The organism is Acholeplasma equifetale ATCC 29724 (assembly GCF_000687735.1).
GTDB classification, from domain to species: Bacteria; Bacillota_I; Bacilli_A; order Acholeplasmatales; family Acholeplasmataceae; genus Acholeplasma; species Acholeplasma equifetale.
This window is the reverse complement of sequence record NZ_JHXL01000002.1, coordinates 115,343-173,013: the sequence shown is the minus strand read 5'-3', so window position 1 is coordinate 173,013 and position 57,671 is coordinate 115,343. Positions and strand designations below refer to the sequence as shown.

30 protein-coding genes and 1 tRNA gene (2 of these 31 running past the window's edge) are annotated in these 57,671 nt (G+C 29.1%); 4 read left to right on the top strand and 27 right to left on the bottom strand.

Translation table 11 applies throughout. The annotated features are described in order from the left end of the window. From T434_RS0102280 to T434_RS0102255, 5 genes are all read right to left on the bottom strand, one after another. Window positions 1–576, bottom strand: partial view of a metal ABC transporter substrate-binding protein gene (locus T434_RS0102280; RefSeq protein WP_162150631.1) — the 5' portion only. 339 nt of this gene lie to the left of the window's left edge; the window shows 576 of its 915 coding nt (coding positions 1–576); its start codon is at window positions 574–576; the stop codon falls past the left edge of the window. Between the two features lie 135 nt (window positions 577–711). Continuing rightward, window positions 712–2,295: an ABC-F family ATP-binding cassette domain-containing protein gene (locus T434_RS06615; RefSeq protein ID WP_035358121.1), complete on the bottom strand. Its 1,584-nt coding sequence runs from the start codon at window positions 2,293–2,295 to the stop codon at window positions 712–714. Between the two features lie 455 nt (window positions 2,296–2,750). Further along, a complete protein-coding gene (locus T434_RS0102265) occupies window positions 2,751–3,566 on the bottom strand; it encodes a hypothetical protein (protein ID WP_026399720.1) in 816 nt (271 codons plus the stop codon). Between the two features lie 115 nt (window positions 3,567–3,681). Further along, window positions 3,682–4,218 carry a BUD32 family EKC/KEOPS complex subunit gene (locus tag T434_RS0102260; protein WP_210997107.1) on the bottom strand — a complete coding sequence of 179 codons (537 nt, stop codon included), beginning with the start codon at window positions 4,216–4,218 and terminating at the stop codon, window positions 3,682–3,684. Between the two features lie 8 nt (window positions 4,219–4,226). Next, window positions 4,227–5,141 carry a carbohydrate kinase family protein gene (locus tag T434_RS0102255; protein ID WP_026399718.1) on the bottom strand — a complete coding sequence of 305 codons (915 nt, stop codon included), beginning with the start codon at window positions 5,139–5,141 and terminating at the stop codon, window positions 4,227–4,229. Window positions 5,142–5,256: 115 nt separating this feature from the next. On the opposite strand from T434_RS0102255, the gene T434_RS0102250 reads away from it, so the two are divergent. After that, complete coding sequence (locus T434_RS0102250) at window positions 5,257–6,111, top strand: GNAT family N-acetyltransferase (RefSeq protein ID WP_026399717.1); 855 nt, start codon at window positions 5,257–5,259, stop codon at window positions 6,109–6,111. Window positions 6,112–6,135: 24 nt separating this feature from the next. Here T434_RS0102250 and T434_RS0102245 read toward each other — a convergent pair whose 3' ends face one another. From T434_RS0102245 to T434_RS0102230, 4 genes are all read right to left on the bottom strand, one after another. Next, window positions 6,136–6,624 carry a hypothetical protein gene (locus T434_RS0102245; protein ID WP_026399716.1) on the bottom strand — a complete coding sequence of 163 codons (489 nt, stop codon included), beginning with the start codon at window positions 6,622–6,624 and terminating at the stop codon, window positions 6,136–6,138. A gap of 157 nt (window positions 6,625–6,781) precedes the next feature. Then, on the bottom strand, window positions 6,782–7,261 hold the full coding sequence (locus T434_RS0102240) for a hypothetical protein (RefSeq protein ID WP_026399715.1): 480 nt from the start codon (window positions 7,259–7,261) through the stop codon (window positions 6,782–6,784). 96 nt (window positions 7,262–7,357) lie between these two features. Beyond that, window positions 7,358–8,857: a DUF5050 domain-containing protein gene (locus T434_RS0102235; protein ID WP_281172672.1), complete on the bottom strand. Its 1,500-nt coding sequence runs from the start codon at window positions 8,855–8,857 to the stop codon at window positions 7,358–7,360. Between the two features lie 111 nt (window positions 8,858–8,968). Further along, a complete protein-coding gene (locus T434_RS0102230; protein ID WP_051614329.1) occupies window positions 8,969–10,264 on the bottom strand; it encodes an aldehyde dehydrogenase family protein in 1,296 nt (431 codons plus the stop codon). 233 nt (window positions 10,265–10,497) lie between these two features. On the opposite strand from T434_RS0102230, the gene T434_RS0102225 reads away from it, so the two are divergent. After that, window positions 10,498–13,251 (top strand): leucine-rich repeat domain-containing protein, encoded by a 2,754-nt coding sequence (locus tag T434_RS0102225; RefSeq protein WP_026399712.1) that lies wholly within the window; start codon window positions 10,498–10,500, stop codon window positions 13,249–13,251. A gap of 32 nt (window positions 13,252–13,283) precedes the next feature. On the opposite strand, the gene T434_RS0102220 is transcribed toward T434_RS0102225, so the two are convergent. The 5 genes from T434_RS0102220 to T434_RS0102200 form a co-directional block, all read right to left on the bottom strand. Continuing rightward, the gene (locus T434_RS0102220) at window positions 13,284–13,985 is read right to left on the bottom strand and encodes a hypothetical protein (RefSeq protein WP_026399711.1); all 702 of its coding nucleotides are present in this window, start codon (window positions 13,983–13,985) and stop codon (window positions 13,284–13,286) included. 117 nt (window positions 13,986–14,102) lie between these two features. Further along, window positions 14,103–14,603, bottom strand: a complete 501-nt coding sequence (locus T434_RS0102215; protein WP_026399710.1) for a DUF1097 domain-containing protein — start codon at window positions 14,601–14,603, stop codon at window positions 14,103–14,105. A 20-nt stretch (window positions 14,604–14,623) separates the two neighbouring features. Beyond that, window positions 14,624–15,451 (bottom strand): phosphoenolpyruvate hydrolase family protein, encoded by an 828-nt coding sequence (locus T434_RS0102210; RefSeq protein WP_026399709.1) that lies wholly within the window; start codon window positions 15,449–15,451, stop codon window positions 14,624–14,626. 20 nt (window positions 15,452–15,471) lie between these two features. Continuing rightward, window positions 15,472–16,686: a Tm-1-like ATP-binding domain-containing protein gene (locus T434_RS0102205; protein WP_026399708.1), complete on the bottom strand. Its 1,215-nt coding sequence runs from the start codon at window positions 16,684–16,686 to the stop codon at window positions 15,472–15,474. Window positions 16,687–16,859: 173 nt separating this feature from the next. After that, complete coding sequence (locus tag T434_RS0102200) at window positions 16,860–18,665, bottom strand: sigma-54-dependent Fis family transcriptional regulator (protein WP_026399707.1); 1,806 nt, start codon at window positions 18,663–18,665, stop codon at window positions 16,860–16,862. A gap of 558 nt (window positions 18,666–19,223) precedes the next feature. Between T434_RS0102200 and T434_RS0102195 the strand changes: the two genes are divergently transcribed. Further along, window positions 19,224–19,469 (top strand): hypothetical protein, encoded by a 246-nt coding sequence (locus T434_RS0102195; protein ID WP_162150630.1) that lies wholly within the window; start codon window positions 19,224–19,226, stop codon window positions 19,467–19,469. 125 nt (window positions 19,470–19,594) lie between these two features. On the opposite strand, the gene T434_RS0102190 is transcribed toward T434_RS0102195, so the two are convergent. The 5 genes from T434_RS0102190 to T434_RS0102170 all read right to left on the bottom strand — a co-directional run bounded on the left by T434_RS0102190 (window position 19,595) and on the right by T434_RS0102170 (window position 23,946). Then, window positions 19,595–20,674 (bottom strand): S66 family peptidase, encoded by a 1,080-nt coding sequence (locus T434_RS0102190; protein WP_210997105.1) that lies wholly within the window; start codon window positions 20,672–20,674, stop codon window positions 19,595–19,597. Between the two features lie 159 nt (window positions 20,675–20,833). Beyond that, entirely contained in the window at window positions 20,834–21,280 is a 447-nt protein-coding gene (locus T434_RS07645; RefSeq protein ID WP_245588315.1) for a GNAT family N-acetyltransferase, read from the bottom strand. A gap of 278 nt (window positions 21,281–21,558) precedes the next feature. After that, window positions 21,559–22,428 (bottom strand): DUF6560 family protein, encoded by an 870-nt coding sequence (locus tag T434_RS0102180; RefSeq protein WP_026399703.1) that lies wholly within the window; start codon window positions 22,426–22,428, stop codon window positions 21,559–21,561. 176 nt (window positions 22,429–22,604) lie between these two features. After that, window positions 22,605–23,159 (bottom strand): hypothetical protein, encoded by a 555-nt coding sequence (locus T434_RS0102175; RefSeq protein ID WP_162150629.1) that lies wholly within the window; start codon window positions 23,157–23,159, stop codon window positions 22,605–22,607. Between the two features lie 67 nt (window positions 23,160–23,226). Then, a complete protein-coding gene (locus tag T434_RS0102170) occupies window positions 23,227–23,946 on the bottom strand; it encodes a hypothetical protein (RefSeq protein WP_026399701.1) in 720 nt (239 codons plus the stop codon). A gap of 219 nt (window positions 23,947–24,165) precedes the next feature. Between T434_RS0102170 and T434_RS0102165 the strand changes: the two genes are divergently transcribed. Next, window positions 24,166–24,522 carry a hypothetical protein gene (locus T434_RS0102165; protein ID WP_162150628.1) on the top strand — a complete coding sequence of 119 codons (357 nt, stop codon included), beginning with the start codon at window positions 24,166–24,168 and terminating at the stop codon, window positions 24,520–24,522. A gap of 425 nt (window positions 24,523–24,947) precedes the next feature. On the opposite strand, the gene T434_RS0102160 is transcribed toward T434_RS0102165, so the two are convergent. The 8 genes from T434_RS0102160 to T434_RS0102125 form a co-directional block, all read right to left on the bottom strand. Beyond that, on the bottom strand, window positions 24,948–25,475 hold the full coding sequence (locus tag T434_RS0102160) for a hypothetical protein (protein ID WP_026399699.1): 528 nt from the start codon (window positions 25,473–25,475) through the stop codon (window positions 24,948–24,950). Window positions 25,476–25,686: 211 nt separating this feature from the next. Then, the gene (locus tag T434_RS0102155) at window positions 25,687–26,010 is read right to left on the bottom strand and encodes a hypothetical protein (RefSeq protein ID WP_162150627.1); all 324 of its coding nucleotides are present in this window, start codon (window positions 26,008–26,010) and stop codon (window positions 25,687–25,689) included. Between the two features lie 457 nt (window positions 26,011–26,467). Further along, a tRNA-Cys gene (locus T434_RS0102150) sits at window positions 26,468–26,542 on the bottom strand. Between the two features lie 46 nt (window positions 26,543–26,588). Further along, window positions 26,589–28,370, bottom strand: a complete 1,782-nt coding sequence (locus T434_RS0102145) for a DUF2357 domain-containing protein (protein WP_026399697.1) — start codon at window positions 28,368–28,370, stop codon at window positions 26,589–26,591. A gap of 15 nt (window positions 28,371–28,385) precedes the next feature. Next, window positions 28,386–29,906, bottom strand: a complete 1,521-nt coding sequence (locus T434_RS06610) for a hypothetical protein (protein WP_051614327.1) — start codon at window positions 29,904–29,906, stop codon at window positions 28,386–28,388. A gap of 11 nt (window positions 29,907–29,917) precedes the next feature. Beyond that, window positions 29,918–31,273: an EAL domain-containing protein gene (locus tag T434_RS0102135; RefSeq protein WP_026399696.1), complete on the bottom strand. Its 1,356-nt coding sequence runs from the start codon at window positions 31,271–31,273 to the stop codon at window positions 29,918–29,920. Window positions 31,274–31,287: 14 nt separating this feature from the next. Further along, window positions 31,288–41,154, bottom strand: a complete 9,867-nt coding sequence (locus T434_RS0102130; protein WP_026399695.1) for a cadherin-like beta sandwich domain-containing protein — start codon at window positions 41,152–41,154, stop codon at window positions 31,288–31,290. Window positions 41,155–41,167: 13 nt separating this feature from the next. Then, window positions 41,168–57,671: the 3' portion of an InlB B-repeat-containing protein gene (locus T434_RS0102125; protein WP_162150626.1), read on the bottom strand. Its footprint extends 3,803 nt past the window's final position; the window shows 16,504 of its 20,307 coding nt (coding positions 3,804–20,307); its start codon lies beyond the right edge, outside the window — the gene reads right to left on this strand; the stop codon is at window positions 41,168–41,170.

Here is a 57,671-nt window from a genome sequence, read left to right as displayed (position 1 = left end):
AATAAAATAAATTTTAGGTTCGCCTTGATATATTGAAAGTACGTTTTCTAATTTTATTGATATTCGATCAATACGTTCAATAAGCTTATCTTTATGTTGAGTTAGTTTTTCTATATTTAATTTATAGTTTAATAAACCATTATATAAATTTTGAACCATCTTTTTTAAATAATATGGACTTGTCCAATAATGTTCTTGATGATAATGATCATGGTCTTTTTCATCATGTTCTTGGTGTTCATGGATGTGTTCTTCCTCATCATCGTGATCATCTTCAGTAAAGTTAATAAGTTCAATATTTATTGAATCTTCAGAACGATATGTCTTTAATGATGCTTCACTTAAATATGTTTCATATGCAAAACCTAAATAGATAAATACATCTGCATGTGAGATTTTTATTAAATCTTGACTCGTCGGTTCATAATCATGATAATCCATACTTACCGGTGTTACAACATCAATATTCGCCATATCACCTACTAATTCTTTTGTTAGACTATATGTAATATAGTTTGTTGTAAGTATTTGAGTATTTTGAGTACCACAACTTGTTAGTATAATTATAAATATCATGATATGTAATATGCTAACTATCTTTTTCATAAGTCACCTCTGCAAATGATTTGCAAAAGTAATTATAGCATATGTTTTATCTTTTGCAAATCATTTGCAAAAATAAAAAGAGTTCTTTTTTTTGAACTCTTCATTTTATAAATTCTCTAAATACTCTTCATAAGATGTAACATATTCAACAAGTTCACCATTCTCTTTGATTTCAAATAAACGGTTAGCTGTCGTAGAAATAAGTTGATGATCTTGTGAAGTTAATAACACGACACCTTGAAATTCTTGTAATCCTTTATTTAATGCAGTAATAGATTCCATATCTAAGTGATTCGTTGGTTCATCTAAGATTAATACATTTTTGTTCAAAATCATCATACGTGACATTAATAGTCTCACTTTTTCACCACCTGATAATACATTAAGCGCTTTTAATGCATCATCACCACTAAATAACATACGACCTAAAAAACCTCTAACATATGTTATTTCTTTATTTGGTGAGAAATCTGTTAACCAATCAACCATGATTTTATTATTTTCAAATTCATAATTATGATCTTTTTCAAAATATCCTAGGTTAACAGTCATACCCCATTTAAATGAACCACTATCCGCTTCTTCTTTGCCAGTTAAAATATCAAACAACAATGTATATGCTTTTTGATTCAATCCAACAAATGCGACCTTATCTTCTTTACCTAATGTAAATGTAATATTATTAAGCATTTTAACGCCATTAACTGTTTTTGATAAATTTTCAACTTTTAAGATATCATCACCTAATGGCTTATCAATTTTAAAATTAATGTATGGATAACGTCTCGTTGATGGTTTAATCTCATGTAGTTCAATTTTATCTAGTAATTTTTTACGTGAGGTTGCTTGTTTAGATTTTGAAGCATTCGCGCTAAATCTTGAAATAAATTCTTGAAGTTCTTTGATTTTTTCTTCTGCTTTTTTATTTTGTTCTTTCATTTGTTTAATCATTAATTGACTTGATTCATACCAAAAATCATAATTACCTGCATAAAGATTAACTTGTTTATAATCAATATCAACAATATGTGTACAAACTTTATTTAAAAAGTAACGATCATGAGAAACAACAATGACAGTATTTTCAAAATCAATTAAGAAGTTTTCTAACCAGCGAACAGCTTCTAAATCTAAGTGGTTTGTTGGTTCATCTAATAGTAAAATATCGGGATTATCAAATAACGCTTTTGCAAGTAAAACTTTAACCTTTAAACTACCTTCTAATGAACTCATTTGTTCATAGTGATATTTCACATCTATACCTAAACCACTTAAAAGTATCGCAGCATCACTTTCAGCATTCCATCCGTTCATTTGATCAAAGATTGCTTCAAGTTCACCTGCTCGAATACCATCTTCTTCAGAAAAATCTGGTTTTGAATAAATAGCATTTTTTTCTTGCATTACTTGATATAATTTTTGATTACCCATTAAAACTGTATCCATAACTGTATATTCATCATACTTAAAATGGTCTTGTTCTAAGACTGATAATCGCTTTGTTTGAGGATATGTAATTGATCCTTTTGATGGTTGAAGTTTACCTGATAATAACTTTAAAAGTGTTGATTTACCAGCGCCATTTGCACCTATAACACCATAACAATTACCTTCAGTAAATTTAATATTCACATCTTCAAATAAGATTTCTTTTCCAATTTGATAAGTTACATTCGAAACTGTAAGCATATGAATCCCTCATCTTTCTTATAAACCTTATCTATTCTATCATAGTTTATATAAAGAAGTGAATTCTTTAATATATATGTTATATTATCTTAAAACAAAAAATGAGCTATTGATGAATGGCTCATTTTTCTTATTTAGACATCTTTTAATCCACTCAATAAAAGCCACAATTCCAGCAAATATAACACCTGAAACTGGGAAAATAACCCATGTTATATACCATCCCCTAATAAGAAACTTAATGCTAAATATACTGCAACAATTATTGTCCAATATAATGCTGAAATAGCTTCAATCAATCGACTAACCTTTGGATCTTTTGTTTTTTTTATGGTTAAGTAATTTATGATATATCGTTAGAAAACCTAAGTGCTTATAAAATTTTAATGATTCGTCCATATTTTTAACATCTAAACATATAAGGTTAGTTCGATTCATATTGATAATCTCAAATATTATAAAACATTTAATATACGATGCATAAATTGATTAATTTCTTCTTGTTTAATTGATGGTTTTTTCCAATCTTCAATAAATATAATTTGATCTTTTCTAATGTTTTTCATAGACCAATTTCCATCAATTTCATGACTTAATATCCAATCTTTAACAAACTTTAAATCTTCTTTATGCGTTATATAATTTGAAATCATTTTTACTGCAAGTAAATAATATATTGACTCATTATGATCAAATGCTTTAGGTAGTTTTTTAAGTGTTTTACCATAAATATAGTAAATACCTTGTTTCATAATATATTTTGAAAATATTTCCCTTGAATGTGAATCTAATTCATCTTTTAATAACGCTACAATATAAAAGTTATTTAAAGTTATATATCGTTCACCATGCAGTGGTTTTCCAATAATCTCATCATATTTTTCTTTATACTTATCTTCATTGAATGTGTTTTTAGTTGTTGCATACTCAACAACAATCTTCCATTTTTTACGAATTGTTTTGGCTTTTGGATCATCTACATTAAATATCGTAAGCCATGTTGCATACATTAATTCTGTAAATACTTTAAAGTTTATAACTTTTTCTTTACGATCCGGGTATTCTTCTTTTTCATATAATAATGATTTAACATAATCTAATATGCTTTGTACGAATGAATCATCCTTCGTAATATCATGATAATAAGCTACTCTTAAAACTGTTTCTGTTGAAACTAAGTTTAAATTTGATATGTAATGATTCATACTATGAAATTGTTTGAATCCACCATTTGGTAATTGAAATGGTTTAAATCTATCCAATATACTCATATAATCCCCTCAATGTTATCCTTACTTTTATTATATGATAAATAGTATTAAATTTAAAATTAACTTCTATTTAAGTATCTTCAATTATAAAAAATGTGGATTAAATCCACATATTTTAATGTTTATTATTTTTAATATAATCCATAAATTCAGTTGTTTTAGACCAATATTTTATACCCCAGTTTTCAAAATTCCATTCATCCATATACTGATTGTATTCATAGTCAATATAGTATAAAATGTCTTGATACATAATAAAATTCGTTGGAAAATAATCAATATTTAAATGATTTTGATATAACACACAACAAATATTTTTTAATTGTTGTAATGCCTCACTAACGCTTAAATTTTGATTCACCATATCAAAAACAGTTAATCCAGGAATATATTCTTTTAATATGCGCTCGTTTTCTATATCAACTTCAATGAGTTTTGGCATTGGTATTTTTAATTTCAGTAATTTTTGATATGCATGAATTTCTGCTTCTAATTTATTTCCAAATTGATAGTAATCACAAGGTTCATGATGGATTTGTTTAATAACAAATTCTTTATTTTTTTCATCTTTAACCAAATATGAATAACCGCTTTTACCTTTTCCAAGAAGTTTTATTACTTCATAAATTTTATGATTTATTGTTATATGCATATTATCACCTATTTTATATTTTCAAAACGATATGAAGATATAGCTCCATCATACTTAGTTGATGATGCTGCAACAAGACAAGCAAATTCTAGAATTTCTTTTAGTTCTTTCTTATCGATATTTTTAATGTCTTTTTTTAATACTTGAATTTTATAAAGGATTGCCCCTATAAAAGCATCCCCAGCACCTGTTGTATCTTTAGCATCAACTTTAAAACCTTCAAAATCATATTCAAAATTTTTAGTAATTAAACGAGCACCTTTTTCACCACGAGTAATTAAAATCATTTGAACATTTAAATTAAATAATTTTTTATAAATATCGATTTTATTATCATTACTAAATAAAAAATCCCATTCTTCTTCTGAAAACTTAACAATATCAGAATATTTTATAAATTGATTTGTGATTCGTTTTAACTTTTTATCATTATTCCATAAATTTTGTCTAAAGTTTACATCAAAACTAATAATACCATGTTGATCCTTTATTTTTTTAATAGCTATACGATGTGCTTTAATATTATTTTTATGTCTTAAACTAACTGTACAAAAATGTAAAATGTCTTTATTAAAAGTATGTTTTCTTATTAAATTTATATCGATAAATTGATCAGCTGTCTTTTGACTATAAAATGTAAATGATCGATTTTGGTTAGAATCAATCGATACTATAGCAAGCATAGTTGGTGCATTAATTCTTTTCACTAATGATGTATCTATATTTTCTTTTATTAATGTGTCATATAAAAAATCTCCAAATGAGTCAGAACCAATTGATCCTATAAACTTTGATTTTCCACCTAGACGTTTAACTAAAACAGCAACATTAAGAGGTGCACCACCTGGATGTTTCGTATAAGTTTTATTTAAGTTTTGAGTTAAATCAACTAAACTTTCACCTATTGTATAAATTTTAAACATTATTCTCATCCTTCATATAATCACATTTTATCATGTAAACAAAAACATATAAATACTTTATATAATTGAAATAAATCATGTAAAATAAAATAAACATTTTTCATTTGGGGGACTTATGATTCATTATCGAGTTTGTGAGGAAAAAGATTTAGATTTAATGTATGAGGCTTTTAACAAAGGGTTTTCTGATTATATCGTTAAAGTTGATATTACTAAAGATCGATTTAAAGACATTTTTTTAGGTATTGAACAAAATGATTTTAAATATTCATTTATAGCTTTAGATGATGCTAAACCTATAGGCCTTATGTTGGGTGGCATTAAAGATTATGAAGGTGTTAAAACACTTCGTTGTGGGGCTTTATGTATTGATCCTAAGTATCGTCATATGGGAATAGCAACAAATCTTTTTAAATTTCATAAAGAACTTGCAGCAAAAAATAACTGTCAACAACTCTTTTTAGAAGTGATAAAAGGTAATGATAAAGCTATTAACTTTTATAGAAAACAAGGGTATCAAATCATTTATGATATCACTTATTTTAAACATGGCAATCCAAAAGAAATCGTGAGTTTTCAAAATCCAATGATTGAAGTTAAACCAATTACTTTTAATGATGCTTATTTTTATTATGAGCACACTGAAAAACATCATATGAACTGGCAGAGTGATTTCGATTTTCAAAAGATATTAGGAAATCATGTGAACTACTTTGGAGCATTTAAAGATAATAAGATGATAGGTGTAATAAGTTTAAATAAAACAGGTAAAATTTATTACTTGCACGTTTTAGAACAATATAGACTTAATGGTGTTGGAACTAAATTATTAAACGATATCACTCAACGATTTAATTTAGATGTATTACTTATCAATACAACTAATAATCATATGCTTATTAACTTTTTAATTAAACATCATTTTGAAATTCAAGTTATCAATCAGTATGAACTTTATTTACCTTTATAAAAAAAAACACCTAGAAGGTGTTTTTTAGTAAATGCGCTTAGGACTTTGAATATATTCATAAAACATAATCCCGATAACGTTAAATATAATTAAGACCACATTATAATAAATATACGGCATAGATTCTAATAAATATATGGATGGTTCCACCATATATGCATCAATATGTAATAATTCTTTAGACTTAAATAAAGTTGTCATAATTGGTATGATTAATAATACAATAGATATTAAAAAACTAGTTCTATATGTCCATTTGGATTGATTAAAAATGGGTTTATAATCCAATTCTTGAATAATAAAATAGTAATGCATGCTAATGATAAAAATAAGTGTAAGATATGTCATGAAAAAACCTGGAAAATATAAGTAGATATCTTGTTTGATTTCGTGATGAAGTGCATCAACATGCAACATTAAATATATACCAATAAGCATTAACAACAATGTCAATCCCACGAAAATGAATGTTGTAATTTTACTATACATCATTTTATCAATGAATTTTTTCATTTCATGATTCCTCCCTTATGAAGTATCATTACATTCATATTATAACACTTATCTTTATATTTTTTTAATGATTCCATAATAGCAATTATGATGATTTCATTTATAAAAAAAGCAGAAATATTTATACTCTCTGCTTTTTATTTTTCTTGCTATCTAATTAAAGTTTCTTTTGAATAACTGGAGCACTAAATATGAATAGTATAGCTTGTATGATTGCTAAAATACCAGAAATAATCGCACCCGATCCCGCAGAAATCTGAATAAGATTTGAATTTAAATCTGAATTCTCAGCTACTAATAAAGCACCTGATGAGAACATTAAAATAGCTATAACAATAGAAACTAATGCTGATAATAATACATAGTTAGATAGTTTTTTATTCGTTGTGAAATAAAATCCAATGAGACTATTAACAAATACTAATACCATAGTGATGATTAAACTTACAAAACTTAATTCTTCAGTTTCTTGGAAAAGTCTTAATAGTGAATAATCTTCAGTTATAGTAATTATAATTGTGGCCTCCCAATGAACGATTGGCATGAATAAATATAACATACCAGCTACAACGCCTAAAACTAAAGCTACTATTGCTATATAGAGCCCTATTTTCTTATCTTTAAAAAGTTTTGCCATTACTTACCTCCTAATTTGATAATTCTATTATACCAAATGTAAATCATCGATAGGAAAATTTAATAAAATATATCTCTTAAAAAAAACAACACTTAATTATTTTAGTAATCCAATGTTTTCTAGTTCATTTGTTGTTAAGTTAATTCTATAAAAATGTTGATCTTCAAGAACACTACTCTTACTATAGAAATATAAATAATTACCTACAAGTTGCATGTTATATCCAAATCCATTATCATTTATACTTTCATGTAATAAGATAATGTTTGATCCATCCATATCTGCACGATAAATACCATCTTTTGGATTTATCAATGTATCATTTGTAAAATAAATAAAACCATTTTTTATGATAAAACTAATCTGATCATAATCTGTGATAATTTCTTTTTTATTCTCACCATTTAGATCCATGGATGATAAATTTTTATTTATTATTCCAACATAGCGATAATATATTTTATCCCCCACTATAACAAACCAATCTGTCTTATCTTTACCTAATCTTCTTGGGTTACTTAAATCACCGTTTGATAAAATATCTGCTACCCAAATTTCATCTACACCTGCTCCTTTAATGTAATAAAGTTTCCCATTATAAACTGTTAAGTGATGTGCATTATAGTCTAAAACATCAACTTCTTCTAATGTACTATCCAATTTAAGTCTTGTAACTGCTGTACCAACACCAACAGCATTTTCTTTTACATAGTATAAAAATCCATTATGAATAACCATGTTGCGAGCATCATTTGTAGATATAAGTTCTGGCAATCCACCAGTTCTCAAATTAACCATATATAAATCATTATTAACTAACCATGAAATTTGATTAAAGTATAAGAAATCATCAATGATTGCAAATGATTTAACGCTGTTTGAGGTAACTCTAATATTTTGATTTGTTTTTGTATCATAATAATATAATGCCCCATCCATGAAGTTGTTTATATAATATACTCTATCTTTCCAAACAGCTGTTTCAAATTTTGATAACAGTTGTGGAGCATATTCTTCTTCAATTTCAAAATTCTCCATAACATCAACAACTATTTTCGAATCAACTTCAAATGCCATCAAACATTTATTTTGAAAATTAATAAATAAAACAGTTTCTTCATCAATTGCATTTAACGATGAAACATTGTATGGTGATTCATATAATAATTCACCTGGTTTATTTTGATCTGTTAAAACATTTTTATTTACACGATATAATCCTTTACCATAAATATGAGTTGTTAATATATCAACATTTGCATAATAAACATAATTTCCAATGACTGTTATGTATTTAGCATTGTCTATAGATAATTTGACTAATTTTTGACTATTAATCATATACTTAGCTAAATAATTACCTAATAAATTATCAACTGTGAAGAATAATTCACCGTTATAGTGTATTAACTCATTTATTTTTTCATTGACAATTATAGAAGTTATTTTAGTTGATGCATTCATTTGATAAAGTTTATAACCATCATTTCCATTTGCGAAATATAAAACACCATTTGCATAAGTTAAGTGTTTTACTTTACCTTCAAAAATCTTTTCTGCATCAGAATTTTCTTCCGATAGAGTTAATCTATAAATTCCTGATTTGTTGATAATCCTTTGCTGATTTATTCAGTCTTTGATTTCGTTATAAGTTAAGTAAATTTTTTAATCAATTATTATTGTAACTTTTAACTTATACATAATATTTTATTTTAGAATTCGTTTAATAAATCGCTCTTTTTTCTCATCTGATGGTAAATATCTTGAATTAATATCAAACTTATTTGATTTAATTAAAACCGGTTTATAATGTGTAAACGTATCAAAACTATGTTTTCCATGATACTTACCCATACCACTTTTTCCAACGCCACCAAAACCTAAATGATGATTGCTAAAATGCATCAATGTATCATTAATCGTAATACCACCTGTACTTACATTTTTTATAATGTAATCACGTATCTTTTTATCATCAGTAAAAAGGTATGTTGCAAGTGGTTTTTCTTTAATATAATTATGAATCTCTTCTATATTTTTGATTTTAATCATTGGTAAAATAGGTCCAAATATTTCTTCGTTCATAATTTCACTATTTTCATTTGGAATTAAAATTGTAGGTCCGATTTTATTTTGAGAAATACTTCCGCCGTAAATGATTTCTTGATTTTCCATGAGTTTTAATAATCTTTGATAGTGTGTGTCTGTAATAATTTTTGGATAATCAAAAGAAAAAATTGGATCAATATAAAAGCTTTTTACAGCTTCGTCAAAATATTTAATAAAATCATTCACTAAAGTTTCTTCAATTAATAAATAGTCTGGTGCGATACATGTTTGACCAGCATTGATGAGTTTGCCAAATGCTATTCTTTTAGCTGCTAATCTTAAATCTTTTTGATTTATTACAATTGCAGGGCTTTTTCCACCCAATTCAAGTGTTAAAGGGGTTAAGTGTTTAGAGGCTTTTTCCATAACAATTTTTCCAACCTTTTCACTACCTGTAAAAAATATGTAATCAAAACGTTCATCTAATAATCGATTACTTATAACACGATCTCCTGAGACAACTTCAACCGTATTATTCTCAAAAACTTCATTAATAATCGTTTTAACAATTTTTTCAGTATGAGGAGCATATTCAGATGGTTTAACTACAACTAAATTCCCTGCAGCAATCGCTCCCACTAAAGGTGCAAAAACAAGTTGAAATGGATAATTCCAAGGCGCCATGATTAGTACTTTACCGTATGGCTCTGGAAATAAATATGATTTCGATGGAAAGGTTGTTAAAGTAGCTTTAATGCGTTTAGGTTTCATCCATTTTTTTAAGTTTTTTATCATATATGAAATCTCACTTAAGACAACCCCTATTTCAGTCATATAGGATTCTTGTTTCGATTTCCCTAAATCATCATATAATGCTTTTTTTATATCATTTTCATGATTTTTAATTGATTTTTTTAATTTTTCTAAATAATTTTTTCTTTCTTGATATATCATCTTAATTACCTCTACTATATACTTATTTTAACGAATACAACTATTTTATCCTAGTTAAGTTACTTAAAAAGATATTGTTTTTTCACTTTATGGTTTTGTTTTATGTTTTTTCGTAAATTTTTTTCATTTTCGTATATAATTAAAATTGTGGAAATACACATTATCAGGGGGATAAAAAATTAATGAAATCACTTATAAGGTTTTCTTTGTTTGTTTTTCTTTGTCTTTTTTTAGTGAGTTGTGATCTTTTTAATGCACCTTACACGATTGAATTTGTTACAAACGGTGGCTCAACCATTGAAAGTATTTCTGGTAAAAGTTACCCAATTTCCATCCCAGAAACGCCTTCTAAAGAAGGTTATGATTTTGATGGATGGTTTTATAATAATGAGTTTACTGATCCTTTTGATCCAAATAAAAAGATTTCCGGCACAGTAAAACTTTATGCAAAATGGAAAGCATACACAATTAATATAAATGCTGAAACTCATATCGCCTATGTTGGTGAAGAAATCATACTTAATTCAAATTATCCAGATGTTACATATGAACTTCTATCCAATCCGATACAAGCAAATCTCTTAGAAAATAAAATAACATCTACTAAAAGTGGTACTGTTGAGGTTATCGCTAAGATATCTGATGTAAAAAGCGCAACATTGAAACTATACTTTATCGATTCAGATGACACTGTTAAGAATAATTTTTTAAAACATTCAAATATTAACTTAGGTAATCAATTAGATTTAAACTTAAGTCATATCGATCCTTCAATTTACACAATTTCTATTTCAAATCCTGATGTTTTTGAAGTTACACCCGATAATAAAATTCAAGTAATAGGTATCGGTTATGGTTTAATCACTATTCGAAATAATCACTCAGATACACTTGTCTATCAAGGTCCAATCGAAACATACAACTCAATTATTGCAACCGAAATTAGACAAATTTTATTTAATATGAATGTAATTTCATCTTTAGGTGCTTCTACTATTACTCAAGCTGAATTGGATCAAGTCAAATCTTTAAAAATTGATAAAAAATTATCTAATGACATTTCAAGTGTTCCAATGATTGCTTATTTAAGAAACTTAGAACATCTAAGTTTAAAAAATAACCGACTTGATGATATTTCATTTATCAAAAACTTAACAAAACTTAAAGAATTGCACTTAGATCAAAATAAAATTTTTGATATTTCTCCTCTATTAGAACTTTACGAATTAGAACATTTATCTTTAAATTCAAATCAAATTACATCAATAAATTCACTACAATTAAAAAATAATCTTCAATATTTAGATATTTCAAATAATCGAATTTCAAACCTTACACCACTTTCAGGTCGTTTTAATTTAGCAACACTAAAAATGGGTAATAACCAATATGATAACTTAGATGCGATATCAGGTTTATATAACCTTAAAACATTAGATATTGCATACGCTTCTGTTTCGGCAAGTGATGTTTATAGTTTGGAATATATTAATAATTTACATGCATTAAATATTAGTGGTATTCAACTAAGTTTAGAACAACTACCAAAACTTAATAACATTAAAGAACTTTATTTAGATGGTATAGGTGGTACTGGGACACCAAACATTCAATTGTTATTAGATTATGAAACACTTGAAATCTTATCGATTGAAAATAATAATTTAAACTTAACTGAATTAAAACCATTTATTGATCAAATGTTACTTGGTAAATTACCACATTTAAATACTTTAAATATTGGTAGTAATAAATTTGTAACATTACCTGAAGGTTTATCACGTGTTTCACAAATTGAATCCTTATCATTAGCAAACTCAAGAAACCTAATGTATATTGATGAATTAGCTTCAATGAAACATTTAAAACATTTAAACTTAAATAATACAAAGTCACTTCAAAGAACATATAGTTACAATAATAATTCATATTCATTAAATGAAATTTTCAGCCAAATGACCGGATTAGAAACACTTGATATCGTTGAATCATTTCATTTTATGGATAGAGCACTTTACACAGATTTAGAACAAAGAGCACTTTCATCTAACTTTTCAGTTCAAGTATTTAAAGATGAATATTTAAACAAATCAACACTTTATAACCTAAGAAAAGTTATTTATTTCTCATTTAACGAGTTAATGAATGAATCTGACTATGATGCTCAAACAAATAGTTATACATTGAAATTCAATCAATATGAGCGCTTAATCGTCAACCTAATAAATGATCTATCACCAACTCAAGCAATTAAGATTAATATCCCTGCTCAAATCTTTGAAATTGATATGTATGGATATTATAAAGAATCTGGTGGTGTACAGTTTAAAAACATTTCATTCAACCTTTTAGATCGTAAAGAAAGTGACTTTACATTTAAACTTAACAGTATCTCATTAACAAGTATTCAAAATCAACCTTTAATAACTGCCAATGATTTTAGTAATTTAATGATTGAATACAGTGGTTATGTTGAATTAATAGGCAATAAAGCTGAAGCTATAAAAGCATATAACGTCACACTATCTAATGTCTTTAACCCATCTATAGAAGATAAGTTAAATATTTATGGTGGTCATGGTACAGATGGTTCAAACGGACCAAGTAATAATGTCGGTGGACAAGCAAACCGTGCCGGTTCAAACGGTACTGATGGCTATTCAGGTATTTATGCTAAAAACGAAGTTAAAATTATCGGTACTAACATTAAGATTGTAGGTGGTAATGGCGGTAATGGTGGCAATGGTGGTAATTCTACTGCAAATATCGTCGAAACAGGTAATAGACAAAATGGTGGTAACGGTGGTAATGGCGGTGCTGGTGGTGCTGCAATTACTGCAAGAAAAGTTATGAATACAACCAATCAAACACTTCAAGGCGGTAATGGTGGTGTTGGTGGAAAAGGTGGTAATTCAGCTTTTTGGGGTACTGATGGAAGCCCTGGTGTTAAAGGTAAACCTGGAGACCCTATTAAATACATTAGTTAAGAAAAAAGGAGTGAATTTTCACTCCTTTATCTTTATCTTAAATCGGTTCTAAATAAAATTAATTTATCAATATATGGTATTAAAGAATAAATATCATCAAACACTAATTCAACTGAATTTTTAAATGATAAATATGTACCTTCTGCAACTAATTTATCTGTATTATCTTGATAAATCTTAAACATATAATTATCTTCAAAGACAAGTTTTAAATATATTTTTTCTTGATCAATTTCGATACTTCCTTTGGCTGTATGCGTAAATCTAGCTTCTTTTAAATAATTAAATTGTATCTTATAAATTAAATTTTCAAAACCTGTATTTAAAAACTTTTTAGCGTCTAGTTCTTCATCTTCCAAATACGTTTTATACATATTAAATGAATAATTATCATACATTGAGTCGCCTGTTTTATTAAATTCTACCTCTAAGGCAACATGTGAATTTGATTTATAAGTTGTAGAGAGTAGTAATATAATTTCACCTGATTCATCTATTATGTATAAATCTGGTGATACCCATGCAAATTCAACTAATACATCAATTCTTTCATCATTGACTAATAAAGAACCATACCCTAAAAGATTTCCTTCTCCTTGAGTATCATAAATAAGTAAATCATCATCGGATACCCATTTTGTAAATTTTTCAAATGTATGTTCCCAATAATATGGTACACATGCACTTAAAAAACAAATTAAATATAGACTCATCCCTAACAATATTTTTTTCAAGATAGTTTCCTCTTTTTCTTATTCTAATTATATTCTACCAATTAATACAATTTAAAAAAAGAAACCAATAAAATTTCATCAGTTTCTTTTTTTTCAAATGATTCAATTATCAAATATCTATTTGATAATGTATTTATTGATAAGACCACCTAACCATTCAGAAATAAAACCTAATACTAAACCAGCTAATAATCCGATGATTGTTGGCCATAATACTACATCAGTAATTGTAGCTCCTAATGCGAAGAAGGTTGAACAACCAATGAATGCACCAGGAATAAAGCCTAATAACTTAATATGAGCTTGGAAGCACATCATGAATGCACCAACAGCAACACCTAAGAATGCGCCTAAAAGGTTAAAATTGAATAATTGCATAATTAATACAATAACCATCGCCCAAATAACACCAGTAAGGTTTGCAGCAGTACCTTTTACTAAACCATCTTTTTTACCACCTGCTGCATAGAATGTAGCCCATCCTAAGAATCCAGCAACACCAACACCACCTAAAGGAATAGCAAAATCTGCTGGAATAACGCTAACTAATACTTGCCAAAGCCCTGCCAAAATACCAACACTTAACGATACAGATATTAAACTTTTATCAAACTTCATTTTATTCTCCTTATTTTATATTAAACAGTAATTTTTTTGAATGTTTTAACTTGTTCAGTAATTGCAATTTCAGTTGGGAGACGTTCTATACTAGAAGCTCCGAAGAATCCTACGATACCTTTAGTTTTGCTTAAAATGTATTCAGCATCTTTAGGTTCTGCAATAGGACCACCATGCATAATCACTAAAATATCAGGATTGATTTTTTTAGCTTCATCATGGATTTCTTGAATTTTAACTGCACAGTCATCTAATGTTAAAGCTGTTTGAGCACCAATTGTACCTTTTGTTGTTAAGCCCATATGAGCAACTAACACATCAGCTCCAGCTTTAGTCATCTTAATTGCATCCTCAACTGTGAAGACGTAAGGGGATGTAAATAAACCTTGTTCATGTGCTTCTTTAATCATAGCTACTTCTAAATCATATCCCATACCCGTTTCTTCTAGGTTATCTCTAAACTTACCATCAATTAAACCAACTGTTGGGAAGTTTTGAACACCTGAGAACCCCATATTCTTAAGATCACGAATGAAATATTTCATATCTCTAAATGGGTCTGTACCACATACACCTGCAAACACTGGTGTATTTTTTACAATTGGTAAAACTTCGCTTGCCATTTCAGTAACGATTTTATTCGCGTCACCATATGGCATTAAGCCTGCTAATGAACCACGCCCAGCCATTCTATAACGTCCTGAGTTATAGATAATAATCATATCGACACCACCAGCTTCAGCACATTTAGCTGAAATACCAGTACCAGCACCTGCACCAATGATGGCACGGCCTTTATTCAATTGTTCATGAAGTCTTTTTTTAATTTCTTCTACTGTGAATGCCATTTTTTTACACTCCTTTTTTATTATTTTTGATTCATTAATTTAATTAAATTATCTGCTGCTTTAATTGCAAACTCATCATCGTTAATATTTAAATCATATTCTTCTAAAATAACGTTATCTTTTAGATTTGTACGAATTTCATGGAATAATACTTCATCTTCTTTAGGTCCATAGAAAGGCATATTTGGAGCATCAATTGCAGAAACACCTTTTAATGGTAACATAACGATTGTCTTACCTTTAGCACTTTGATTTAATTTTTCTGCAAGAATTTGTCCTAGTTTTCTATTTTCTTCGACGGTTGTACGCATAAGTGTTACTGTTGCGTTATGGACGTAAAGATTACGATCTTTAAATTCTTTTGGTACAGTATCCATAGGACCAAAGTTAACCATATCTAATGCTCCTACTGATACGACTTGAGGTATTTGGTGTAATGCTGCTGCATCTAAACGAGTTGGTCCTGCTGATAAAACACCACCAACTAATTCATCACACCATTCAGTTGTTGTAATATCTAAGACACCTTGGAAGTAACCTGATGCAATTAAAGATTCCATAGATTTTCCACCAGCACCTGTAGCATGGAATACAACAACTTCATATCCTTTACTTTCTAGATATTCTCTAGCTTTAGTAATACATGGTGTTGTAACACCAAACATTGTTGCTGCGATTAATGGTTTAGATGCTTCGTCTTTATGTTCTTTTCTATTCTTTACAATACCAGCAATTGCTAACCCAGCATTTGTTAGAATATCTTTTAAAATGTTATTTAATCCTGAAACGTCAACAATTGAATAAAGCATCATAATATCCTTAACACCTACATAAGGACTAACGTTTCCTGCTGCAACAGTTGAAACCATAATCTTTGGTACACCAACTGGTAAAGCTTGCATAACATAAGTTGCAATTGAAGTACCACCTGATCCTCCTAATGCAATAATCCCACTAACTTTACCTTCATCATAAAGTTTAGTGACAACTTTTTTTGCACCTTTCATCATTGTTTGAACAGATGCACCACGATCCTTAGATGCTTGTAAATCAGCTAAATTAACACCTTCAGCTTTAGCAACTTCTTCATTACTAACATCAGCTTTAATTAAAGGTGAATTCGTACCAGCATCAACAAGTAACGTTTTAACACCTTGAGACTCAATAACTTCTTTTAAAAATTGATATTCATGTCCCTTGGTGTCAAACGTTCCTAATAGAACAACTTTTTTCATATTTTACCCCCTTTGGTTTATGAGTTCGTACCCATTATATTTGAAGCGCTTTCATACGTCAATATGAAAAAAATTGCCCATTTTTTATATTTTTAAGAATTTTTATTCACATATCGCTTGATACTCTATTATAGATAATGAAAAGTGGGAAATTTACTTCCCACTTACTTATTTTATTTTTTTTCATTTTCTTTGAATAAATTGTACTTTTTAATTTTATTATATAAAGTTCTTCGACTAAGCTTTAATTTTTCAGCAACTCTTGTACGATTCCAGTTATATTTTTTTAGTTCAGTTAAGATCATTTCTTTCTCAATGATATCAACAGATTTTTTAATATAATTTGATGTAACATTTGGTGGGACATACTCACCAAAACCATATGGTAAACATGACAATTCAATAACTTCATTTTCACATAAGACAAAGCCACGTTCTAATACATTTTTTAATTCTCTTTTATTTCCTGGCCAATCATATTGCATAAAAGCATACATTACATCATCAGATACTGTAACATGTCTTTTATTTTTTTCATTTAATCTATTCAAAAATGTTTCAACATAAAGTGGTATATCTTCCTTATGACTTCTAAGTGATGGTACTTTAATTGTTAAAATATTTAGTAAATAATATAAATCTTTTCTAAACAAACCTTTTTCAACTAAATCATTAATATTTTCTGTTGTTGTACCAATAATTCTTACATCAATAGGAATTTCTTCGTTACCATTTACTCGATTAAACTTTTCATCCTGAATAATTGATGTTATTTTTCTTTGGATGTCCAAATCCATTTCATGAATATTATCTAAAAATAGTGTACCACCGTTTGCAAGTTCGAATTTACCTTGATAAATTTGGCCTTCTTTTTCATACCCAAACAATTCTTTAACAACATTTTCTGCAGGCATAGAAGATAAATTCAATTTTATAAAAGGTTGAGCAGCTCTCGCACTATTATAGTGAATCGCTTTTACAACTAAGTCTTTTCCAGAACCTGATTCACCGTAAACTAAAACATTACTATCATATTCTGCCGTTTTATTAATAGTTGTAATTAAATTTTTTATTTCTTCACTTTCACCAAGAATGTCTTTTACACTATCACGCATTAAAAGTTTCTTTTTTAAACTACGGTTTTCTTCTTCAAGTTTCATAATATGGCTAATGCCTTTAAACTGTTGAGTTGCTTCTTTAATACTATTTTCAACAGGGAATATTTCAAATACTGATCCACCAATATAACCTTTTACTTTTGTTTCTTCAAAGAACTTTGTCATTGTTGTATAATCACTAATTAATGTCCCACCATAAATCATAGGAATAATGTTTTTATTAATTTTTAAAACTTCATCAAAAATGAATTTCGTTTTTTGAACTAATACTTCAACATCATGACTATCTTTAGATTTACTTGAATACGTCCATCCAAAATGTAAACATAAAACATCTACATTGATTTTAGCCATTTGAATCGCTTCTTCTAAAGTTACTGCAAAAGCAATCGTGAATAATCCCTTTTGAACGGCTTTTTCCATCAATTTAACTTCTTCAATAAAACCTTCACCGTTTTCTTCTAAATATTCACGATATTGTCCATCAATTAAACTTACAGTAGGAAAATTATTAATTCCAGTAAAGCCTTTTTTAATTGCTAAATCAATTAATGTCTCATGTGTATAGTTATAATCTTGAGCACATGCACCAAAAACTATTGGAATATCTTTTATTCGTGGTGTTATTTCATGACTTCCAAAATCAAAAACAAGCTCATTAGAGTTTGAGGATGGTAAAAACGATGCAATCGAAGGTAAACCTGACATTCTATATCTTCCAGCATTCAAAGCTAAAATAATATCCGCTCCACCTTCATAGGCTTGTTTAGCAGATCTCCCATTACCTACTGCAACACCTACGACTAAATTGTTGTCATCGATTTGTCTTTTTAAATATGATTTTATTTCGGATTGATTCATATTTCTTATCCCTTTTCTTGTTACTTTTATCATAGCATATTATTACTAGTTGTTGTTTAATTCAAATAAAAAAATAGCATTTTACCGACAATAAAGAGATATTTTTATAAATTTTATGATATAAATGTATGTAGATACGCATAATAGGGGGAGAATATTTCAAAATGTTAAACGACTTATTTAAAGATTTTTATTATCAATATATCTCCATACTTAATGAACGACCAGCTAGTTCTTTAATAAGTTTTAATTTGGATTCCAAGGTACCATCAGTTTTCCATTTTTGATAATTATCCTTTCTCATCATCAGTCCTCGTTTCTAAAGACTATAGAGGAACTACGACTATTTCTCGCACTGCTTAATGCAGTAGGTTCATTACCAGCTCACATGGATTTTACCGCTTATATCTTTTTTTATAGGTTGGCTCAGAGCATACAAAAACAAAAAGAACCAATCCTAAGATCAGTTCTATCTTCTTACCAATTAAAGATTATTAAAGACTTGCATAATCAAAGTTATTAAGTTTAAATACAAACAAGCCAAGGAGGAACATATAGATGACTGAATTCTATCCAGACTTTAAACTTATGAAAAACTATCATAATAGATACTTATCAAAAAGAGCATTCGTTGAAAGTGGCACTACTTATGGTAGATGGAGTGAGACATTATATCAAGTTAAGTTTTATGAAAACGATGTATTGACTGATTCGTTTGTAGTAAATGAAAAAGCACTAGCGATTGCTAATGCTCGTGAGTTTGTAAAACGTAAAATTACTTATAGAATATCTTCTTTATTTTGACATTAACCATCCATTTTGGGTGGCTTTTCTTTTTACTCATATTTACCGAGAAAAGTATGTTGTTTACTCTTAAAGGTATATTATTTACTCAATGATGGCTTCATAAACGCTACTTATTGAATCTATTATTCAAATATTTTTTCTATAATTTTAATTGTCTTATTTTCAAAATCAATTTCGCAATGAATACCATATGGTATCATTGCTCTTGGTAATGCATGACCAAAATTTAAATTATAAACAATTGGTAAGTTAAACTCAAATGCAATCCTTCTTAGAATATTCCTATATTCGCTATAATAAATTTCATCATAAGGCTTTCCAACAAGAAGGGCCTTTACATTTTGCAATATACCTTCTTTAGATAATTCATTCAACATCTTATCAAATTTATATGGGTTTGGTTTTTCTTCACTAGTTTCAAGAAATAACACTTTATCCTTAAAGAAACCTTTATCTGGAATCAAGTTATATTTATCATATACTTCTCTTTGGTCTTCATAACGTTCACTTGTATAAATATCGTATATACTTTCTAAACACCCACCCCAAAGAATGCCTGTAACTTTACCATTTCCAAAGATAAATTCGTGTCCCCATTTTTCTTTGTTGGACTTTAAATCGGTGTTAAGCTCTGACTCATCGTAAGACGATCTGTTTTCAAACCACATTGGACTTGATACTAAATCATATGTTTCTTCATTTTTAAAGAATCTTAAATAACTTTGTTTCGTATATTCTAGCATTTCATTTTGAAGTTCACAAAGATCAGATAAGAAATTGAGTCCATAATATGTAACTAATCCTAATTTATTAAACATGATATGATTATTAGTTGAATCAGAAAATCCTATAAATATCTTTGGATTATTAGTAACCAATCTTTTAAACTCATGATCTGCCATTAAATAGGGAATTGTTCTATATGTATCATCACCGCCGATTGCACAAATAATACCCTTAATCGTTTCATCTTTAAAAGCATCCTTTAAATCTTTCGCGCGTTCTTGGGGATTGTTTTTAATATATTCTAACCCCTTTAAAGTATTAGACATAAACACTGGTTCTAATCCAAATGCTTCTAGTCTTTTTATGCCCAAGTTTAGTTGGTGTTTTAACGATGGCTCACCCAGGATACCACTTGAAAGACTCACAATAGCAACTTTATCTCCCATTTTTAATTTCCTTGGTTTAATCATTTTCATAATCATTCACCCTCTTTTTCATGTTTACTCATACCACCCAATAATTATTATCAATTGCTTTTGAAATCATATGATTTACTCGCTCATGACTTCATAAACTGTAGTTATTGAATTGATTAAATACCAGCGTTGATTTCTAAAATTTTAATTCTTGTTAAACTATTTTTCTTTAATTAAATATATATAGAAATCAAACCCTGTCTGTTTTTTATTCTTAACTGGCACCCTAAAATACTCTTTAAATCCAAGTTTTTCATATAGTTTAACAGCTGGTGTATTATTATCTGCCACTTCTAAAATATACTTTTCATATGTTGTGTGCGAAATGACATAATTAATCAGTTCTTCTGCAATCCCTTGACGCTGATATTTTTCTAAAACCGAAACAAAGGATACTTCTGGTAATCTAGGAAGTCCCTGTTTACCTAGAACTTCAAATTCTTTTTTTAATACATAAAATGCGATGCGGCCAGTTATAAAGCCTAGATGTTTTGTTAGTTCCTTTTTATTTAGTTTCACAACCAAAGTGTCTCCATCACTAACAGCTGCCATGCCTGCTGGGTTTCCATCCTTGAAAGCAACATAAAAATGTTCTAAAACAAAGATATGTGCGAATGCTTTCTTTAATTTAGTTTTATTTTTAGAAAAGTATTTTAACCAAATGTAAAATCCTTCAACAAAAAAATCAGCTAAATATATTCTGCTATTTTCAAAAAAGTACTTGATTGTTTGATTTCTAACATTTAATTTTCTCCTTTTTCTATTGTAGTATCAAATTTTAATTTACCCATATTTACCCAGCTGTTGAACTATTTAAAAAGGATATCTATTTTCCTAATTTAGACTTCATTAACTAGTATTATTGAATTCATCATCTGGTATGATTAAGTCCTTGATTTAATCACTGATTGCAATTCATAAAGATTATTTGTATTTCCCATGATTAAAGCGATTCTCTTATTTTTATAGTATATTATAGTATCATTTGGATTACCAAAAAATTGACGTTGCAAAAATGTTACATCTTTTAATGCGTATTTTTTACTCCACCCCCATATAGAACGTTTAATTAGAAAATCATCGTTAAACTCTATTTTCCAATTCATCATGTACAGTATTATTAGTATTGATAAAAGATTAAAGGGTAATGATATATAAAAAGCTGTGCTTGTGCCATCTTCAATAAGGATAGCAACTGTTAAAAATATAGTTAGAAATAATAACAAAACTGCACTGAACCACAACCCTTGAATTGGTTTAAGAACATTAGTGACACTTTTTTCAATTTTAATTTTATTATCTTTTTGGTATTTTTTAATTGCATCACTTAACAATCTATAGTTATCTTGGAGATAAGATATAGATAAAAGGTGTCTATTATTATCATAAAATCTAAAGCCTGAACTGACATCTCTTACTTCAATATTGTCATATGATATTTTTTTATTTTTAAAAATTGATCTAAACTTAAAATAAGATTCAAAGACTTCAACTTTCCATATCATAAGATAGGCATAAAGAAACATAACCGGTAAAAATATAACTCCGAAAAATACTATAATACCAACACTTTCTTCCTTGCCACCAAATATATTAGGAAATATAATTGCAAGTAACAAAATAGCAATACAAACAAATGATAATAAAAAGATGGTAATTCCCCATGCTTGTGGTTGTCTTATAATATTTGATTCATCTATTTTGGATTTTCTTTTTAATAACCTACTAGCTATTAAACCACTAAACCATTTCATGTTTATACACTTCTCCCCTTTTTTAATTAATAGTGACGATTACTATAATTTTTTTGATTTACTCATATTTACTCGATTTCGCCTATCTATTACCTATAAAAGTATAGTGTTTTCTACTTTAAGGCTTCATAAACCACTATTATTGAATTCATCAATTTAACGACTTTTACATTAAATTATGAATTATATTGTTTCCCCATTAGTTGTTCTGCGTATGTTTTTAATGATATAGCAAATTGCTTTAAAAATCCAGAATATACTGGCGGTGACCCAAAAGGTCTACTTGCACTTAGGGTCGAAAATTTCACGAATTGTTCTGAAGTAAAACTATGTTCTAAACTAATAGTTGTGGTTGCCCATTCATGTGCATATCTAAATCTTGTGAAAACATCTGTAATAGTTTCTAAGTTATTTCTAAACATTTGCCTAACATAATAATGATCGTCCACGTTATTTCCATTAGTAATTCTCCAAAGAGAGTAAACTGCCTCTTTGTCATTAGCACTTAATTTATAAAATAATTCATCAAGTCTATGTATTTTCTTGACATTAGCGTTGGTGAATTGAGAAATAGATTTTATGTATAGTTCACATGCAAAAGCAAGGTTTACAAACTCCGGAACAATTAGTGGTAAATTATCATTAGTAACTTCCCCTTCAGGAAATTCACATCTCCTAGCTATTTCAAAAAAATCATTAGCATGAATTAAAATTTTATCAAACATACTCATTCTCCTTTTTTACAAAATCTATTTTCAATATTATATGAAAAATTGATTTCAAAAGTTATCTCTTTATTTAGTTTGAATTAGAACGAGAGCTTCCATTTACTTCACTTGAAGCTTTTTTAATAGAATTTATAATGTTCTTATAGTACCCATTAAGAACTTCTGAATTATTTATAAACTCTTTAATAGGTTCAGGGAAATGTCTTGTGATGTATTTAAGAGAATTTATACGTTTCAACTCTTTATTCAGGTCATACTTAGGTGGTAACTCTATATCTGATTTATAAATGCTATTTACAATTGCAATAAAAGGACCTTCCAAAAATGTTACAAAGAACTTCATCATGATTTTATTAAATTCCATTGATTCGAAGACTTGAAATCTTTCTGTAAATAAGGTCATAATTCCTTCAAAATTTGTATGAGTAAATACATTAAGTGTTTTCTTAACTCCAAACAAATAATTGTTAGCCAAATCAAATTTTTCACTATCAATTTGAGGGTTTTTATCTTTTATTCTATTCATAACTGTTTTTGGTTTATACGATTGATCAATGAAGTCTTTCATTGTGATAACACCATCACCTATCCCAAGGATGGCTATAATATTTTCATGAACCTGTCTTAATAGAGGTGCGACGGTTACTATGCTATGTTCTTCGATATCTTTATATGATTTGATGAATAGTTTTGCATTACTCATGATTAGTGCATCAACTAAAAAAGACTCTTCATCTTTCCAAGTTTCGACTTTTTCAAGTTTATTTATTATTAGTTGATGTTTTTCCACTTTAAACACTCCTCTTATTTTTCAGGATACTTCACTCCATTTTTGGAAATTTTGAATTGATACCATTTTCTTGTACTTTATGTTCTTTGTAGTTATTATATCCTTTTTTAATTCATTAACCTATATTGCTATAATAAGCAGAAAAAGAATAGAGTAAGTATTACTGTTAAAAACTTAACTATTCTACTAATGGATGTTATCTCTCAAATGAAATTTTATATGAAAGATTTAACACCAAACATTACATCATACATAAATGAAAGTGTAACTGTTTGTGATGCTGATTTAGAAAATGCTAATGAAAAGATAGACTTATTAAATTTCAAAACTAAACTTTTATCTGCAAAAAACAATCTTCCAAGTTACTTTAAGTTTATTCGTAATATTAATGACTCTTTAGATATACAAGAAATTAAAAGAATATTTGCTGCAATTACAATCCACTCAATATCAAATTTTTCTATCAAACTTAATCTTCTTGATAATGGTGAATATAATCATAAGTTAATTGAGTCTGTATTACCTTTGAAACTTGGTTATAAAAATGTTGATGTTACATATTCCGTTTATCTATAAAGTTCGAACTCGTGTCACAACTTAATTTTAGTTTATAATTACAAAAATAAAAGTCCATCATGTCGGTCGTTAAAGACTTTAAGATGGACTGTTTTTTTATTAAAAAATGCCCTAAAAGGGCATAATTTGGTGTTATTTGGTAGTTTTTCGCTACCAATTCAAGATTTCTTTGGAGTCTCTTTTTACCTTAACTGAATTGGCTTTTTTAAGTGAAAATACTACAACTGCTATGAAAATGCCAAATCGGGAAAAATCCAGTAAAATCGAGTAAAGGTGGGTAAATAACGGAAAATAGTTTAAAGTCTACAACTGCTATGAAAATCCGTCACAGGGTTGTTTGTGAGTAAATAGTGGAAAATGGTAACCCAATTTCTTTAGCATATGGCTTGTTGAGTTATATGAGATCACAATAACTTTGAGTTTTATTAGAGAAAACTCATGAAGAATAAAACCACCATTGTTACAATAAACAAAGCTGATAGCATGGTTATTAATATCTTATCGCTTTTTACTTGGTTTTGAGTGTCATTATTAAGTAATCTTTTTATTTTTATTATATTGAAAATTAATATGATGGGTAAAACAGGAATATTAATTAATAGATGAGTAATTGAACTTAATACAATATAAATCAAAAGGAAAGGGAATATTAAAATGAAAAATAATGCTTGCCTCAATGTTCTAATACTAAAGTTTGACAGAAAGTAAAAATGTCCTGGTATACTCCAAAACCCTAAGAACAAGAAAATTTTTTCAAAAGTATTCAAATCATTCCAAGATTCTACAAATCCATTATATGTATATCCTATTGGATAAACATAAAACCCCCAGCCACCCTCTCCATGTCTATTCGTATCAAAATTAAATCCCTTTTTTAGCCTTAAGTATTCTTTGCCAGAACACAAAACATATACATAAGATGTTGTTTCTGAACTATATGTTCTATATGCCATAATCGCTCCTTATACTAGGTTGATGCTTCTCATGAATATCTTTTAGTCTTGAAAAAAACTGATAAATTCGCTCCGTTTTATGCGAGTACTATATTGTTTATTAATCGTAGTTGTAAAACCAAAATCAATATATTTTCTTTTATGAGTGATTTTTGACATTATATCTTTTGCTAGTTTTCTATTAATCCAAAAATCATATCTTTTTCCATACTCAATGGTTACTGGCAAGCTTATGTAACCAACTTGTGTTGATGAAGCATTTATCATTAAATGCTTGTTCTCGCTTTTTTTTACCTGTAAATAAAACAAAGTTTTGAACTATTTGAACCGGGAAACTACTAACATTGGTAATCATTATAACAAAATATTCTTCAGTCTCTTTTCCTGAAACTAATTGATTATATATACCATGATTAATAACCACCCGTGGTCTTTCGCTTCTAATTGCTAAGTATAATGCAACGACTACAGCACAGAATGTTCCTATGATAGATAATGTTTGTAAAATTGTACTTATTATTTCATAAACGTCCATTTTGTTGACCCCCTTTGATTTTTTCACTTATTTTATTATCATTTTCTTTGTTTCATAAAATCAAATCCTTGATTTTAACATTGATTCCCAAAGCGATATTCATAAATACTTCAACTCTTCATGTAGTATTTTCATAATTCAAAAATTTCTTCTATACAAAAAGATTAATCATTTAATCTCCAATCACAACTTAACTTTACTTTAGTTTATCATAATTGGAGAACATCAGGTGGTTATTTATAATAAGTCTCTTGTCAAACTTGTACAAAGTCTATTTTTAAACTATGTTCACCTGAAATAGAGTTCGTATCAGTATCGCCAACTTTTATCATTTATATTATGCGTCAGTCGATGGGATTCGAACTTATTTATTGGTACCCTTAAAAGACAAAAATCACCCATTTTTGAGTTTTTTTTGCTGTATTTTATCTTTTTTCTTACTAATAGAAGATTGAATTGGAGGCCCCGATCAGATTTGAACTGACGCGTAAAGGTTTTGCAGACCTCTGCCTTACCACTTGGCTACGGGGCCAAAACGCTATTATATTATAGCGTTAGAATCATAAAAAGTCAATGTGTTAAACCTTATTTTGACCTGTTGAGATTTTTTCTTCAATTTGGTTTAATTTGTCTTTTTCTTTACTTATTTCTTTAAATTCTTTTTGTTGTAATTTATTTAATTTATTAAGTTCTTTTTCAAGTTCTTTTTGCTGTAACTTAATAAGTTTTTCTTTTTCTTTTGTTAATTTTTTCTTTTCAGACTCTTTGAGTTTTTTAAGCTTTTCTTTCAACTCTTTTTCAAGTTGTTTTTTGTATCGTATAAGTTTTTGTTTTTCTAATCTAAATTGAGATAAATATTTTCTTCTTTCTTTTTCAAGTTGAGTTTTCGTTTTCTTTTCTAAAATTTTAGATTCATCAGCTAATATTTTTTGAATACGATCATCACTTAATTGTTGTTCTAACTTGATAAGTTCTTGTTGACGCGCTCTTATTTCATCTTCCCATTTATGTTCAAGCTCTAAAATTCTTCTGAAATCTTTTTCTTTTATCTCACGAACGATACTTGCAATTTTATGTTTTTGATATGCTTTTTCTAATGTCTTAACAGGATCTTTATCAAGAACTAATTTAGAAAATACATCTTCATCAGCATTATATTTTAATAATGATTCAAAAACACCATTATGAATTTTTAAAGACTCTTCCATCGCTTCATATAAACTTACTTTAAATTCTTTATTAATTTCAACTGGTTTTGGTATTTTTTGTCCAAACATCTTTTTATATTGAACCATAAAATATTCATTTAAACTGACGTTTTCAATTTTTAAATTTGGACTATCATCTAAAATAATTTCACCCGGTAAATCATAAATAATTTTTGTCGGAAGTTCTTTATATGATCTTTTATCAATGTCTTCAGTTTTTATATCAATTTTATTATGAGCTAAAATTGTTGATATACTTGCCATTAAGAGACGTTCAATATTTTGTTTATAAATAGGCGTAAAACGCTTATTTATCTCTTCAACTTCATAATCATAACCTAATTCATAATGTTGATCTAAGTAAAGCCATAAAAAGTATCCAGCTTTAAAATCAGGATTTTTAAGAATGATTTGTGTCTTAATAATAGGTGGCGTGACACGTTTATATTTTTTCATTTCTTTCATGAATCCTGAATTAAAAAGCATTGTAATTAACTTATGTAATCTTTCCGCTCTTCTTAAAACATTTTCATTATGCAAATCTTCTTTTCTTTGACGAATAGATTCTTCTTGCGTAATATCAATTTTAACCTGATATTTTCTGCTTGAAAAATTTAATGTGTTATCTGTGTAAAAATGGATTTTACGTTTTGCATATAAATGTTCTTTTATCTCTTTAATACGTTCATACACATAACTTTCTAAGCGATAGATTAAGGTCATAATAAAGCGGTTTTCATAAATACCATATTCAATTTCTGATAAATCTGATAAGATTTTTTCAGGAATTACTTCATCTTCATTTTCATTTGATTCTTTTAAAAACTGCGTATGACTTGATAAATGTTTAATCGATTCATTTGTAACACGTTTTACTTTTTCAATTGGAATAATCTCTTCTTCGTATTTTAAATGTGAACGCATGTTTCTTGTAATACGGTTAATATTTGGAAAATAGGATTCTATTGTTGTAATCCATGTATCATCAAACTTTTTTCGTTCTGTTTTTTGTTTTTGGTAAAGCGTCTTATTACCGCTTTTGAGTGCATCATAAAACGCTTTAGCAAAGTCTGTATTTTGTTCTTGATTTTCAAATGCGTCGACAAGCATTTCATAATAAAGTTCTATATCATAATTAGGATTTGAGTTCAAATCGATACCTCTTTTCTAGAATTGACGGATATATGAATTGAGCATCTTTTTAGAATCTTGGAAATTTGTTTTACCGAAAAGCTTGTCAATTAAATCGATTAATTCTTGTAATTCATCTTGTAAAAATGGAAGATTGAGTGATTCAAATTTTCTTAAAATTTTACGACTTACCAGATAATCAAGTGCTTCAATTTCAGAACCACCTAATGCCATATAAACAGGTACAAATGTATGAATTTGTTTATTAATACGGTTACCAAATGCTATTTGGAACTTATCGATAATAAATTCATCAAGTTTAGCTAAGTTTTCAATAAGTTTTGGTGTCATTTGATACTCGTTTAATGCTTCTACAAAAAGATTTTTTAAATAACTATAACTCATTCTCACACCTTCGGTGTAAGGTGCATCAAAAACAGTCGCTTTATCATTCATCTCAATTGATGCAACACGGTCATACACTTTATCTGTAATCATAAATGTTGAATCATCTTTATTGGCAGTTCCTACAAACCATACATTTTCAGGAATTCTTAGTTTTCCATTTTCAAAGTGAATTGGATCTTCTGGTTTTTGGTCTGTGATTAAACTAATTTTCCATTGATTTGGATCTGGCATTTCTAGAATTGATAAGAAGTCAGCAAAGTAATACTCTACTCTAGCTAAGTTCATTTCATCTAAGACGATAAAGTTGATATCTTTACGATAAGTTGTTTCATATAATGCTTTTAAGAAGTCTGTTTCGTTAAATCGCTTTGTAAACTCATTTAAGTAACCTAACATTTCGCTTCGATCGCGCCATGAAGGTTGAACAGAAATAATTGCTGCATCATTTTGGAAAAACTTCCCCATTGCATATGCTAAAGATGTTTTACCGGTCCCTGAAATACCTTCTAGAACCATTGTTTTTGATGTTGCCATACCTGCAAAGAAAATACGAATTGTTTTCTTAGAATAATAAAGTTTCAGTTGACTTGCTGAAAAACTTTGGAATCGGTCAACTAAATCTTCTAATGAAAGTTTATCTTCATCTCTCATTTTAATATCTAAAATTTTATATTGATACGCTTCATCAACACTTGTTAATAATGTAAAGCGATTTTGTACATTTGATCCTTTACTTTGTTTTCTAGTTGTACTTGCCGTAGATGAATCTTTAGCTTGATCGCTTAATACAAGCATTGCATTTTTTTCATCAATGAGTTTTAACATTTCATAGTTCAATTCAGATACTTCTTGTAATAATACTTCCTTATCTTTTTCTGTTTTAACAAATCTTACATATCTAGCAATTAATTGAATAATTAATACAAAGATTAAGGCTGATAAAACAACTAAAACAACAATTGATATAATCGCTAAAATCCATTCTAGTGTCGAAAATGACTTACTATAAACTAAGAATGTTTCATAGTATCTAATGATGTCACCAATTGTTCTTTCATAAATCAAAGTAAAGAAGTCTTTGAAAAAATTCCATATATTTTTTACAATCTCTTTAAAAAGTTCTATAAACCATACTGCAAACTGTTCCATATAATACTCCTTTACTTCTTAACCTTATTCATATAAGGTAATAAGTCATCACGTAATAATTTTTGTCCGATAAATAAGCCTTCTACATAAGGTATTGGATATTGATCAACTAAAGCATAATCATTTTGATCCTTAATATTGATTAAATTTAATGATTTATATCCATTTTCATCGATAATTTTGTTTAATAATTGGTGATACTCAACTGATACTTTTAATCTTTCAATGTCAATATACTCTTTAACATCCTCTAATTTAATATTTTCTAAATATGTTACAACAAATTTAAAGTTTAAATTTTTAAGCTTTAATATATTTTTTTGAACCTTAATATCTTGAATATGTTCATTGATATATAAAAGATTTAATTGAATTTGATTTGGTCGAATTTTATATTTATGAGCTAGTGCTTCTAATCTTTGAATGAATACATCATATTCTAACAACTTACTATTTATCGGTAACTCAATAAAGAGTTCTTGATAAACATCAATCGCTTCTTTTAATTCTTCAAAGGCTCTTTCAATTGCCCATAAACTAAACCAATATACATCTTGACTTGATTCAAATGTTTTTAAAAATTCAATGTGCTTAATTTGACGGAGACTTGTTTTATACTCCATTTCAAGTTCCAATCCAACAATTCGTTCTAATTCTTCATGTTGAATTGGTATATATCGAAATATAAATTCTTGATTGTATATTGAGTTTTCAATTTCAATATATCGTTCGATATCATAACTATTAATCACTGAGTTTGAATCATAGTTTTTTACCATGTTGCCCCCAAGCTTTTTGGCACCAAATAGGGTGCCAAAAAGTTGTGAGAGCATTTTATCTAACGACGCATTTTCTTTAATCGTAATAAAGGAGATAGTTAGGGTACGATCTATTGGTATTTGGTTTTGTAAGAAAATACGTCGCTCGACAACATTCTTAAAACGGTCAGCCACTGTACTTAGTTCTTCATCTCTATATAACTCAGGGCTGTAAACAATAAAGGTATCTCTTTGTTTAGTTTGTGCAAACTTCCATCCAACTTTTAAATTCATTTGGATGAGTTTTCCAATCTTATTTAAATATTCACTTAATGATTCTTCTGTCAAATATGTTCTTAGTTGTGTGAAGTTATCAATAGATATTAATCCTAATGTGAAATTAGATTTTCCTATTTCAATTTGGTGTTCTAAGAATTTCATGAAATCAGGATATTTCATGATGTTATTTAAATATTTATATCGTTCATTTTTATATCTTTTATATTCTTTTTTATTCAAAATTAAGAACAACCAAATAAGTCCACATGATACAACTAAAATAACAATGGATATAATTATTTGATCAGTTTGAGTTAGTAATGTATTCATGTTCTATCCTCTATCTATATAATCATACGATTACGTCGATCATCTTTCTTTTGACGAGATTGTTTAATTAAGAAGAATACAACAGTAGATACCCATAATAGGATAACTGCAATTAATAATACAGTTAATAAGTAATCTGGTTGTGCTTCTTTAACAACATGTAATCGATAATAAGCTTCTGTTCCATCTTCGGCAACAACTCTAATTAAAATAACGTTCTTACCTTGTTCAATGCCATCCACTTTAACTTGAATTTCTTGAGATGGTGTACCATATTCATAATCAACAATTGATACTTTAGCATTCGGATGTAATGCTGATGCGTATACAAGTAGATCATTTACATCACCTTTGACGGATAAATAATATTGATATGTATTTTTATCAAATGTAAGTTCATATCCACCAACAGAAAGTGAAGCTAATTGTGCATTATTTGATGGTATATGTTCTTTAACGATTCTTAATGTATAAACGTTAGTAATTAAACCATCAGCACTTCTAACATAGATATATACTTTTTCTTCAGTATTTCCTACTTTATAAGTACCAAATCCAACGACTTGTGCACCAACTGTATCTTGCGCAGCACCAGTGATACGTACATATTTAATATTCGTATCAATCTTAATAATATATTCAAATGCTTCAGGATTAAATATAAAGTCATCATAAAGTTTAGCAGTTGAATCATCATAAACATCTTTATCTGAACCCTTAATATGTAGTGATTCTAATAATGCATTTGAATCTACATAATTAATGGTTAATGTATATGTATTGATTTCACCATTTTGAGCTCTCACTGTTACTGGGAATACGTTTTTACCTGATTTTAGTTCAAATGTTCCAATACCAGTAATGGTTCCACCAAAGGCTGTTGCCCCAATTTGGATTATTGGATTTTGTGTAAATGGTAAACTCATTTCATAACTATTAATATCTGGATTAAAGTTAGGAACATTGACACCATTTAATGTTAAACTACTTAATTTATTTTCTGTTAACGCTTCTTCACGAATTACATGAATTGTATATACATTAGATTGATTAATTTGACTTAATGATTTAACGTATACAGAATAAACAATAAGATTTGAATTACCAAACGCTTTAATACCATCACCATATACGATACCACGTGCTTTAACTTGTAAATTCATTGTTGATATATCGTATGGAACAGTAATTGTATATCCTGTATTTGATTTATCAAATTGTACTTTTGATAATAAGTTTGTTCCTAAATAAATAACATTATCGCTACCATAAAGGTTAAGTTCTTCAATTTCTGCAATATCTTCTAACTTAATTTCACGATAGAAGCTGATTGTATATTTTAATACTTTTCCACTTTCTGCCATAACAGGAATTGAAATAATTGTATGATATTTACCATCAATTAATCCTTCTAGTAATTGATTTCCTGTATTGAATACTTGTGCTTTTGGGTCATTAGGTTTTGCATCAATATTAACTGACATAATGTTTTGACTATCAAGGTAAACAATATAATCATACGTTGTACTTACAAATGATGATGTAAATTCAATTAAGTTTCCATTAGCATCGTATACATGTAAGAACTTAAGTGTTGCATCATCACTTGGTTTTTCACGAATCACTTCAATTTGATAATTTAAACTTCTTGCACCTGATTCAGAGACAACATATACAACAAAGATATTTGAACCAACCTTTAAGTCTCGTTTTGTACCTAAACCATATATTAGTGCTTTAGGATGTGCTTCACCGATGATTTCAATCATATCAACTTGATATGGAACATTTACTTGATAGTTATAACGATTCACATCAAATACTTCGGTAAATGGATAGTCTACAACTTCTAAAGACTTTAAAGATGTATCAAAACTTTGACTCTTAACTGAAACAGTATAATTACGTTTTGAGCCATCTTCAGCAGTAACTTCTACAACAAATGTATTTGTACCTGGTTTAATTTCCTTTTCACCATCACCAGAAATTAATGCTGTTGAATCATTTTTAATACCTTCAATAATAATTGAATCAACCTTTAATTCATCAACAACAATTTCATAATATAAATTTTCACTATCAAAGTTTTCAATGGATTTACCGTTAATTTTTAAATCTTTTAGTGTATTATCTGTACTTGGTAATTCACGATGAACAGTAATCTTGTAAGGTTTTGATGTTTTACCACTTAAGCTTACCATGATAAATTCAATCACAGTGACTTCACTAGGATCTTTTAGTGTAAATAATCCTGATTTATTGGATGTTGCACCATTCATGTTGTAAATATTTAAGTTTAGTGTATGAACCACATAAGGTACGGTAATTTCATATTCGTAAATATGAGATTCAAAACGATTTAATGCGTTTTGATATCCAAGATAATTCTTAGAATCATTTCCAACTAATGAAATATCATGGATTGCTACATCATCTTTTGGATCAACTTCTCGTGTTACTGTTAATTCAATAGTTTCTTTAGTTATGCCATCTTCAGCAACAACTGTAAATACAAATGTTTCAGTTGATTTGCCTTCTTTTGTAGTAAGTTGTAATACACCATCATTTAAAACACTTGCATAAGGACTATTTGGAATGACATTAACATCTATATGGGTAATATCTAATTCTGTAATATCTAATGCATATTTTTTAATTGTTGGATTAAACGTTGGAGAAATATTTAAAATGTCTCCATCTAAAGTTGTTACAATTAAATCTTGAATACTAGCGTTTGAATCTTTAACTGTATCAATTTCAATTGTATAGATTCTAGGTTCGATAGATAAATCTTCAGATTGAACAAAGATATGATGTAACTTTTTAGTACTTGAAATAACAACATCTCCATAAGTTACTTTAGCGTTTTCTGGACCTAAAGCTTTAATCTCGATATTTTTTGTTGTCTTTTCAATATATACTTTAATGTAATTTTGAGTTAAATCAAATTCAGTATGTAAAATATCATTTTCAATTTCTAGAATCTTTAATTCTTTTAATTCGTTATCTTTAGAACCTTCTAAACGAGTCACTTCAATTGTATATATAATTGGGTTAAGATCGCCATTTTCAGCTTTTGCTTGTACTTCAATTGTAATTGATTTACCCGGTGTTAAAGCATATACTTTAAGGTTATTACGTCCAACTAAACTTGCACCTTCCGAAACGATAGCTTGAAGCTGAACAGATGTTACATGATATGGTACAGTAACACTTGTTTGTAAACCTACGAGTGGTTCAAATAAACCTTCAAAGTAATTAATTTGATCGCTTCCGATAAGTTCAATATCAAATACATCATAGTCTTTATTAGGTTCTGTTTTTGATTGAGCTTGAAGTAATCTAATTTCATAGGTTTTTGTTGAATTATCTTGAGCTTCCACCGTAATTTGATAAACTTCAAATATTACATTTTGATATGGAATCACTTGTTTAACACCTAAACCTAAAATACTTGCATGACTACTTGTAGCTTCTGCTTTAATTTCTAATTGATTTAAAGTGTATCCTTCTTCTAATGTAATTGTATAAATAGAAGTTGCAGGATGGAATGGCACATCAAATGATAGTATAACTTGGTTTGTTAAGTCAAATACTTCTAAAGACTTAAGCGTTGTATCACTATCACCAGGTAAACGATTAATGATAATTTCATAAACTTTCCCCACCATTCCATTTTCCGCAATTGCGTAAATTTCAAATATATTTTCTCCAACCTTTAATGATTTTTGTCCAGCACCTTTCTTAGTTGCATAACTATCTGTAACAAAATCAAGATTAAGTTGACTTACTTGATAAGCAACATCATCAAAAATATACTGTGTTTGATTTTCACGTACTTCAATTGTTTGATTTCCAAATGTAATTGTCTTTATTGTATTGTCTTTATTGATGACATTTACATTTACTGTATATGTCTTCTTAGTTACAGTATCTTGTGCAGTAACAAAAATTTGAAATTTATTCATACCTTCATGGAGTGTTACCCATCCTATAGTACCTGTAATAATTTGATTTTCATGACCTAATTCATACTCAAATCTTAGTTTTTCATAATCACGTGTTAAGTCTAAATTATATGTATATGTTTCTTTATCAAATGAAATAAGATTTACTTCATTTTCATCATAAACATATAATGCATCAAGATATGCATTTTGGCTTGCAGGTTTTCTTGTAATAATAACACTATATGGTGATGATTCAGTTTGGTTTTCTGCAACTACTTTAAATGTAATTTGTTTAACAACATTTGGTGTTAATGCTGCAACTAACTCACCAGAAACGGTTGAATTTGGATCGATTGTATGAACGATTACTTTTACACTTGAAATTTCATATGGAACTTCTAAAATCATTTGATTAAATGTATCAAATGACTTAATAAGAACGTTATCAAGTGTATAAACTTCAACTAAATCGATACCTTTTTCATTACTCAAATCTTTTTTCTTTATAATTCTAATTTGATATGTAATTGTACTTCCATCTTGTGCGGTGACTAATATACTGTATATAGCATCAATTTCACCACTTAACTCAGTTACCTTATGATTACCTAATCCGGTAATTGTTGCATAAACACTTGATGCCTCTGCTTCAATTTCAATATCTTTAATTGAACCGTAAGTTTTACCATCTAGTGTAATTGTGTAGAAATAGCTATTTTTATCAAAAGTTTGATCAAAAATTAACATGTTTTGATTTGTTACATCATAAACTGTTAAGTTCTTTAATGTAGCATCGCTATCACCAGGAAGTCTTGTGATTTCAACAGTTAATTTTTGACCTGCTTGACCTAATTCAGAAATGGCATAAATTTCAAATGTATTTTTACCTACTTTAAGTGTCTTTAATCCATTTCCAACTTTAGTTGCAAATTGATCAGTTATAAAATCTAATGAAAGTTCGCTAATTTCAAATGGAACGTCCATAAATACATAATTTGTAAATGAGCTATTTACTGTAAGTGTTTCTTCTCCAAAGGTAATAGAGTAAATAGAATTATCTGTGTTTTTAACTGTAATTTTGACGATATATTCATTTGTAATAGATGTATCTTGTGCAGTAACAAAAATTGAATAGATATTCACTTCGCCATTATTAGCAGTAATTTTACCTACTTTACCAGTCACAGTTTGATATTTATGACCTAATACATACTTAATTTCAAATGATGTTTCCCCACGTGGAACATATATTTCATAAAGGTTCTTATTTGAATCAAATTCAATTAAATTAACACCATTTTTATCAAGTACTTCTAAATTTTCTAAATTTGCATTTGTATTTGCTTTTTGACGATATATTGAAACAGTATATGTATCTGATAATTTACCACTTTCTGCTTTAACTTTAAAGCTAATTAAAGTTGCTGCATCCGCTGTTAAAGCTTTAAATAAAGAACCTTCAATTTTCGCACGAGTATCTAAAGTATAAACGATTAATGTAGCGTGTGTAATTTCATAAGGTACATTTATACTCATTGCGTCAAATTCACTAAATTCTGTAATAAGATTGTTGTTTTGATCATATAGTTCAATTTTTGCAATTTCATTATTATCACTTAATTGACTACCTTTTATAATTGTAATCGTATATGTTTTTGTTAAATTGTTTTCACCTTTAACATAAATACTAAATTGTTGATTAATTGAACCATCTGATTGAACATTTAATTTAAGTGTTGTATTAATGTTTTGAGTTGGATATACAACATCATTTAAACCTACTACTAAAGAAATTGATTTATTATTTTTAGTTGCACTTGCTTTAACTAAAACTTCTGTAATGTCTAAATCACTAGGTAATAAAATTGATTTATTACCATTTAATAAATCCATATCTGTGAGTAGTTCAATTCCATTTGCTGAAACACTTAAACTATCTAGTAAATTGTCATCACTAGCTTCATTTAATTTATATTTAAATGTATATAACTCACCAAGTGATCCATCTTCTGCTTTAGCACGAATTGTAAATTGTGTTTCATTCGTTTTAAGTTCATATGTATTTGCTAAGAACTCAACACCATTTATCAATACTTTAGCAAACGCATCATTAAGAATGACATCTAAACTTAAAATTCGATTAGTATATGAAAAAGTACCTAAATCATAAACTTTAGTTTCTTTTGTTAAATCGATTTCATTTTCATTAATAATGATTGAATTAATTTTATTATCACTATTTTTTTGTGTAATAATAATTTCATAGTAATGTATAGTCTTACCATCTTCAGCAGTTACAATAATTGTAAATGTCTTTGTTCCACCAGGTGATAATGTTAAATTTGAATAGGTCTTATTAATTGTTTGATTCATATGACCTGGTTCATAGTTAATCTTTTGAAGATATACTTCACGTGGAACTTTAATATCGTAAATTGTACGATTATCTTCATATGTAGGTATTACACCATCTAAAAGATTTTTATTTGAAGTTGTTATAACTTCTAATAAATTAAGGTGTGTTTGACTGCTAGGTTCTTTACGATGAACTTTAATATAATACTTTTCCTTTGTTTCTTTATCTTGTGCAGTTACTTCAAATGTTAAAATGATTTCTCCTGTTTTTGTTAGAAACCAGTAACCATCCATTAAAGAAGGTGTGAAAGTAACGGTTGCTTTTGAATCTTTTTTAGTAAACACTTCAACATATAGACGATTAGTACTATATTCAACTGCTGCTAATGTTAATGTATTATTAACAAATTGAGATGCTAAATATGTATTGTCACCAACCATCACTTTTTCAATTTCAGTAACGTTGTTTGCACGTAATACTGATATTTTATAAGTTCTTGTTGTCCCTTTTTCTGATGTTACAACAATAATAATATCTTTTGTTTCGCCACTATTAATTGTATATGTTTGTTCAAAAATCATTAAACCATTTTGGAAATAACTTCCATTGTCTTGAAGGGTTGCTAGAATATCAAAACTATCCATTGAATCATCAATTCTTAATTTATAATCATTGATTAATGGATTAAAGTTAATTGGCAATTCTTGTCCATTATGAGATATTACTAATGTATCAATTGTATTAATATCTCTATATGACCCACGTGCGATAATGATTTGATATTTTTGTCCTTCTGTACCAGCTTCAGAAACTGCATAAACCGTAACAGTTGTACTTAACCCTGCAGCATTTAATGATATAAATCCATTAGAATCAACACCACTAATAACTTTAGCTGATGAATCTTGAGTTGTTACAATTAATTTAACTCGAGATACTTGAGCTGTAACATTAATTGTATATTGTGTTGTTGTTTCGTTAAATTGTAATGGATATGCTATATTTTCATCATTTAAGACTTGAATGCCAGTAATTTTGTTGTTATTACTTGCAACAATAAATTGGAAATAATATGTGTTTGTTGTACCTGCTTGAGAAGTTACAGTCACTCTTACATCATATCTGACACCACGGTCAAATTTAATACTTTGACCATTAGTGTATGTAGTATCGGTTGATTTTTTATATTGATATAAAACAGTTGTAGTTGTTTCACCGTCTGTGACTTCACCTTTTACAAAAACAGACCCAGATGCAATTATAGAAGGGTCAAGAAAAGTTACCCCTAAGAATGAAGCCGGTGTTGTATCTTTAATGAAACCATTCACTTCAAAATCGTTAATTGTTAGCGATTCTAAAGTATTAACTGTTTTAGCAGCTTCTCTTTTGATTTGAATTGAATAATTTTCAGTTACAGTAGTATTTTCAGCTGTTACCTTAATGTCAAATGTTAAAACTTGTTCTGCTGTTGAATTGAATGTTAATGTTCCAGTGATTGTATTAGCACTATTACTAAAATCACCTACACCACCGCTCTTTTCAACTTTCGCTTTAGTATGTGTTGCAGAAACACTAATACTTACCTTATTTATTGTATATGGTATTGCAACATTTAATACAAAAGTATTACCTGTTTTTGTAAATGAATTTAAATCAAATATAGGGGTTATTTCACCAAAATTGAATCCTTCAAGTTTAAATGTCGTGTCTGTTGATAAAATAACAATTTTAAATGAATAAGATTTCGCTGTTCCATCTTGAGCGATGACTCTAATTTCATATTCATGAATACCTTCTTCAAGATCATTTAAATCAATATTACCACCTGTAACCAAGTTACCATCTTTATAGACAGTAATTGTTTGGTTCTCACCGAGAACACCTGTAGGATTGATTGTAATAATGTCGTTTCTATTTGTTACATTATATGTATAAACACCATTCACTGCATTAATGGTTTTTGTCCCTGTTGATTCTATAACTTCAACTTTAGATAAATTTGTATTACTTGATTCTTTACGTTTAATTGATATGACATATTCATGTTCTGAACCATCTTCAGCAATTGCATGAATCGTAATTGTATGTGTTTCACCTTTAGCAATTTGAATAGCTGTTGCATATTTAAAAATATTTAAAAGATTTTTCTCTTTTTCAAAATTGCCACTTGTTCCATCTCTCATACCAGTAGAAGATGTAATTAATGTTTCAAAACTTACTGATGAAATAGTATTTTCTAAAAATTCAGCTTGCATACGATATAAATTTGCTTCTTCTGGTAACAAAATTTCTGTTGTACTTGAGTAAGTTGTATTATTTTGATCTCTTACAATAAACGTATTAAGTGTAGCAGTTTTTTCTGCATCTTTTTGTTTAACAGTTAACTCATAAACATTCTCTAAATCGCCAACTTTAACAATAATAGATACCGTATGTATACCAGGTGTTAAATTGACAAATTTATACACATTATTAATCTTTGTTTGATTGACACCATCTAACTTAATTATAAGTGTTGCATCAGAACTTGCAGCTTTAGGATCGATTGTAAATCCTGTTGATCTTTTAGATGCAGGAATTATAATTGAGTAATTGTTTTCATCCGGATTAAAACTTGGAGATAACGTTGTTGATGAATCAGCAACATATTTTAATTCAGATAATTTTAAATTTGCCTCCGCAATAGCAACAAAGGTGATGGTGTACACCTCTATGGTGCCACCATCAGTCACTGTAATTGTTACTTCATCGCCTACTTGAATTCGATTTGCTTCACCTTTAGTTTTTTCTATGACAACTGATGCTGATGATTTATTTGGTGTAGCTTTAATTAATTCAGTTAATGGTTTTAAACTTTCTAAATATGAGATGCTTGCATTAATCTCTTTAGAACTAACACTGTATCCTTGTGAACCAATATTAAGTGATTTAAGTGTTGCATCTTCGCCTTGTAACCCAGCTTTAAAACTGTTTACTTTAATTTGATTATTGTCATATTTTATATTAGATGGGTTCATACTTGGGTCAATACGTGATATCGCCGTAGATTCATCTCCAAAAAAGTTCAATCCAAACTCCAACGTATCATCTGATGTAAGCTCTCCTTCAAGAACTAAATTTACTTCTGCTATTTTAATATTTGTTGTTGGAATTTTGATATTTATATATCCCGCTTGAGTTATACTGCCTAATCCTAATTGAAAATACGCATTAGATATACCACTTTCAAAGGCCTTGTATGATGTGCGTCCTTCTTTAATCTCATAAAAATCTGCCCTACTATAACTATAAGATAATTTATTGTTAGTTATTATCCATGAAGCTTTAATACTTGATAATTCTCTTTCTTCTCCGACTGATCTAACATAAACCTCAAATATAAATTCATTATATTCAGTGTCTAAATTTTCATATAATTCTTCAATAGATAATTCAGATTTTTGAGAATTTGCTTCAACAATCGTGATCTCAAATAGTGGATCATACGAATTTGAATACACTTCAGTTGTTAGTGATATCATTGTTATTAATGTAAAAATAAATAAACACACTAAACTATATATTTTTTTCTTCATTGTTATTTCCTCTTCATTCAAATATGTTCATAAGATTTCTTATATGTAAAAGTAATAAGTTTAAATCGACTACGTCGATATATTTATCTTCATCTATCATTGCCGCTAATAATAATTCTTTTTCTATCGGTAATAATAGGCGAATATGTAATAATATTGCGTTGTAGTCATTTATATCAATAAACCCATCACCATTGACATCACCTTTTAAGACGATAATCACTTGATCAATAAATACTGAAGGATCCTTTTGATCTCTTATAACAATTCTGATACCAGTTCTCACAATTGAATCTAAATTATCAATTGTATTACCTGATTCATCAACAAACTCAAGATTTTCGTTGATGAATTTTTCTTTTAAATCTGCTAATGTTTGATTTAAGTACGCTCCAAATAAGTAAACATCATTTTCTGATTTTTCACGTTCAGTAATCGGAATAATACTTGTTACATCAGCATATGCAATTAAATATTTATCTTTATATTCATCTTTAAGTTCGATAAATCCATTATATAGATATCGAGCTTTGAGTTTTACGTGACCAATGAATCCAACTGGTATTTCAGTAATAAATTCATTTCCGTCTGGATCAATTGTTATTGAAACATATTTTTGCTCATCTTCACTTAAGATAATATCTTCAAGTACCCAACCTAAGAATAAGTTATATTCTTTTTCTGGTGTTGGAAGAATAGATAATCCAGTTTCAATATCATATGTATCTTTTGAAAGACTTGAACCACCATCAGTATCATATATCACATCATAATTGATTGGTTTGAAAGTTGCGTAAAGTTCAAGGTTACCATCAAAGTCAAAGATAATCTTCATATTTGGATTATAAACTGGTTCATTAGAATCAGGATCTAAGCGCCATCCAATGAATTCATAACCACGTTTATAGTATTCATTTTCACGTAATTGATATTCACTACCATATGTAACAACATCATTAGTCATTGAACCACTATCAGCATCTAAGACATAATAGAATACTTTGTATCTATTTGCTTTAAAGATTGGATAAGTTTCAATATCTTTCGTGATATTTGTTAAGTCTTGATCCCATCTTACAAAGCTATGTCCAGCTTTAAGTGGTGTTGGAATAGGATCAATGTCAAAATCAATACTACTTCCATATGGTTTTAAAATTTCTATAATTTCGTCTTCATAAACGAAACTAATTATAAATCGTCTTAATTCTGCTTTAAATACAGGATAGATATTTAAATCATTCTTAACACTACTAAAGTCTTGATCCCAATCTTGGAAGAAATATTCATATTTTTCTGTCATTTCTTTTGTTGGAGTTTTTGCTGGTGATTTAGCAGGTTTTCCATATTCAATAATTTGAATATCCAATACTAATCCATTACCATCAAAGAACTTAACAACATATGTTTTTAATACTTCTTCATAGATTGCGTAGTATTCAACGTTTTCAGTTAATGTTGCTGCTACAGTCTTATCCCATCCAACAAATCTTTCATATGAATGGTCTGTAAGTTCTCTATCTGGTGGTGTTGGAGCTATAATTGGTGTACCGTAAGCACCTTTAACTTGTTTTAAGATGGTGACATGGTCACTATCATAGAATGTATAAGTGTACATTCTAACAACTGGTGCATAACGTACTTGAACAATTGTATCTTCCGTAATAAAGCTAAATGGTTTATCCCATCCAACAAAAATATATTCATACTCAAATGTTGGCGGTTTTGTTGGAATTAATTCGATTGCAGGTTCAATTGCCCCCATACCATATTCAACATTTTGTTTATTAATAACTTTACCTTCTTCATCAATGAATTGAACTTCATAGACTTGCAGGTATCTATCAAATATTGGTTTGATTGTTGTATCTTGTGTAATATAAATTGGTTTTCTATCCCAAATTCTAAACACATAATAATATTGTTGATTAGGGGTTTTTGTTGGTTTATCTAATGGAATTGAACCATTATCACCGTAATCTACCCATTCTTGATAGAAGATTTCGTCATCACCATCTAAATATGTAACTAAATACTTGTTGATAATCTCATCATAAACCGGATAGAACGATAAGTCCTTTGTCATCATTTCTGGAATTTCTTTATCCCATCCTATAAATACATATGTATATTGTGGTGTATTTTCTCTAATAGGCCCTTTAGGTGGGATAACTGTTGAACCATAATCATCAGTAACTTGATAATATATGTTTCCAAAACTATCAAAGAATGTATATGTATAACGTTTTAGATTCGCTTCAATAATAAGTTGAACGAGTGTATCTTCAATGATATGATTAAACTCTCTACTCCAACGATATGTATATGTAAATTCTTCTGTATCTTTTGGAAGTTTAATTTGAGTTGGTTCAGTTGCAGAACTTCCAAATGCTACAAACTGTTCACTTATGATGTTACCTAATTCATCAACAAAGACAACAACATATTTACGAGTTACTTCTTCAAATAATGGATAAACAACTGTATCCTCTTTAATATTTTTTAGACTATGATCCCAACCAATAAACTTATAAGTGATTGCTTCTGTTGGTGTTTTACTTGGAATACCGTCAAAGTATACATCTTCACCAAACTTCACTTCAAGCTCATAGAAGATATTGCCATCGCCATCCATAAATGTAACGATATTGACATTATTATATGTCTTATAAACTGCGTAAACATCCATTTCATGTGTGACGTAAGTCAAATCTTCACTCCAACCAACAAATTCAAATCTATGATCTTGTGTTGGAAGTTTTGTAGGTTCATATGAAGGTAATATATTTGAACCATATTGAGCTTTAATCGTTTCAATAAGTTCTAAGTCGTTATAAAGTCTAACATCAAAGTATCTTAATCTTGTTTCATATTCTGCATAAACCGTTTTGTTTTCTTTGATTTCTTTTAATGAATCGCTCCATCCAATTGGTGCATAAACATATTCATCACTTAGAACTATAATTGGTAATTCTTTTAGTATGTCCTTTGCATCTTGTCCGTATTCAACGATTTCAACAATTGATTTTTCTTGATTGTTTAAATCTAAATATACGTATGTAACTTCATAATATCTATCAACTTCATCAAAGATTGGATAAACAATTAAATCTTTACTAATAAATGATAAGTCTTCACTCCAGCGATTAAATACATAATATGTATTATCCTTTGGTTCTTTAGTTATATTCTTTGGAGGCGTTATGCTTTCACCATAATTTGCATAAAGGACTAAGAATTCATTGTTGAATGCATCCATGAATATAATTTGATATTTTCTTAATACACTTTCAAACACTGGATGAATGTCTAGATTTTCTTTAACTTGAAGATGATTGTGTGTCCATCCAACAAACTCATAATGATAAACTTCATCAGATGCTTTAATTGGTATTTCTGGAACGATTGCATCCATACCATATTCAACAACTTGTTTACCAATTACTGAACCATATGCATCATAGAATTTAACATCATAGAATCTGTTCTTTTCTTCAAATAATGCATAGATATCTAAATTTTCATAAACTTCACTAAAATCTTTATCCCAGCCAGTAAAGACGTAAACTTTTGTATCTGTCTTTTTCTTTGTAGGTGTCTCAAAAGGAGCATTTGCAGCTTCATCTAAGAATACGTGTTCAATGGACATGATATTGTTATCACCATCAATGAAACGAACAATGTAATATAGGTAAATTTCATCAAATACTGCATAAAGTGTATAGTTTTGTTTAATATTTTTAAGTTCTGTTATCTTTTCATCATTTAATGTCCAGAATAAGAACTCATATTTAATTTGGTCTGTTGATTCTTTTGTACCAACTGGTAATTTTAATGTTGACCCATGATCAGCTAATAATGTATACGTTGAATCACCATCAACAAATGTAATTTCATATTGTTTAATGCGTGATTCATATACCGCATAAACAACTAAATCACTTGTTACTTCATCAAATGGTTTATCCCATTTAATAAAGACGTATTCATAAGCTTCATTCGCATGTTTTGGAATAGGAGCTACTGGTGCCGTTGCACTACCTAAGAATTCCACACGTTCAGTCTTAAGAATTAAGTCTAAATCATAACCATAGAAAGTAACATTATAGTATCTTTGAACTTCTTCAAAGATTGGTTTGATTGTTATATCTGCTGTAATATGTTGTAAATCATGATCCCAACGAACAAATCGATATGCTACTTCATCTTTTGCATCTTTCTTAGGTGTTCTTGGTGGGCTTGCGTTCATACCATAAAGGACGGTTTGAACTTCATGAATTTTTCCATTACCGTCTAAGAATGTTACAGTAAATGGTCTTAAAGATTCTTTAAATCTAGGTGTAACAACTGTGTTTTCTCTAATTTCTTTATAATTATCGCTCCAAGATTCAAATTCATAGACATACATTTCTGTACCATCTTTAGTTGGATTACTATTTGGTAATGGTGCATCATTTAAGTATTCAACACGCTCAAATATTTCAAAGACATCGCCATTACCATCAAGGTAAACAACTTCATAATATCTTGGAATTTCTTTAAATTCAGGATAGACAATTATATTATCTTCAATATGTTGTAAGCTATGATTCCATCCTATGAATTGATATGCATATTCACCTTTTGGATCTTTTCTAGGTTCACCAATGTTTTCTTCAATTGAACCTAAATATACAACTTCAACAACTTTAAATACTTTATCGTTACCATCCATAAAGGTTACTTCATAATAACGATCTTTTTCTTCAAATAATGGGTTTACTATTATGTTTTGAGTAATCTCATCAATTGGTTTGTCCCAACCAATAAATTCATAAACATATGCTTTGGTTGGTTCTTTCTTAATACCTTCGGTTGGTGGATTTGCATGTGATAGATACTCAACTTTATCAACATATAATATACTGCCATCGCCATTTAAGAAGGTTACTTCATAATATCTTGGAACTTTCTTAAAGATTGGTTTTACAACAGTATTTTCCGTAATGAATTCGTCAAAGTTGAAGTCCCAATCAACAAATTCATATGCATATTCATCATATGATTTTCTTGGAATAAATGAAGGTTTTTCTAAAGTATTTCCATATTCAACTTTGACCTCTTTAAAGAAATTATCATCACCATCTAAAAATGTCACTGTATAGAATCGATCTATTTCTAAATAACGTCCATAAATCTTCGTATCATCAAAGATTTGCTGACTAAAGTCAAAGTCCCATGCTTCAAACTGATAAATTTTTAATGAACTTGGATTTTTAGTAGGTATTTTTGTTGATGGTGTTACAAAGTCACCATGTAAAATATTTATTTCATCAATGACTTTATTGTTTCCATCGATAAATTGAATCATGTGATATTTAACTTCATAATTAGCCACTAATGTGATATTTTCTTCATCATTAAATGGTTCTAAACTCATACCTAAACCATCAGTATATTTAATGTATGTATCATTAGCTGTGTAATACCAACCCTCTAAGATAAATCCAAACTTATAAGGAACTACTAATTCATAATGATAACCTGGAATGACATAACTAAAGAGTTTATCATTGTTACCATCTGCACTGTTGTAGTCATAGTAAATTTGATAATATGTTCTTCTTGTTGCTTCTTTACTACGTAATCTTATTTCTTCATGGTTAGATTTTGAGAATATACTTAATTGTGGATAGTTTTCATTATCATCAATATTAATGTTATCCGTCCAGTTTTGTTTACTGAAATTCATTTGTAAACTACCTAGACCAAGACGTTCAATACCCGTCATATAGTTATAATCTAATCCATAAACGGTACTTGAGTTTTGAGAGTTACCAACTGCTTTTGTTGGTTTTTGATAATTGCCAACACCACGATAACTTGATAATAATCTTGAATCATAATAACTATTTTTAACTTCAGTTTCGTTTAAGAACCCTGCGATTGCTCCGACATTTTCTAATCCATAAACAACACCAGCATTATATGTATATTGGACGATAGCTTCTGTTAATCCAACAATACCACCAGTATTTTTACTTCCTGTAATCTCACCCATGTTAAATGCGTTATCAAGTGTTGATGCTAAGTATCCAACGATTCCACCTGTTGAATCTTTACCTTTAATGGTTGCAGTGTTATAGACATTAGATATTGAACCTAAACTATAACCTACAACAGATCCAACATAATGATTACCCGAAACTAAACCATCAACAGATAAGTTTTTAATACTTGCCTGACTTAATGTATAGCCAAACAAGCCAGCATAATCCAGCGTTTGTTGAATATTTAAGATAAATGTTGCTCCACGGCCATCAAAGATTCCATTAAATCCGTAAATTCCATTACCAATTGGTTTAAAGTTCCATTGGTTTTGATCTCTTAAATCAAATTGGAACGTTTCATCGCTCACAGTTAAATAAATACCTTCATAAGTATTTCCACTATTCACTGTTTCACTTAATAAAACCATATCAGATTCATCGAAAATCATATAAGGATTTTCTTTTGAACCTTCACCAATCATAAATGTTTTTGTCTTAACTGAATCTAATGAATCTTTTCTTACTTCTTCATTCGTGTGCGATTTAAAGAATGTAAGTTGTGGATAATAAGCATATTTTTCAAAACTACTTTGAGTTGTAAATCGACTTTGAGTATGTAAATTAAGCTGTGTAGGAAGATTCCCTAGTGCATTTAACCCAACCATATGACCATGGTATAAACCTTTAACATAATCATTATCTACGAAATCATGATCTCCAACAGCTTTTGTTGGAATTGATAATGTATTTTGTTTTGTCATTTGGCTAAGTAAGCTCTTATCATAGTATGCTCGATCAATAGAACCCCATAATGATTGTCCAACAAGCATACCCACATTACCTTTTGCGTATACTTGACTTGCTGAATAACCATCAAATAACTTACCACGGTCTAATTTACCAACTAATCCACCTGCAATTGTTTCCATTGCAGTTATTAATCCAGTATTATAAATGGATTCTATAATTGCGTTTTGTTCAACTTGTAAACCAGAAATACCACCTGCAATGTCATTCATTGAGGTAATTGTTCCATAGTTGAATGCTTCTTTAACATAACTTAAGTTTTCACCAACAATACCTCCTGCTGATGAAACTAAAGCTTTAACTTCACCTTTATTATATGTTTGGATAATATCACCACGGTTTGTACCAGCAATACCTCCTACCATATGAGATGCAACTATGTATGCATGATTATAAGTGTCTTGGATTGTACCAATGTTCTCACCAGCGATACCACCGACAAATGAACCATCAGCTTTAATTGATCCTTTATTGACACTTTGTTTAATTGTACCTTGGTTAACACCTGTGATACCGCCAATACTATTACCACCTTGGTCTTCATATGCGTTACTTTCCATTGAAGCTAAGTTTTCAATGCGTTCTAAAATACCAAAGTTTCTACCTGCTAACGCACCAAAGTAACCTAAACCTTCAATTTTACCCATGATTGTTAAATCATGAACATATGCATACATACCTAAAGTATGGAATACACCTAAATATTCTCCTTTTTCATCACTTAATTGGATATAAATACGTTTCTTATTACCATCGAAATTACCATTAAAGTTATTTTGAGTATCACCAATTGGTTCATAATCTAATCCTTCAACAGTTAAATCAATGGTTTGAACAGAATCAGCAATCTTAAAGTATTTACCTTTAAAGTCAACACCATTCACAACAAAACTATGAATTTCCATCATGTCAAAACCATCATAAATGATGAATGGTTTTTCTTTAGTTCCAATACCTTCAAGCTTTTGACTTAAGATAGATTCATATGAATGTTCTTTACGTATATCATTTAATTGGTTGAAATATCTTAACTCTGGATAATGTGATGTAAAATCAAAGTTTTCTCTTTGAATATATAATGTAATATCTAAATTCATTTGTTCATCATTGTTACCCAATGCATTAAGACCAGTCATATTAGTAAATCTTAACCCTTTGACATCTTCTTTTACTTCATTTTTTAATGCCTGTGTAACAATGATATGTTCTACCTTGATATAACGATTTGTTACATGATCTAAATCAAAGTATGAATTTTCAATAATACCTTCATTGTAATATGAAACACCATAACTTTCAGATGGTCCAATAATTAAACCACTGTGATAAGTTGATTGAATATGACCATAGTTTACAGCAACAATACCCGCTATAAATCCTTTAGTTGTTGATAAGTCACCTGTATTATAACTATTTTCAATATAACCTTCATTATATGCAACTAATCCTGCAACATATTTTTCACTTGATGTAATATTGCCGTAGTTAAAGCTAAATTTTATTTCACTGTTTTGATCTAGATAACCCACTAACCCTGCAGTATATAAAGCACTGGATTCAATTGAACCTCGGTTATATGCGAACTCAATCATTGAATTTTTAGCATATCCAACCAAACCACCCACATAACTATTATGAGCAATAATAGTTCCGCTATTATATGCGTTTTCCAATTGACCATTCATGTAACCAACTAAACCACCAACATATTCATTACCTTCAAGTTTTGCAAAGTTGCTTACATGCATGAATAAACCTTCACTATAACCTGCAATACCACCTACATAATTCAAGCCTTTAATAGATCCTGTAACACTTAAATTTTTAATGGTTGCAGTTACATCAACATATCCAAACAGACCTTGATAATCTTTTTGTTGGTTGATGTTTACTTTAAATTCACTATTATTGCCATCAAAGTGTCCTTTAAATGGATGTGTAGGTGAACCGATAGGTTTAAATATTAAATCTTCGCTTGTTAAATCAAATTGTGTTTTTTCAAATACTTTAAAATATGTATCTAATGTTAAGTCTTCATTTGTTAAGTAATATAGATAATTAAAGTCTTCACTCACGATGATATAATAAGGATTTTCCTTAGTACCTTCACCTTGATAAATTTTACCCTTAATTGAATTTAATGAATCTTCTTGGAAAATTGAACTTGGTGCATCTTTAAATACGATTAATTCAGGATAATATGTGTCATATCCATGATAGTTTTTAAAGTCATATGTATCCATCAATAATCCTAAATCTTTCTTATACGGACCACTTAATTGATATGTTGATAACCCTTTTAATTCATTTGAATCATTGATGTTAGATACAGCTTTTCTACCTTGATTATTAGTATCTGCTTTAACTAAAGATAAATCATAATAACCATATTGGATAACACCTTTACCTTCAATTAATCCTGCAATCGCACCAATATAGCCACTACCTTTAACTTTACCGACATGATATACGTATTTAACTTCGCCTGCTACTAACCCTGCAATACCACCAATATAATATCTAGCTTGAATGGATCCGGTATTATAGCTATTATAGATTTTTGCAGTATTATTCATGGCACCGACGATACCACCAGCATAGTCATAACTATTTACCTTTATCATACCGGTATTAAATGTATTTTGAATGATACCTTCGTTATAACCAGCAATCCCACCTGCGTAATATTCATATGCAATAATATTTGCTAAGTTATAAGCATTTTCAATTTTACCTTCGTTTCGTCCGGCAATACCACCTGTGAAACGTTGACCTGCTACTTTACCTTCTGTTGATAAGTTTTTGACCACACCTAAAGAACCAATATAACCAAATAGACCTTGATAATATTGGTTGCGTTCAATATCTATGATGAATTTTGTATATGTACCATCAAAGTTCCCCATGAATTTGTAACTTTGGTTACCAATTGGTACATACATGGATTCTAATAATGTTAAATCGATAACTTCTACTTCATCAGCAACTTTGAAATATAAACCTGCAAGTGTGTTTCTTGCGATGATTAAGTCAGATACTGCTTTCATATCTTCATGCGAACGAATAATGAATGGATTATCTTTAGATCCGTCACCTTCTTTAAATCTTAACGCCGTAACACTTAATAATGAGTAACGTTTAATTTCATCAAGTTTATGCTGACTAAATACTTTCAATTGTGGATAATAAACTTCAAAACCATTAGGTGCTTTTACCTCAAATCTATCGCTAGATTTAAACTCCATTTCACCAAATGTACCTAATGTCATTTGATAAGATGTTAATCCTTTTAATGTTTCATGATCTAATGTGTTTCCAACAGCTGTTGTTGGTTTATTAAATCCATCTAAATTGTAAATTTCAATAATTTCATAGTTATAATAGCCATAATCTAAAGACCCATGATCATAACCGACGATTGCACCTAAATTATTTAAACCAAATACTTTAGATACAACATAAACATCATAGATTTCTCCAAGATTTGAACCACTTATACCACCAACGAATGATTCACCTGTGATTGAACCAATCATATAAGATTTTGTGAGAGAACCTGCTTGGTAACCTGTTATACCACCAACATGATTATGTCCTAAAACATTCGCCGTTGAATAAACATTTGAAATTGTTCCAAGGTTATAACCTACAACAGATCCTACATAATCTTTACCCTTAATAGTACCTTTAATGCTTAAATTTTTAATTTCAGCATGCAATCCAACATAGTTGAATAACCCAACATAATTTTGATCAAGATTCATATTTAATTCAAATGTAATACCACTACCATCAAAGTAACCTTCAAATGGATATTCACTTGAGCCAATACCTTTATAATTTAATGATGTATATGTCATATTGAAGTAGGTTGCATTTTCTCTAACCTTAAAATAGGTATTCTCAAAAGTCATACCTTTATTAACAAGTTCACTTAAAATAACCATATCTTTCTCATTAACGATAATATATGGTATATCTTTTGTACCTAGACCTTCAAAGACATAATTTGATACAGATATAAATGAATCTTCAGTAACTTTGGTATATCTATGTTCTTTAAACACTTTTAATTCCGGATAATATACTAAAATTCCATCATTTTCTCTATATGTGAATCCTGAATCAAACTCTAAGTAAGATAATCCAATAAGTTCAGATTTAAGTACACCACGTACTGTATCTGTATCTACAGCATTACTGATTGCTCTTGATGGTTTTTGTAATTGGGTTCGTGTATCAGCTTCGATAATTGTCATATCATAATATGCTTTTTCTGCACTACTTTGACCAGCCATACGACCAATCAAACCACCAACATAACTTTGAGCTCGTACAGGTGATGCACTATATACATTTCCTACATAACCGTTATTTAAATACGCTGTAATACCACCCGCATAATCAGCTTCTGCATAAACATCTTTTCGATTATATGCAAATTCAATATTCGTATTTGTTTCGGCATCTCCAACAATTCCACCAACAACACGTCTACCATAAACTGATCCATAGTTAAATACATTTTTAATTTGAGTTTTTGTTGAATAACCAACTAACCCACCAATGTATTGATTAGATCCTTTAATTTGATTTAAGTTATAGCTATTTGATATTTGAGTTTGGTCGCTATATCCTGTAATACCACCTACATAACTTCTACCGTTAACAACAGTATTAACAAAGACTTCGTTGATTTGTGACTTAACAGCTGCACCAATCACACCAACATAATCACGACCATCAATTTGACCTTCTATATGAAGGTTTTTAATTGTGCTGTTTTCAATGTATCCAAATAGACCTATATAATCGCTTGTTGAACGATTCATTTGAAGAATGATATTAACACCATTACCATCAAAATGACCTTTAAAGTGTTTAAATGAAGGTCCAATTGGTAAGAATCCTAATTCAGGATTTGATAAATCAAGTGTTTTTACACCATCCATCACTTTGAAATATAAACCTTCTAAACTATCTTCTTGTGAAACTAAAGATAGTATACGCATATCTTCTTCATGACGGATTAAGTATGGATAATTTTGATCTCCTGATCCAACTGCGAATCTAACAGTTCGAACAGATATGATTGAATTATTCTTTACAACACTTGAAAGATTACTTGAGAATCCTTTAAGTTGTAAATAATAATTATACATACCGGAGGTTGCTTTTGTTTCCCATTCGCTTGCATCAAATGTATAAGCATCCAGTGTAAACATGATTTCTTTTGCTAAACCACGAACAGTATCTTTATTTAATTCATTAGATACTGCATAATTAGGTTTAATGCCGTTTTCCGGACTAAAGTATTCAATTTCAGTATAGTTAAAGTATGCATCTTCAATATTTCCTATGTTGTAACCTAAAATCGCACCAACATAGTTCATACCAGACACTTTAGCACTTGTATAAACATCATGGATTGATGCACTATTATAACCTGCAATACCACCAACATATTGACCTGTAGCTGATAAAACACCATGATAATAAGCTAATTTTAATGTATCTATATTTCTACCTACTAATCCACCTACATAACTATCACCTTGGACAGTTGCGGTTGAATAAACTTGTTCAACTAAACCTTGATTATATCCAACAATTGAACCTGTATAAGAATTTCCTTTGATAGAACCTGTTACAGATAAATTTTTAACAGATGCACCTTCACCAATTGCACCAAATAAACCTACATAATCCTCATTTAAATTTAGATTCACATGGAAGTTTGCATAATTTCCATCGAAATGTCCTAAGAATGGATAATTTTTAGATCCAATAGGTTTAAACTGAACTTTTGATAAATCAAATTCTGCAACATTAGCTGCAACCATATAATATGTATCCAATGCTTGATAGTCTTTATTAATTGAATTTGCTAAATTCATCATGTCATAAGCAGTTGAAATAATATATGGGCTAGCTTTCGTACCATCACCTAAGAATGGGTTTGTACGAACAGACATCATTGAATCATTTTTAATAAATTCTATTTCATGCTGAGCGAATACTCTTAATTGTGGATAATATGCATATTGTCCATCAATTTCTAAGAATACCCACGTAGATTCACTAAACCCTCTATTCTTTAATCCATCTGAGAACATAGATGTTTTAGCTAATCCTTGACCACCAACAGTTGTTGATGGTTTTGCTCCTTTAGGTGGAACATATCTTTCTAATATTGAAACATCATAATAAAGGTTAGTTCTTGTTGTTGAGTATGTATTAAGGTTATTTACAACACCATTAACATATGATGCGCCTGATACTAATGCTGATGAATAGCTATTTACAATTTTAGTATAGCTATTTGCTCCACCAACAATACCTGCTACATAGCGATTAGAGATAATTTCACCTCTATTGTATGTATCTTGAACAGTACCATTACCTTGATAACCTACAATACCACCTGCATAGTCACCATTACCTGTGACTAAACCTGTATTATACGTATTTTGAACCATACCATTTGCAAGCTGCCCAACAATGCCTGCCACTTGATTTGTACCTTCAATTTTGGCAAAGTTATATACATTCATCACGGTTCCAGACAATTGATAGCCAACAACTCCTGCAACATTGTTGCGACCTAGAACAATACCACTAACCTTTAGATTTTTAATTGTACCAAAACCAAAGTAACCAAATAAACCTTGGTTATCTAATGTACTATTATGAATTGAAATTTCAAATTCAACAAAATTACCATCGAATGATCCATAGAATGGATAAGTTTGAGTTCCAATTGGTGTAAAGTCATCAAGTGTCATTTTTTCAACACTTTCATCCATAATAAAGTAGAAACCTTGGAATGTATTACCCTTTTCAATCATTCGTTTAAGATTTTCGATATCTTCTCTTGTCTTCAAGATGAATGGGAATTGTTCTGTTCCTAAACCACCTTTTATATCTACAATAACTGACTTCGTCGAATTTTCTTTAATCTTTTCATCTTCATGATTAAAGAATACTTTGAGTTGAGGATAATACGCAAACTCATCATTTTTTACAACATATTCAAAACTGCCACCTAATCTATTGGCCATTTCTGTAAAGAAGATACCACTATTTAACCCTTCATTAGTAGCAATTGCAGATGGTTTATATGCAAATGTTGTATCGTAATTTGCAATTTCAGTAATGTCATAGTATAGATTAGTACGTGTAATACCATATGTACTAATATTATTTACTAAACCATGAACATAAGTTGTATTTGAAGCGACTTTCGCTGCAGAATAAGAATGTGTAATCTTATTACTTGAATTTGCCCCACCAACTAAACCTGCTGCGTATGTTTGTGCAGTAACTTCTCCTCTAAAGTAGGATTGTGTTAAAGTTGTTCCTGAGTTCATGTAACCAATGATTCCACCAGCATATGTACCTGTTGCATGTACTTTTGCAGTTGAATAGACATTTCTTACAGTACCAGATAGTTGTTGTCCAACAACTGATCCAACTTGATTTCGACCAGTAATTGAACCGGATACTGATAAATTTTCAATAGTACCAGTTCTACTAACACCAAATAAACCAACATTATCATCGGTTCGATTGATATCTAATATGAAGTTAACACCGTTTCCATTAAAGTGCCCATCAAATGGATATGTTGTTGTACCAATAGGTATAAAGTCTTCTAAATCAATTTCTGATATTTCATCAGCAACTTTAAAATAGAATCCAACATACGTATTACCATCTCTAACCATTCGGCTAAGTTCGTCCATATCCGCTTTGCTTGTAATTAAGAATGGAAAATCTTCCGTACCTAAACCTTTAGATACGTCAACTTCAACGGATCTTTTTGAGTCTTTTCGAATTGATTCATTTATATGATTTGCAAAAACAAGTAATTGTGGATAATATGCAAAATCACCATCTTTTGGTTCGAAATACCAAACATTACTTGGTAATCCTAATGCTTCTCCACTGTATAATAATTGATTTGAAGTACGACCATTCGCATTTCCTGTTGTTGGAGGTTTAGATGCTTTTGGTTGATCGTAATTTACTAAAAGTGAAGTATCATAATAAATTCTACTGCGTGTAGTTCCATAAGTACTAAGGTTATTTACAACACCATCAACATAAGTATTTGAACTTACTAAACCAGCGCTATAACCATTTGAAATATTTGTGCTTGAATTTGCTCCACCAACTAATCCAGCTGCGTAACGATTTGCAAGAATCTCACCACGGTTATAAATATTTAAAACAGAACTACTACTTCCTAAATAACCTGCAATACCACCTGCATTATCACCAGTTGCAGTAATATCACCAAAGTTGTACGCAACCTGAATAACTGCAGCCCCAACTTGACCTACAATACCACCTATTTGGTTTACTCCATTAATATTTGCATGATTATAAACATTAAATACGTTACCTGAAATTTGATATCCAACAACAGAACCCACATTATTTCTACCTGTTATAGAACCTGTGACATATAGGTTTTTAATTGTACCAATACCAAAATAACCAAATAAACCAATATTATCAATATCAGGACGATTAATTTCGAGTATAAATTCAACAAAGTTTCCATCAAATGATCCATAGAATGGACGAGATTGAGTTCCAATAGGTTCAAAATCTCCTAATTCAATTTGAGTAACACTATCATCCATTTTAAAATAGAACCCTTGGAATGTGTTACCTCTATTCACCATTGATCGAATATCATCTAAATCTTCGATTGTTTTAATTAAGAATGGGAATTGTTCAGTACCTAAACCTAATGAAACATCAATTTGAACTGATTTTTTAGATCTTGAAATAACATCATCTTTTTCATGATTTGCAAACACTTTTAATTGTGGATAATATGCATATTCATCGCCAGAGTCTAAATAAATAAAATTTGTCCCTAGTCTTGAACTCATATTCTTAAAGAATTCACCACTATTTAATCCTGTTGAACTAGCTAATGCGCTCGGTTTATATGGGTATATATTTTCATAGTTTGCAATCACTGTAATATCATAGAAAATTGCTGAACGTGTAATACCATAAGTGTTTAAATTATTTACGATTCCATCAACATAGGTAGTATTTGATGACACTTCACCACTGGAATATGCGTATGAAATTGTATTACTTGAAGCAGCACCACCAACTAAACCTGCAGCATATGAATTTGCTAGTACTTCGCCTCTATTATATGAGAGTGTAAGTGTTGAACCCGAATTCATATATCCAATAATTCCACCAGCATAAGATGCTGTAGCAATCACATTTGCAGTTGAATATACATTTCTAACAATTCCTGATAATTGTTGACCTACAACTGATCCAACTTGATTTCGTCCCTTAATTGAACCTGAAACAGATAAGTTTTCAACGATACCTGTTCTAGTAACACCAAATAAACCTATATTATCTAAGGTTCCTTTATCAATACTTAATTTAAAATTAGCACCATTACCATTAAATGTTCCTTCAAATGGATAAGTTGTTGTTCCAATAGGGATAAAGTCCCCTAAGTCAATTTCAGTAATACCATCATCAACTTTGAAGTAATAATTAATATATGTATTACCCTTCCTAACCATTTCAGAAAGGTTATCCATATCTTCTTTTGTTCGAATTAAGAATGGTGCATCAGATGTACCAAATCCATCTGTAATATCGACTTTAACTGAATCAATTGAATCTTTTCTT

Coding starts and splice junctions, on each gene's coding strand:
- T434_RS06615 (WP_035358121.1), bottom strand. CDS start 2,295: ATGCTTACAGTTTCGAATGTAACTTATCAAATTGGAAAAGAAATCTTA.
- T434_RS0102265 (WP_026399720.1), bottom strand. CDS start 3,566: ATGAGTATATTGGATAGATTTAAACCATTTCAATTACCAAATGGTGGA.
- T434_RS0102260 (WP_210997107.1), bottom strand. CDS start 4,218: ATGCATATAACAATAAATCATAAAATTTATGAAGTAATAAAACTTCTT.
- T434_RS0102255 (WP_026399718.1), bottom strand. CDS start 5,141: ATGTTTAAAATTTATACAATAGGTGAAAGTTTAGTTGATTTAACTCAA.
- T434_RS0102250 (WP_026399717.1), top strand. CDS start 5,257: ATGATTCATTATCGAGTTTGTGAGGAAAAAGATTTAGATTTAATGTAT.
- T434_RS0102245 (WP_026399716.1), bottom strand. CDS start 6,624: ATGAAAAAATTCATTGATAAAATGATGTATAGTAAAATTACAACATTC.
- T434_RS0102240 (WP_026399715.1), bottom strand. CDS start 7,261: ATGGCAAAACTTTTTAAAGATAAGAAAATAGGGCTCTATATAGCAATA.
- T434_RS0102230 (WP_051614329.1), bottom strand. CDS start 10,264: ATGATATATCAAGAAAGAAAAAATTATTTAGAAAAATTAAAAAAATCA.
- T434_RS0102215 (WP_026399710.1), bottom strand. CDS start 14,603: ATGAAGTTTGATAAAAGTTTAATATCTGTATCGTTAAGTGTTGGTATT.
- T434_RS0102210 (WP_026399709.1), bottom strand. CDS start 15,451: ATGGCATTCACAGTAGAAGAAATTAAAAAAAGACTTCATGAACAATTG.
- T434_RS0102205 (WP_026399708.1), bottom strand. CDS start 16,686: ATGAAAAAAGTTGTTCTATTAGGAACGTTTGACACCAAGGGACATGAA.
- T434_RS0102200 (WP_026399707.1), bottom strand. CDS start 18,665: ATGAATCAATCCGAAATAAAATCATATTTAAAAAGACAAATCGATGAC.
- T434_RS0102195 (WP_162150630.1), top strand. CDS start 19,224: ATGACTGAATTCTATCCAGACTTTAAACTTATGAAAAACTATCATAAT.
- T434_RS0102190 (WP_210997105.1), bottom strand. CDS start 20,674: ATGAAAATGATTAAACCAAGGAAATTAAAAATGGGAGATAAAGTTGCT.
- T434_RS0102180 (WP_026399703.1), bottom strand. CDS start 22,428: ATGAAATGGTTTAGTGGTTTAATAGCTAGTAGGTTATTAAAAAGAAAA.
- T434_RS0102175 (WP_162150629.1), bottom strand. CDS start 23,159: ATGAGTATGTTTGATAAAATTTTAATTCATGCTAATGATTTTTTTGAA.
- T434_RS0102165 (WP_162150628.1), top strand. CDS start 24,166: ATGAAAGATTTAACACCAAACATTACATCATACATAAATGAAAGTGTA.
- T434_RS0102160 (WP_026399699.1), bottom strand. CDS start 25,475: ATGGCATATAGAACATATAGTTCAGAAACAACATCTTATGTATATGTT.
- T434_RS0102155 (WP_162150627.1), bottom strand. CDS start 26,010: ATGGACGTTTATGAAATAATAAGTACAATTTTACAAACATTATCTATC.
- T434_RS06610 (WP_051614327.1), bottom strand. CDS start 29,906: ATGGAACAGTTTGCAGTATGGTTTATAGAACTTTTTAAAGAGATTGTA.
- T434_RS0102135 (WP_026399696.1), bottom strand. CDS start 31,273: ATGAATACATTACTAACTCAAACTGATCAAATAATTATATCCATTGTT.
- T434_RS0102130 (WP_026399695.1), bottom strand. CDS start 41,154: ATGAAGAAAAAAATATATAGTTTAGTGTGTTTATTTATTTTTACATTA.